The organism is Acinetobacter sp. YH12027, from assembly GCF_013420085.1.
Taxonomy (GTDB): Bacteria; Pseudomonadota; Gammaproteobacteria; order Pseudomonadales; family Moraxellaceae; genus Acinetobacter; species Acinetobacter amyesii.
This window is the reverse complement of sequence record NZ_VOYW01000011.1, coordinates 57,672-109,838: the sequence shown is the minus strand read 5'-3', so window position 1 is coordinate 109,838 and position 52,167 is coordinate 57,672. Positions and strand designations below refer to the sequence as shown.

The 52,167-nt window shown below is 40.7% G+C and carries 44 protein-coding genes and 1 pseudogene; 32 read left to right on the top strand and 13 right to left on the bottom strand.

All coding sequences use genetic code 11. The features are described from left to right. Positions 1 to 271: 271 nt before the first annotated feature. The 4 genes from secB to rsgA form a co-directional block, all read right to left on the bottom strand. A complete protein-coding gene (gene secB / locus FTT94_RS05495) occupies positions 272 to 727 on the bottom strand; it encodes a protein-export chaperone SecB (RefSeq protein ID WP_078189641.1) in 456 nt (151 codons plus the stop codon). Positions 728 to 767: 40 nt separating this feature from the next. Further along, the gene (gene grxC, locus FTT94_RS05490; RefSeq protein ID WP_078192689.1) at positions 768 to 1,022 is read right to left on the bottom strand and encodes a glutaredoxin 3; all 255 of its coding nucleotides are present in this window, start codon (positions 1,020 to 1,022) and stop codon (positions 768 to 770) included. Between the two features lie 20 nt (positions 1,023 to 1,042). Next, the gene (locus tag FTT94_RS05485) at positions 1,043 to 1,450 is read right to left on the bottom strand and encodes a rhodanese-like domain-containing protein (protein ID WP_078189639.1); all 408 of its coding nucleotides are present in this window, start codon (positions 1,448 to 1,450) and stop codon (positions 1,043 to 1,045) included. 93 nt (positions 1,451 to 1,543) lie between these two features. Next, positions 1,544 to 2,602, bottom strand: a complete 1,059-nt coding sequence (gene rsgA / locus FTT94_RS05480; protein ID WP_180004539.1) for a ribosome small subunit-dependent GTPase A — start codon at positions 2,600 to 2,602, stop codon at positions 1,544 to 1,546. Positions 2,603 to 2,727: 125 nt separating this feature from the next. On the opposite strand from rsgA, the gene orn reads away from it, so the two are divergent. Continuing rightward, positions 2,728 to 3,285 carry an oligoribonuclease gene (gene orn / locus FTT94_RS05475; protein WP_067763591.1) on the top strand — a complete coding sequence of 186 codons (558 nt, stop codon included), beginning with the start codon at positions 2,728 to 2,730 and terminating at the stop codon, positions 3,283 to 3,285. Between the two features lie 56 nt (positions 3,286 to 3,341). On the opposite strand, the gene FTT94_RS05470 is transcribed toward orn, so the two are convergent. After that, positions 3,342 to 3,782, bottom strand: a complete 441-nt coding sequence (locus FTT94_RS05470) for a GNAT family N-acetyltransferase (RefSeq protein ID WP_180124421.1) — start codon at positions 3,780 to 3,782, stop codon at positions 3,342 to 3,344. A gap of 198 nt (positions 3,783 to 3,980) precedes the next feature. Between FTT94_RS05470 and FTT94_RS05465 the strand changes: the two genes are divergently transcribed. From FTT94_RS05465 to FTT94_RS16900, 7 genes are all read left to right on the top strand, one after another. Next, positions 3,981 to 4,751 carry a ThiF family adenylyltransferase gene (locus tag FTT94_RS05465; protein ID WP_180004537.1) on the top strand — a complete coding sequence of 257 codons (771 nt, stop codon included), beginning with the start codon at positions 3,981 to 3,983 and terminating at the stop codon, positions 4,749 to 4,751. Positions 4,752 to 4,866: 115 nt separating this feature from the next. Then, positions 4,867 to 6,681 carry a tetratricopeptide repeat protein gene (locus FTT94_RS05460; RefSeq protein WP_180170359.1) on the top strand — a complete coding sequence of 605 codons (1,815 nt, stop codon included), beginning with the start codon at positions 4,867 to 4,869 and terminating at the stop codon, positions 6,679 to 6,681. A gap of 237 nt (positions 6,682 to 6,918) precedes the next feature. Then, positions 6,919 to 10,335: a type VI secretion system Vgr family protein gene (locus tag FTT94_RS05455; protein ID WP_180170358.1), complete on the top strand. Its 3,417-nt coding sequence runs from the start codon at positions 6,919 to 6,921 to the stop codon at positions 10,333 to 10,335. Between the two features lie 64 nt (positions 10,336 to 10,399). After that, positions 10,400 to 15,364 (top strand): RHS repeat-associated core domain-containing protein, encoded by a 4,965-nt coding sequence (locus FTT94_RS05450; RefSeq protein WP_180170357.1) that lies wholly within the window; start codon positions 10,400 to 10,402, stop codon positions 15,362 to 15,364. Continuing rightward, a complete protein-coding gene (locus FTT94_RS05445) occupies positions 15,361 to 15,846 on the top strand; it encodes a hypothetical protein (RefSeq protein WP_180170356.1) in 486 nt (161 codons plus the stop codon). The genes FTT94_RS05450 and FTT94_RS05445 overlap by 4 nt, the downstream gene beginning before the upstream one ends. Positions 15,847 to 15,946: 100 nt before the next feature. Beyond that, entirely contained in the window at positions 15,947 to 16,405 is a 459-nt protein-coding gene (locus tag FTT94_RS05440) for a transposase family protein (RefSeq protein ID WP_180170355.1), read from the top strand. Then, positions 16,375 to 16,506 (top strand): hypothetical protein, encoded by a 132-nt coding sequence (locus FTT94_RS16900; RefSeq protein WP_373686015.1) that lies wholly within the window; start codon positions 16,375 to 16,377, stop codon positions 16,504 to 16,506. The genes FTT94_RS05440 and FTT94_RS16900 overlap by 31 nt, the downstream gene beginning before the upstream one ends. Before the next feature lie 147 nt (positions 16,507 to 16,653). On the opposite strand, the pseudogene FTT94_RS05435 reads toward FTT94_RS16900, so the two are convergent. From FTT94_RS05435 to FTT94_RS05420, 4 genes and pseudogenes are all read right to left on the bottom strand, one after another. Further along, a pseudogene (locus tag FTT94_RS05435) lies at positions 16,654 to 17,586 on the bottom strand (IS5 family transposase). Between the two features lie 62 nt (positions 17,587 to 17,648). Then, positions 17,649 to 19,052: an efflux transporter outer membrane subunit gene (locus tag FTT94_RS05430; RefSeq protein ID WP_180170363.1), complete on the bottom strand. Its 1,404-nt coding sequence runs from the start codon at positions 19,050 to 19,052 to the stop codon at positions 17,649 to 17,651. A gap of 10 nt (positions 19,053 to 19,062) precedes the next feature. Beyond that, positions 19,063 to 21,042 carry a MacB family efflux pump subunit gene (locus tag FTT94_RS05425; RefSeq protein ID WP_180170364.1) on the bottom strand — a complete coding sequence of 660 codons (1,980 nt, stop codon included), beginning with the start codon at positions 21,040 to 21,042 and terminating at the stop codon, positions 19,063 to 19,065. A 2-nt stretch (positions 21,043 to 21,044) separates the two neighbouring features. Further along, on the bottom strand, positions 21,045 to 22,388 hold the full coding sequence (locus FTT94_RS05420) for a MacA family efflux pump subunit (RefSeq protein WP_180170354.1): 1,344 nt from the start codon (positions 22,386 to 22,388) through the stop codon (positions 21,045 to 21,047). Positions 22,389 to 22,902: 514 nt separating this feature from the next. Between FTT94_RS05420 and FTT94_RS05415 the strand changes: the two genes are divergently transcribed. After that, positions 22,903 to 23,352 carry a bacteriohemerythrin gene (locus tag FTT94_RS05415; RefSeq protein WP_180007206.1) on the top strand — a complete coding sequence of 150 codons (450 nt, stop codon included), beginning with the start codon at positions 22,903 to 22,905 and terminating at the stop codon, positions 23,350 to 23,352. On the opposite strand, the gene holA is transcribed toward FTT94_RS05415, so the two are convergent. From holA to FTT94_RS05395, 4 genes are all read right to left on the bottom strand, one after another. Continuing rightward, on the bottom strand, positions 23,349 to 24,347 hold the full coding sequence (gene holA, locus FTT94_RS05410) for a DNA polymerase III subunit delta (RefSeq protein WP_180007207.1): 999 nt from the start codon (positions 24,345 to 24,347) through the stop codon (positions 23,349 to 23,351). The two genes, FTT94_RS05415 and holA, sit on opposite strands and share 4 nt — an antisense overlap. Before the next feature lie 9 nt (positions 24,348 to 24,356). Continuing rightward, positions 24,357 to 24,890, bottom strand: coding sequence for an LPS assembly lipoprotein LptE (lptE, locus tag FTT94_RS05405; RefSeq protein ID WP_078192675.1), 534 nt, complete (start codon positions 24,888 to 24,890; stop codon positions 24,357 to 24,359). Between the two features lie 201 nt (positions 24,891 to 25,091). After that, positions 25,092 to 27,713 carry a leucine--tRNA ligase gene (gene leuS / locus FTT94_RS05400; RefSeq protein WP_180170353.1) on the bottom strand — a complete coding sequence of 874 codons (2,622 nt, stop codon included), beginning with the start codon at positions 27,711 to 27,713 and terminating at the stop codon, positions 25,092 to 25,094. Positions 27,714 to 27,839: 126 nt separating this feature from the next. Next, positions 27,840 to 28,181, bottom strand: a complete 342-nt coding sequence (locus tag FTT94_RS05395; RefSeq protein ID WP_249708160.1) for a DUF4124 domain-containing protein — start codon at positions 28,179 to 28,181, stop codon at positions 27,840 to 27,842. Between the two features lie 711 nt (positions 28,182 to 28,892). On the opposite strand from FTT94_RS05395, the gene FTT94_RS05390 reads away from it, so the two are divergent. The 23 genes from FTT94_RS05390 (at position 28,893) to bamB (ending at position 52,060) form a co-directional block, all read left to right on the top strand. Further along, positions 28,893 to 30,620 carry an acetolactate synthase 3 large subunit gene (locus FTT94_RS05390; protein ID WP_078192673.1) on the top strand — a complete coding sequence of 576 codons (1,728 nt, stop codon included), beginning with the start codon at positions 28,893 to 28,895 and terminating at the stop codon, positions 30,618 to 30,620. Further along, complete coding sequence (ilvN, locus tag FTT94_RS05385) at positions 30,617 to 31,108, top strand: acetolactate synthase small subunit (RefSeq protein WP_078189625.1); 492 nt, start codon at positions 30,617 to 30,619, stop codon at positions 31,106 to 31,108. Before FTT94_RS05390 ends, ilvN begins: the two co-directional genes overlap by 4 nt. Positions 31,109 to 31,217: 109 nt before the next feature. Further along, on the top strand, positions 31,218 to 32,234 hold the full coding sequence (ilvC, locus tag FTT94_RS05380; RefSeq protein ID WP_078192867.1) for a ketol-acid reductoisomerase: 1,017 nt from the start codon (positions 31,218 to 31,220) through the stop codon (positions 32,232 to 32,234). A gap of 604 nt (positions 32,235 to 32,838) precedes the next feature. Then, positions 32,839 to 33,027: a hypothetical protein gene (locus tag FTT94_RS05375; protein WP_257220830.1), complete on the top strand. Its 189-nt coding sequence runs from the start codon at positions 32,839 to 32,841 to the stop codon at positions 33,025 to 33,027. Between the two features lie 48 nt (positions 33,028 to 33,075). After that, positions 33,076 to 33,471 carry a DUF2971 domain-containing protein gene (locus tag FTT94_RS05370; protein ID WP_180170352.1) on the top strand — a complete coding sequence of 132 codons (396 nt, stop codon included), beginning with the start codon at positions 33,076 to 33,078 and terminating at the stop codon, positions 33,469 to 33,471. A 312-nt stretch (positions 33,472 to 33,783) separates the two neighbouring features. Next, entirely contained in the window at positions 33,784 to 34,608 is an 825-nt protein-coding gene (locus FTT94_RS05365) for a hypothetical protein (RefSeq protein ID WP_257231193.1), read from the top strand. A gap of 836 nt (positions 34,609 to 35,444) precedes the next feature. Next, a complete protein-coding gene (locus FTT94_RS05360) occupies positions 35,445 to 35,945 on the top strand; it encodes a hypothetical protein (RefSeq protein ID WP_180005392.1) in 501 nt (166 codons plus the stop codon). Between the two features lie 91 nt (positions 35,946 to 36,036). Continuing rightward, complete coding sequence (locus tag FTT94_RS05355) at positions 36,037 to 36,765, top strand: molecular chaperone (protein ID WP_180062955.1); 729 nt, start codon at positions 36,037 to 36,039, stop codon at positions 36,763 to 36,765. A 5-nt stretch (positions 36,766 to 36,770) separates the two neighbouring features. Then, positions 36,771 to 39,080, top strand: coding sequence for a fimbria/pilus outer membrane usher protein (locus FTT94_RS05350; RefSeq protein WP_180089878.1), 2,310 nt, complete (start codon positions 36,771 to 36,773; stop codon positions 39,078 to 39,080). 13 nt (positions 39,081 to 39,093) lie between these two features. Further along, positions 39,094 to 39,504 carry a hypothetical protein gene (locus FTT94_RS05345; RefSeq protein WP_078189619.1) on the top strand — a complete coding sequence of 137 codons (411 nt, stop codon included), beginning with the start codon at positions 39,094 to 39,096 and terminating at the stop codon, positions 39,502 to 39,504. A gap of 369 nt (positions 39,505 to 39,873) precedes the next feature. Continuing rightward, positions 39,874 to 40,758 (top strand): hypothetical protein, encoded by an 885-nt coding sequence (locus FTT94_RS05340; protein WP_180170350.1) that lies wholly within the window; start codon positions 39,874 to 39,876, stop codon positions 40,756 to 40,758. After that, the gene (locus tag FTT94_RS05335; RefSeq protein ID WP_180170349.1) at positions 40,749 to 41,777 is read left to right on the top strand and encodes a sensor histidine kinase; all 1,029 of its coding nucleotides are present in this window, start codon (positions 40,749 to 40,751) and stop codon (positions 41,775 to 41,777) included. Before FTT94_RS05340 ends, FTT94_RS05335 begins: the two co-directional genes overlap by 10 nt. Before the next feature lie 119 nt (positions 41,778 to 41,896). Continuing rightward, the gene (locus tag FTT94_RS05330; protein ID WP_373686014.1) at positions 41,897 to 43,174 is read left to right on the top strand and encodes a glycosyltransferase family 4 protein; all 1,278 of its coding nucleotides are present in this window, start codon (positions 41,897 to 41,899) and stop codon (positions 43,172 to 43,174) included. Positions 43,175 to 43,367: 193 nt separating this feature from the next. After that, positions 43,368 to 43,919, top strand: a complete 552-nt coding sequence (locus FTT94_RS05325) for a phosphatase PAP2 family protein (protein WP_180021007.1) — start codon at positions 43,368 to 43,370, stop codon at positions 43,917 to 43,919. Between the two features lie 121 nt (positions 43,920 to 44,040). Then, positions 44,041 to 44,241, top strand: a complete 201-nt coding sequence (iscX, locus tag FTT94_RS05320) for a Fe-S cluster assembly protein IscX (protein ID WP_078189615.1) — start codon at positions 44,041 to 44,043, stop codon at positions 44,239 to 44,241. A 109-nt stretch (positions 44,242 to 44,350) separates the two neighbouring features. Beyond that, positions 44,351 to 44,782, top strand: a complete 432-nt coding sequence (gene ndk, locus FTT94_RS05315) for a nucleoside-diphosphate kinase (RefSeq protein ID WP_078189614.1) — start codon at positions 44,351 to 44,353, stop codon at positions 44,780 to 44,782. A gap of 123 nt (positions 44,783 to 44,905) precedes the next feature. Then, positions 44,906 to 46,141 carry a 23S rRNA (adenine(2503)-C(2))-methyltransferase RlmN gene (gene rlmN / locus FTT94_RS05310; protein ID WP_078189613.1) on the top strand — a complete coding sequence of 412 codons (1,236 nt, stop codon included), beginning with the start codon at positions 44,906 to 44,908 and terminating at the stop codon, positions 46,139 to 46,141. Between the two features lie 15 nt (positions 46,142 to 46,156). Continuing rightward, entirely contained in the window at positions 46,157 to 46,960 is an 804-nt protein-coding gene (gene pilW / locus FTT94_RS05305) for a type IV pilus biogenesis/stability protein PilW (RefSeq protein WP_078189612.1), read from the top strand. Beyond that, positions 46,951 to 47,745 (top strand): RodZ domain-containing protein, encoded by a 795-nt coding sequence (locus FTT94_RS05300; RefSeq protein ID WP_078192662.1) that lies wholly within the window; start codon positions 46,951 to 46,953, stop codon positions 47,743 to 47,745. The genes pilW and FTT94_RS05300 overlap by 10 nt, the downstream gene beginning before the upstream one ends. Before the next feature lie 23 nt (positions 47,746 to 47,768). Then, a complete protein-coding gene (ispG, locus tag FTT94_RS05295) occupies positions 47,769 to 48,890 on the top strand; it encodes a flavodoxin-dependent (E)-4-hydroxy-3-methylbut-2-enyl-diphosphate synthase (protein WP_180170347.1) in 1,122 nt (373 codons plus the stop codon). Between the two features lie 3 nt (positions 48,891 to 48,893). Next, entirely contained in the window at positions 48,894 to 50,189 is a 1,296-nt protein-coding gene (gene hisS, locus FTT94_RS05290; RefSeq protein WP_180170346.1) for a histidine--tRNA ligase, read from the top strand. Between the two features lie 30 nt (positions 50,190 to 50,219). Continuing rightward, positions 50,220 to 50,918 (top strand): tetratricopeptide repeat protein, encoded by a 699-nt coding sequence (locus tag FTT94_RS05285; RefSeq protein ID WP_078189608.1) that lies wholly within the window; start codon positions 50,220 to 50,222, stop codon positions 50,916 to 50,918. Beyond that, positions 50,915 to 52,060 (top strand): outer membrane protein assembly factor BamB, encoded by a 1,146-nt coding sequence (bamB, locus tag FTT94_RS05280; RefSeq protein WP_078192659.1) that lies wholly within the window; start codon positions 50,915 to 50,917, stop codon positions 52,058 to 52,060. Before FTT94_RS05285 ends, bamB begins: the two co-directional genes overlap by 4 nt. The last annotated feature ends 107 nt before the right edge of the window (positions 52,061 to 52,167 follow it).

The following is a 52,167-nucleotide window of genomic DNA, read 5'->3' as shown; positions in this document are numbered from 1 at the left end:
GATTCATATTAAGCTTTACGAGGGCGTTGTATCGTCTGACGAGACGTGTATCAAGATGGGAGATATTAAATTGAAGAGCATGCTCTTCAATTTAACCCAAAACTTGGGATTTGTGTAGATACCTATGCTCTTTGGGAGAGGGCTAGGGTGAGGGAATAAAATCCTCTACCCTTGCGAAACAGTGTTTCTCATCTCCTAGAAGGAGAGGGGATAAATAAAGCAATAAAAAAGACCGCTAAAAGCGGTCTTTTTTAGATTTGAAGATAAGCGATTAAGCTTGGCCTTCAGCAGCCGTTTGCGCACGTTGCAAATTCGCTTCGAATTCAGCATCGAAGTTAATTGGTGTAAGCAATAATTGTGGGAAGCTGCCTTTAGTCACCATATCGTTCACAGCTTCACGTAGGAATGGGAACAAGATATTTGGGCAGTAAGCACCAAGAATGTAAGGAAGACGTTCTTCTTCAACGCTATCGATCAGGAAGATACCTGCTTGAGTAACGTCAACGATAAATGCAGTGTCACCAGCATTGTTCGCTTGAACGACAACTTTGAGTGAAACTTCGAAGTGTGTTGGATCAACTTTTTCTGCAGAAGAAGAAAGGTTGATATTTAGTTCAGGCTGCCATTCTTTAGTAAATACTTGAGCCCCAGGTACTTCGAAAGAAATATCTTTAGTATAAATACGCTCTAATGCCAATTGTGGTTGAGCTTGTTGTTCTTCACTCATTGTTTATTCCTTAATATGAGGTGACGATTTATGTTTAAAATTAAGATAGCATGCTGTCGAGTTTGCCTTCACGCTCTAAAGCATAAAGTTGGTCAAAACCGCCAATAAACTGATCATTAATAAAAATTTGAGGAACGGTACGGTGGTTGGTGCGTTGCATCAATTCAACACGTACTTCAGGCGCTTCATTTGATAAATTAATTTCTTTATAAGCCACGCCTTTACGCTCTAGGAGCTGTTTTGCACGAATGCAGTAAGGACATACAGTTGTTGAATAAATCGTAACTTCAGCCATGTTAATCTCCTAAGAAGCGCTTATTTGCTTTTAACTAGAGGTAAGCCTTGAGCTTTCCAGTTGCTAATGCCGCCGTCTAAACGGTATGCATCTGCATGACCGACTTGTTGCAATGCAGAACCTGCCACTTGACCAAGGTTACATACAAAAACCAACGGGCGATCAGAAGTTTTTAACTCTTCAATGTGTTTTGTAATTTGGCTATATGGAATATTACGGCTACCGCTAATATGACCTTCGCGGAAGTCTTTCGCATCACGTAAGTCAATCAATTGAGCATTTTTAGCTTTTACTAAAATCCCTAAAGATTGAGGTGAAATTTTGCGACCATTACGCTGGCCTTCAAGAATAAAGAACAGCACGACCAATACAGCCAGCGTTCCAAATAAGAAGGGGTGATTCCCCATAAATTCGAACCAACGTTCCACAATTCACCTAACTACAATTTTAAATTGCCAAGAGTATAGCCCATAAATATGGTGATCAAAATCACCCCTTCAAGGGCATGAACAGAATAAAAATTAATTTTTTTGCTGCGCTTCCGTGATTTCGTCGATCAGACGTAAATAACTGTCTAATCGGCGCGGCAAAATTTCGCCATTTTGAGCCGCCATTCTAAGCGCACATTGCTTTTCATGTTTATGCGTACAGTTACGGAACTGACAATAACCCAAATGTGACTCGATCTCAGGGAAACCTTGCTGAACTTTTTCCAATTCTAGGTGCCATAAACCAAATTCACGGATTCCAGGTGAATCAATCAATGCAGAACCTTCACCAAACGCAATTAAGCGCGTAGAGGTGGTGGTGTGCTGACCGAGCGCGGAGTTTTCCGAAATAATATTGGTTTTTTGCGCAGCATCCGGAACAATGGCATTAATTAAAGTACTTTTACCAACCCCAGACTGACCTACAAATGCGACAGTTTCACCAGAAAGTCGAGCAGAAAGTGCGCTTAAGTCACCATCGGATTGGGTTTGCATGACCTCATAGCCCAAGTCACGATATTCTTGTAATAGCGTTAAGATCGGATCGTTGTCTTTAAGTAAGTCTGATTTATTTAAGACCAATAAGGCTGGAATATCAGCATCTGCACAGGCCACCAAATAGCGGTCAATCAGGCCAGGTGCTGGCTCAGGAAGCGGTGCAAATACAATCACAATCAGGCTGACATTGGCTGCGACAGGTTTCACTTTGTGATAACGGTCAGGGCGTGTCAGTAAAGATTGGCGTGGATGAATCGCGGTAATAATCCCTAAACCTGTGATCGGGTCAGCTTGCCATTTGACACGGTCACCCGTCACCAATAATTCGAGATTGGTACGGGTATGGCAGCGCCAAACACTGCCTAATTCGATGGGTTTCCAATGGGGTTCAGGTTCACCTGCTTGCACAATGGGTTTTTCAGGATGTTGGTCGGGTGTAGACAGCGCTTGAACTTCAAGTTGACGACCATAATGTTGGACGACCAAGCCTTCCAAATCTGCAGAAGTATCGATTTCTTCCTGACGAGATTTATGTTGCTTCTGAATGCGACGTTGCTGCTGTTCAGTCAGTCGGCGCTTACGAATTAAAGCCATTCATATCCTAAAAAACCATGAAAACTAGATGGCAAAAATAGCATGAAAGCAGGGGCTATTTACAGCGCAAGCCCAATAAATTTGCTACTATGTTCATTTTTACAGCCTAATAAGATTGCACATTTATGAGCAGCACACCTGATACACGCCTGATTTGGATTGACCTTGAAATGACAGGTCTAGATACAGATAACGACCAGATTATTGAAGTTGCAACAATTGTGACGGATGATAATTTAAATATTCTGGCGGAAGGGCCTGTGCTTGCGGTACATCAGTCTGACCGTGTGCTCAATGCAATGGATGAATGGAATACTCGCCAACATGGTCAATCAGGCCTAATCGAACGTGTACGTCGTAGTAAATTGACAGCACAAGATGCTGAACAGCAAACTTTAGAATTTTTGAAAAAATGGGTGAATCCAAAATCATCACCGATGTGTGGTAACTCAATTTGCCAAGATCGTCGCTTCTTGCATCGCTTAATGCCTGAAATGGAACAATACTTCCACTACCGTAATCTCGATGTTTCATCAGTGAAAGAATTGGCGAAACGCTGGCGCCCAGAGATCATGGGTGGCTTAAAGAAAAATGCGTCGCATTTGGCGATGGATGATATCCGTGACTCCATTGCAGAGCTCAAATACTACCGTGAATATTTCTTTATTATGAATAAAGACTAAGGTTGTAAGATCGAAAAAGAGGCGAAAGCCTCTTTTTTTTATCCGAGAAATTTTCTCTATCGTTGATAGACGTTGGCTTGATGAATCTCGAGAAAACTTGCAGGTTGAGCCAAATCGGTAAAGCCAAATTGACGATATAAACCATGTGCATCTGCCGTTGCAAGCAACATGCGTCTTAGATCTGAGGAGCCACATTTTTCAAATAAAGTACTCACAATCAATTTTGAATAGCCTTTGCCTCGATGCGCATCGGCGACATAAATATCGGCTAAATAAGCAAAAGTTGCATAATCCGTAATAGCACGACCAAAACCGATGAGTTCATCATCGAGAAGTAAGGCCACGGCCAAAGAGTTTTCAATCGCTTTTTTCACCACATGTTTTGGAATATCTTTTGACCAATAGGTATGGCTTAAAAAGCGATGCACGGTGTCTAAATCCATTTCATTTTTGTCATCGGTAATTTTTAAATTATTTGGCAGAGGATGGATGTCCATGGCAATACACACTTGAGCTTTTGATCTATGGTTATATTTTTAAAGCAGATCTCCGTTCGCTGTAAATGTTTATTTTGATGGATTTAGACCTGATGCGAATGCCGCTCTATTGCGATGTATGCTGAATTGCGTTTTATCAAAGAAAAAAAGCAGTGAATTTGCTAAAATGGCGGCTCATTTAACACTGCCTCCAGACCTATGACTGAACTGCTCCAAGATGATGAATATGACCGCCGTTTTGCTGGCGTAGCCAAAATATATAGTGATGAAAGTTTTCATCATTATGAAAAAAGTCATGTCATGGTGATTGGGATTGGTGGTGTAGGCTCATGGGCGGTCGAAGCTTTAGCGCGTACAGGTATTGGTGAGCTAACCTTGGTCGATATGGATGTAGTTGCTGCATCGAATATTAATCGACAATTGCCTGCCATGAGCACGACACTGGGACATGAAAAAATTGAAGTGATGGCAGAGCGCTGCCGTGCGATTAATCCCCGAATCAAAATAAATTTGATTGATGATTATCTTACGCCTGAAAATGTCAAAGAAATTTTGGCAGGTGCTCCTGACTTGATTTTAGATTGTATTGATGATGTGAAGGCAAAATTTGCCTTAATGCTACATTGCCGTTTTAATAAAATTCCGTTGATCGTTTCCGGTGGAGCAGGGGGTAAACTTGATCCGCTGAAAATCCGAGTCGCAGATTTATCAAGAACAGAGCAAGACCCGATGTTAGCTAAATTGCGGACACAATTACGTGGCAAAGGCATTTGTAAAAAGCCGAAAGAAAAGTTTGGCATCACCTGTGTTTATTCAATTGATAATCCATTTTCCAGTGCTGATGTTTGTCCAAGTGCAGGCTTACGTTGTGGTGGATATGGTTCAGCAGTAGTCGTGACGTCCAGCTTTGCGATGGTGGCTGTGTCAGAGGTGCTCAAAAAACTTGATGCAAAACGAGCAAAAGCATGACAGCTATCTCATTTTGAAAAAAATAAAGCACCGAATTCGGTGCTTTTTTTGTATATAGAATTAAAATCAGACACAATGTTGGAATAATTAAAATATTGATTTTTTTGGGGCGAGTATGTGGTTTTTACTGATACTAATTTTGGGGATGGGAGCACTTGCGTTTTGGATGTGGAAAAGACCCGATCCAGTAAAACGCGATCAGGCTAAAGCAGTTGGGCATGACTTGTGGATAGACCAATTAGATGCACAACTGAAATTCGCAGAACGTTTAATGCTTGATGCACCAACCGACTATGCGCGTGCCTATGAATTGTATCAAAATTTGGCCAAACAGCATGAAATTCCGCAGGCCTATGTCGCTATGGGGCAGATGCATTTACAAGGCTTAGGCCGAGAAGTCAGTGTGGAAAATGCGCTGGCTTTATTGGAAAAAGCCAATAGTTTAGGCAGTGATGATGCTGCATATGTGTTGGGGCAAGTTGAAGAAGGTATCTATGGCGGAGTGCCCAATATTGAGAAAGCACAATATTGGTATCGACATGCGATTTCACGCGGTCATTTGGATGCGCAATATCGACTCGCTGAATTAAACCCAGAAGATCAAACGCATGCCGAGCAGCAACATTTAGATTTGTTGCAAAAAAATGCGGACGATGGACATGCCAATTCACAGTATCAATTGGCACAGTTCTATTTAAACCAAGCCACGCCAAATATTGCTCTGGGATTGGAATATTTACTGAAAGCTGGCCAACAAGATCATATGGCGGCTATTCAGCAGTTGCAGCAATTCTATGCACAAGGAAAGTATCTTGCGCAAAATGATGAAAAGTCATTGCAATATTTAAAGCGAGGATTGCTACTCGGGCACCAGCAGCAGTTGTATGAATATTATCAAGCAGTATTGATGGGTAAAATCGACGTCGATCAGCGTCAGCGGGTTTATCATGATCTTTTGCAGCAGGCCAAAGAGCACAAAGTTGCAGCAGCCAGCCGATTATTAGGTATTGCACATTTTCATGGTTGGTACCTGGAGAAGCAGGAAACTTTAGGTTTTCGCTTTCTGACCGAAGCTGCTCAACTTAAAGATGCTGAAGCGATTAGTCTTATTGCCGCACTGTATTTTGAAAAGTATTTGGTTCGTGATGATCCGCAAAAAGCATTTGAGTTATATCAAACAGCGTATCAATTCAAACCATTATTCATTAACCAAGTCGGTTTAGCACTATGCTACCTACATGGGGTCGGTGTTGAGCGAAATATCAAGCAAGCACAGCAACTTTTAATTGAAGCTGCTAGGCATTTAAATGATATGTCCATTACTTGTGTCGCGGATCAAAACTATGTGATTGGACGGTTTTATGCATTGCCAGAGTATCCATTAGCACATCGTGATCAGTGTCTGAGTTATCTGGAAAAAGCCGCAGAACAAGGTTCGCAGGATGCTGCTTGGTATCTCTACCGTTTAGCCGTGGACAATATCTTGCCTGATCTCTCATTTGATGATGCTCAAACACAGCGAGCATTGTTGAGAGCGGCGAAATTAGGTCATCCTGATGCACTTACGCAACTGGGTCTGGTTAACTTAAAAGGACAATGGGGAGCACAAGATTTCCAACAAGCATCGCAGTATTTTTCGCAAGCGGCGGCATTGGGAAATGTGACTGCCTTGTACCAGCTTGGTGAAATGTCAGAACATGGTTTAGGTGTACAGCAAGATTTATCCCAAGCGCATAGTTATTATGCACAAGCGGCTCAGGGGATGAATGCTGCGGCATTAACGCGATTGGGTTATTTCTATATTCATGGCATGGGCGTAGAGCGTGATCTTAAAATTGCACAGCAATATTTGGAAAAAGCGGCTTTGCAAGGCTATGTTGAAGCACAAGAACAATTGGAGAATATTCACGCATTTTTAAATGCCAATTAATCGTGATGCAAAGCAGTAAGGTGGTATGAAGAGACCTGAAGTTTAGTTTGATGGTCTCTACATTTATTTTAATACAGAAATAAATAGAGTAAAAATAACATAAAGAATTGATGTGGAAATTTGAATTTTTACTTACATAAAACCCAAAAAAGCAGGCAAATTATGCCTAGAAAAATATGAGTTTTTTTGATTAAATACCCCGCATATTTTATAAAAATCTGATTTTAGATAATAACGATGCTGAACAATATATATTCTGCAATTGAAAAATTGGGCATTAGTCCACAAAAACGTGCTTTGCATATTCAATTTTCCAATACCACGCTGAATGAACAAGTATTCTTGCAACGTATTGATGGGGAACATGCCTTAAGTGAAGGTTTGAATGTTCAGCTCATCTGTCTCTCAACTTCTGCCACCTTAGAACTCAAACAATTTATTGGTACACAAGTCGCAATCGATCAGGTAACCGATGCGGGTCAACTTTTTCGTATTACCGGGATCATTACAGAAGCATTTCAAGGCCAAAGTGATGGTGCATTAACGCTATATAAGTTGACCTTAGAAGATGCAACGGCATTATGGCATAAGCGTCGTAATAGCCGCGTGTTTATGAATAAATCGGTCAAAGATGTGGTCGAGATTATTTTTAAGGAATGGCAAAAAAAGAGCCCACTTTTTGCAGCGAGCTTAAGTTTGGACTTAAGTGGCTTAAAAAAAGAGTATGACGTTCGACCATTCATGATGCAAAGTAATGAAACCGACTATGATTTTATTACCCGCTTATTACGCAGTGAAGGCATTCATTGGTTGGTTGATGAAGCTCAATCTTTTGTAACATCGTCTGCGACACCCATAGCAGCGCAAAAGCTACGTTTGATTGATGATAATAGTCAATATCAAGCTTTGGAGCGACGTAATATTCGTTTTCATCGTAGTAGTGCGACTGAAAAAAATGACAGTATGACCAGTTTTATCGGTCAGCGTAGTCTGCAACCGACGTCGGTGCATGTGCAGCGTTGGCAGGCAGATGTGCTTGAACAGGACGAGGGTGGTGGTGCAGTACAAAGCAAGCACCTACATAGTCAAAATCAAGATAATGCGAACTTAAGTTTAGAGCAGGCATGGCATGTGAGCCCTGCATGGATGCAAGATCTGAATGGTGAAGATGCTGCAACAGCTTCTAATAGTGCTCAAGTTGAACGTCTCAATCAAAATTTTAGTGATTATTATGCGGCTCAAGCCAAACAATTTATTGCTAAAAGTACCGTGCGTGATACACAAGTTGGTTATTGGTTCAAATTGGATGAGCATCCAGAGATTGACCAGCATCGTGGTGCCGATCAAGAATTTTTGATTTTATCTAAGTCTTTTTATAACCAAAATAATTTACCCAAAGACTTAACCGATCAAGTTACACAACTGATCCATCAAAGTCAGTGGCAAGTCAAACAAAGCGATGCTGATGAACGCCAAGCCAATACCTTGGCTTTGCAACGTCGAAATATTACGACCGTTCCTGAATTTAATCCACTTACACATCGACCAGTAACACATCCACAGCGTGCCAAAGTTGTGGGTCCTGCCGGTGAAGAAATCCATGTTGATGAATGGGGACGGATAAAAGTCCGTTTCCTATTTACCCGTTCCGATGATCATGTTCATGATGGCGGTGCAGGTGCGAATAATAATGACACAGACTCGGCTTGGGTTGATGTACTGACGCCTTGGGCCGGCGAAGGTTATGGCGCACGCTTCTTACCTCGAATTGGTGAAATAGTTGTCGTCGATTTCTTTGATGGCAACATTGACCGACCTTTTGTCGTGGGTCGTATTCATGAAGCGCAGCGTAGTCCCACTAAATTTGACAATAAAGGACAATTACCAGATACCAAAAAACTTGCGGGAATTCGTTCCAAAGAAGTGGCGGGAGAGGGTTTTGGTCAATTACGCTTTGATGACACCACGGGGCAAATTAGTACCCAGCTGCAAAGTAGTCATGGTGCGAGCCAACTGAACCTCGGTAAGCTCAGTCATCCAAAAGATAAAGCAGAAAGTGAAGATCGGGGTGAAGGTTTTGAGCTGCGGACCGATCAATGGGGGGCGCTACGAGCTGGACAAGGTTTATTGGTGTCGACTTATAAACAGGAAAAGGCCAATGGTGAACATTTAGATGCAGAGATTGCAAGAACACAGCTGGAGACGAGTCATAGTAATAGTAAGTCTTTAAGTGATATTGCAAAACAACAAAAAACAGATGAAATTGAATCTGTTGAACAGCTCAAAGCTTTTGCCAGTGAAATAGAAAAAGATATCGCTAAATTTAAAAAAGCCATTCTTTTACTTAACTCAGTGGATGGTATTGCACTGAGTACACCAGAGGATATTCATTTATCTGCAACAGGCATGATCAACCAAATTGCCGGTGATAGCATTAACCTGAGTACGCAAAAAAATATTGTGGGACAAGCTTTAGGTAAGGTTAGCTTATTTGCAGCTCAAGGTGGTATTAAAGCAATAGCAGCGCAAAGTAAAGTCGAAATTCAGGCACAGTCTGATGCTTTGGATATTTTGGCAAAAAAAGGAATTACGATTTCTTCTACTGAAGACAAAATAGAGATTAGCAGTCCTAAAGAGATTGTGATCACAGGAGCTTCTTCCCAAATTACTTTAAATGGCTCGGGAATTCTTGCTAAGACAGGCGGTAAATTTGAAGTAAATGCAGGGCAGCATCTATTTAAACCTGCATCGAGTGCAAGCAAGTCTACACAACTTCCTGCTTCAAACCCTTTGAAAGGTGCCTTAGAACTTCTTAAAAGTTATGGGGGGCAAGATTTCTTTAGTGGCACCGGTTTTAAAGTGATTGATGCTTTAGGTAAACAAGTTTCAGGGAAACTCGATGGCAATGGCTTTGCACAAGTTACAGGGATTGCACCGGGACCCGCGAAAGTGGAGTTTGATAAAGATCCACGCAGTGCGTGGGATCAGTCTAGTCACTTTAATCGCAACTATGATTGGGCGGAAAAAGTGGTACCAGGCGCTTCGGACTTTTTACAAAATACATTGGGTTCGTTGGGGCAAAATTTAACATCACAGTTAAAAGATAATCTCTTTAATTTAAATGCCGATTCTTTAAAAAATATCGGAAAAAATGCATTAAAAGATCTAGGTGGACAGGCATTAAATCAATTTAAAGACCAAGTCACCAACTCTGCACTATCTGCAATTTCATCGAAACTCAACTTGGGACTTTCTGCTTCACAAATGGCAAGTTTGGGTCAGGGTGCACAAGGCTTATCCAGCGTATTAGGTGGAACTGGAATGAGTAACGGCATCGTTTCTGGGTCAACTGCTGCCGCAGTTCAGAACTCACAAGCAACCATTGATAAGGATATTGTGGGTCGTAAAATTTCTTATTCCACACGCGCATTGACTTATACGGAAACCATTCGAGAAGGCTCTGCAACGCCTACGAATGTGACAGCTGCACCAGTCGCAGTGCCTAAAGTGCCTGAAATAAAAGTAGTGGAAGCTGCACCAGAAAAAGCGATACCTGTCCTTGCTAGTGATGATGATTGGGTGGACCGGAAACAATATTCAAGTCCTTACCTCACTTACAGTGAAACCACACGACCGAAAAAGAACAATGGTTAGCGTTTGCTAAAACTAGCGTCAAACACAGTTTTAAATATTTAGAATTTGAGTAATAGGTTTTTACATGACAATTGATCAAAATGTTCAAAAAGAACAACAGACAATAAATAAGCCAGCCGTAGAACTGGCAATTTTTAATTTAGAAAGTGTGACGCATACTGAAGATCATAAATTTATAGCACATCAAATTCAGGATTATTTAAAAGCGTGTGGAAATACCAGCCTTGAGCAGTTAAAAGCCAATGCAAATGTGCCTACGGTGGCCAATATTTTTGCACTTTCAGGTGCAGTGTTGGACTTACTATTATTTGCAACCGAGCAAGAACAAGGCGATGCCGCTGTGCAAAAATCTGCTTTGCTGAGCATGAACCTGATTGGCTTATATTTAGAGCCAAAAGCTGAAGCGCATGTGCGTATGGCATTGCGTCCATTATTGGGATTGATGGCTGAAAAGCTCTATCCAGAAAATGGCAAAATTCAAGAAGCTGATATTCGCCGTATGACCTTGCATTTAAATGCACAAATGGCAGGAGATTTAGAAAAGTTTCTGACTGAAACACAGGCCAAACTACCTAGCCTGCTTTCAGGTGCGACAAATTTAGGAACATCAATATTAAACACTTTTGCAGCACCTATTCAGTCGGGGCTGGTTTCACCGACTATTAGCTTTGGTGCAAGTGCTGAAAAACGAGATCCGGCAGAACAATTTAGCAATTGGGCAAAACCGCTGATTGATTTAAGTAAAACCAGCGCACTTGCTAATATGCTACCTAAAATAAGGAAAGAACAAACAGGCACGCTGCTACAAACTCAAGCAACTCAGGCATTGAGTTCATTTCCAAATGAAATTCAACGTCAAGCTAACGCAGGTCTAAAATACAGTTTGGCATGGCTAATTCAAGAAACCTTAAAAGCCATTAAAACTCAAGGTAACAAAGCCAATGCCAGTGTGCCGATTAATCAAACTGGCGAGCATGAGCAGCATACGACGGGCGATACTTTAGAGTTTTTGACTTTACAGGCCGATGCGCTGAATGATCCCATTTGTGCAACTCTTTCTAGTGAATCAACATTGAGTGATTCTGCAACTGGGCAAAGTATTAGTTTTTCGATTGGGGCCGAGCGAGTCAATCATACAGATTTTGATCTACCTAAAGTGGGTTTCAGCTTTAGCCGACAATATAACTCGCAAATGCATGAGTTTGATGGCAGCATGATAGGCGCTCGTTGGATGATGCCTTTTTCGAATGTCATCATCCAAAATAGAAACGGCTATTTGTTTATTGATAGTAATGGGCGCAAGCATCAGCTACCAGATTCAATTACCTATGAAGCATACACGGTGCCTTATGAAGGCTTTACGGTAGAACCTTTAGAAAATGAAGATTTGCTACTAAACTTTGGTTCAGCGTGGAGTTTCCATTTTCACAGCTTTAATGGCGGAAAACACTATCAGTTGATTCAGCAATTCAATGAAGAAACAGATGAAAAAGTTGCTTTAAGTTATTTACTATTTGAACAGCAGGCTTATCTGCAAAGTATTGATTTTCAATTGAAGAAAGCTAAACACCAGCTCAAGTTTGCCTTTAATGATCAAGTAAAAGTTATCGCTGCTTTTGTGGATGAACAGGCAGAGCCAGTGTCACGTTATGAATATGATACGCAAGGCAATTTAATTAAGGCTGTAGATCAAAATGGTCACGTGCGCAGCTATGAATATAATGATGCGCATCAGCTGACCCGTTATACCGACCGTACAGGGCGTGGGCAAAATATTCGTTATGAATCCAAAGAAGCGAATGCCAAAGCCATAGCAGAATGGGCAGATGACGGCAGCTTTAAGACCCGTTTGGAGTGGCATCCACGACTGCGCCAAGTTGCTGTATATGATGCTTATGATGTGCCGACCTATTACTATTTTGACTTAGATGGTTTTACCTATCGCACACGCTTAGCCGATGGCCGTGAAAAATGGCTATCGCGTGACAGTCAAAAACGCATTACCCGTCAAATTGATTTTGCAGGCCTAGAAACCGAACAAGTTTATAACGAGCAAGATCAGCTGATTAAAATTGTACAGCCGAATGGAGGCATCATCCGTTTTGCCTATGATGAAGCAGGAAATTTGACGGAAACTAAAGATCCAGAAGGTCATATTTGGAAAAAAGAATACGATGCAGACGGTAATGTAACGAAGGAAATTAATCCTTTAGGTCATAGCACGCAATATAAATACAACAACGATAATCAAATTGTCGAAATCATTGATGCCAAAGGCGGCGCTAAAAAAATTCAATACAATGATTTGGGGCAAATGACCGCATATAGCGATTGTTCAGGTAAAGAGAGCGCATGGGAATACGATGAAGAAGGCGCACTGACGGCCCAGCAGTCTGCTGCTGCGCAGCAAATCAAATATATCTACAGCTCAGAAGGTAAAGACAAAGGTCAGCTTAGAGCAATTGTTTATCCTGATGGTTTAAAGGAACAATTTGAGCATGATGAAGAAGGGCGCTTGCTGAAGCATACGGATACCAAAGGTTTAAGCACGCAGTATCGTTATAACTCAGTTGGGTTGCTCGAACAGCGTATAGATGCGAACCGTCATCAAATAGGCTACCAATGGGATCAGCAAGGCCGTATTCAAAAGCTGATCAATCAAAACTATGCAGAATATTTATTTGAATATAACCGTTATGGTCAATTGGCACGTGAACAGGCTTTCGATGGCGAAGAAAAATATTATAGCTACAATGAAAACGGTCAGCTGTTCCAAATCCGTCAGCCAAATGTGTTTACTCAATTTGCATATTTTGCTGATGGCGCAATCGCTTCAAAAACTTATACCCATGTACAAACTCGTGTAAGTCAAACAGAAGAATTTGAATACAACCTGAATCATCAGTTGAGTAAGGCGACGAATAAAGACAGTCAAATCGATTTTTATCGCAACGCGCTTGGCCAATTGGTTCGTGAGCATCAGCATTATAAAGTGCCGCATTTAACTCCGCTGACGGCTGTGCTGCGTTATGAATATGATGTGCTGGGAAATTTAACTCAAACGATTCGCCCTGATGGACAGGTTCAAAGCAATTTGAGTTATGGTTCAGGGCATATTTATGGTATTGCGTTAAATAAAAAAGACATGGTGGCATTTCAACGTGATGACTTGCACCGCGAAACCACTCGTATGCTGGCGAATGGCTTAATTCAGACTAAAAATTATAATGATGTAGGTTTACTCAGTTCGCAGCTGATTCAGCCAGAGCAAGAGACTTTAGGGCGAGTACAGCATCAAGCAGAACGACATTATCAATATGATCAAAATTATTTGCTCACCCAAGTAAATGACAGCCGATTAGGTAAGCTGACGTATCAGTATGATGCCATTGGCCGTTTAACACAGAGTAAAAGCCTACATCAAACAGAAAACTTTGCTTTTGACCCAGCAGGGAATTTAATTAACCCTATTGCCACGCCAGCCTCTCAAGTGAAAAGTAATTTGATATCGCAATATAAAGGCAAAAGTTATAAATACGATGCGCAAGGTAATGTGATTGAAACTAGCCATGCAGGCAAAACATTAAAACTGACGTGGGATAATCTGAACCGATTGGTTCGCAGTGATCACCAGGGTCAGGTGACTGAATATGGTTATGATGTATTTGGCAGACGTTTGTTTAAGAAAAACCAAAATGCACAAACCTTGACGTTATTCGGCTGGGATGGTGACTTGATGATTTGGGAGTCACAGCAATCTAATAACGTTGGAGAAGACTACACTAAGCATTATGTCTATGAACCACAGAGTTTTGTGCCATTACTGCAAACGGGCTATACAGGTTTTATCAAGCTTTTAGAAACGCCTGACTATGCCCAATTTCAGCATGAGGATTATTCGGTTTATAAAGATCCGATTTGGAGAACTGAAACCCGAAAGAACAAAGCTGAGTTGGAAAGAGTTGCTTTTTACCACTGTGACCAAGTGGGTACGCCTCAAACATTGAGTAATGAGTTAGGTGAGTGTATTTGGGAAATTAAACAGGATACATGGGGTACAACTTTAAAGGTAAAGACCAGTGAAAATTTATTAGAGCAAACCAATATTCGGTTTCAAGGGCAGTATTATGATGGGGAAACAGGCCTTCATTACAACCGTTACCGCTATTATGAGCCGCATAGTGCAAGGTATGTCAGTAAAGATCCAGTTGGACTAGAAGGTGGACTTAATAACTTAGCGTATGTAAGTGATCCTAATATGTGGGTTGATCCGCTAGGGTTGATGGCGGAGAAAAATAAGGACGACCATTGGCGTATACCTGATAATGCATCAAAATGGCTTATAGACGAGAATAAATATCACAAAGATATATATGATGCTACACAACAAAAAAAGAATGCTAATAAAGCTTCACAGATAAAATATGCCATGGATAAACAAAAAAAACTTGATGAAAAAAAAGCTCAAGATAAAGCCTTAAGAGATGCTGTAGCAAATTCACGTTTAACAGGTTCTCGTGGTGAGAAAGTTAATATTCCTTCAGGTGGGTATAAACCACATGATCCTAGATGGGGTGGGTGTCGAGGAACTTGTTCTGTATGGGATTATGTAGTCTGTACAGGTAGTGTAGGAGGGGTGTCAGTTGGTTTTGTAGATAATCTAAGGTTACCAGTTGGTGAAGGAAACTATGTGTCCGTTTCAGGAAATGTTTTAAGCATAGCCGATGAATTACCCAAAAGCTATAAAGATGCCATGGGCTGGAGTTGTGCGGGCGGTATTATTAAAAATTTGGATCCTAATCGTGTTAAAGATATGCCAAGATCAGATATTGTCCATGAATTTGTAAGTGGAGCATCTATTTCTAAAGGTGCTATTTTGGGCTTTCCATTATTAGGCATTGGAATGAATAAAGTCACACCAATAGTGGATAAAAATAGTCCAGTTTATGGGGCTTATTCTAAAGAGTATGTAATAGGAAGTAGTGGTGTTAATGTGGATGTGGGATATACGGAGATGATTTCAAAATGAAAAAAAAATTGATTATAATTTTCTGTAATTTGTTTTGTTTAATATTAGTTGGTTGTCAGAAAAAAGAACCAACGAATTTGATTTTGAGTAATGAACCTGAAAACTTGAGATTAATGGCTGAGGGGAGAATCATTTTTGGTGGCAACTTAGAAAATGCGAGAAGTTTTTCTTCATATGCGTCTTATAAAGTTCTGTATGAAATTAAAGCTCAAAACTTAACGTTAGATGAATGGTTATCGAAAGACATATTATTAAAACAAAGAGGTTGGAAGTATTTAGGAAAAAAAGATAATGGCTATATTTACTGTCAGAATATGACACAGTTTGAAGTTGTCCCTCCACAATCGATCATTAAAAATGCAGTGTTACAAGGAGGAGATATGTATAAACAGGCTAAAGACTATTGGGTAATTGGTTTCAGTACTGCAAAAACAAGTTCGTATAATATGTGTGAAAAAGAAAGAAAACATAAAGTTAGTTAATCAACCTTGATATTAGATCTCTTTCATAAATCAAAAAACGAGCACCTTTTTGATTGATATTTGTACTCTAACTTTCTTAGCATTCATGCATAATCTGCGGATGAAATACATTGATTCAAAGAAGAAGCTTTCTGATCCTCAGTTCAAGCGATATACGGGCATCTCATGGTCAACCTTTGATTTAATGGTTGAACAACTGAAAATGTATGTTCCTGCTAAAGGTAGACCAACTAAATTGAGCATAGAAGATCAAATCCTTCTGTGCTTAAGTTATTGGCGCGAATATCGAACCTTGTTCCATGTTGCAACAAGTTATGGCGTGTCAGAGCCCACTGCTTCAAGAATTGTCCGTCATGTAGTGGATTGCTTGATCAAGTCCAACCTATTTAACTTGCCGAAAAATTTACCTGAAGGTGTTGACTGGAATGTAGTGATTGTAGATGCTACAGAAATTCCAATACAAAGGCCTAAAAACAGAAGAATAGCTATAGTGGTAAGAAAAAAGTTCATACATTCAAAGTTCAGGCGATCATTCACTATAAAACTCAGCAGATTCTGAGTTTATGTACCAGTCGTGGAGCCATACATGATTTTGAACTGTTTAAATGCAACTTAAATCAGACTCTAGTAGGGTCATTTGTTCTTGCAGATACAGGCTAGCAAGGAATTTATATAGTTTATCCAAATAGCCTATTACCGTTAAAAGCAAAAAACGTTGTGAACTAGATGCTGAGCAAAAACTTATAATTAAGAAGGGCTTTGTTGCACAAAGATTTGAAATGCAAAGCGCCCCTAATTGAGCCAAATTTAAGGCGTAACTTGGGTAAGTGGCCGACCTAATTCCGTAAATCTGTTGAGGGCTGCTACACGTGTATGAATCTCATTCACTTGGCTATCAAAACTCCTTGCACTGAGTTTATCTCCTAATAATTTGATGCAATGCATCTTAGTTTCAACCAAACTTCGCCGATGATAGCCTGACCATTTTTTCCATAGTGTCCGGCCTAAACGTTTAATTGTTCGAAGTAATTCATTTCGCTCAAGGGAGCTACTCTTTGTATCTTTCCATGGTTTCGCATTTTTTCTAGGTGGAATCACCGCATGCCCTTGCCGATCTGCAATAACCTGACGGCATTGCTTGGTGTCATAAGCTCCATCAGTATAAACAGAGTCAATCCGCCCATCTTGTGGAATCTGATTAAGTAAATCACCAAGCACCTGTGAATCACTGACATTATTGGTTGTAAGCTGAACTGCTCGTATTTGTAGGGTTTTAGCATCTATACCAATATGAAGTTTACGCCATTGGCGACGATATTCAGGTCCATGTTTCTTGCGCTTCCATTCGCCCTCACCTAGAAACTTCATGCCTGTAGAGTCCATGAGTAGATGCAGCCCATCGCTACTTTTTTGTTAGCTGATTACAATATCAATATGCTTTTGTCTTCTACAAAGCGTGGTGTAATCTGGAGCTATCCAATTTAATCCGCAAAGTTTAATCAGACTTTGCACAAAGCCAGTAACCATACGTAAAGACAGACGAAATAAGGATTTAATTATTAAGCAGCATTGGATGGCTGCGTCGGAGTAGGTTTGATTTCGCCCTTGTTTGCCTTTTGGCTGCGCATACCATTGTCTAGCAGGATCAAACCAAAGGGCAATATTTCCGCGACTCATGAGTGCTCGGTTATATGCGGGCCAATTGGTTGTGCGGTAGATTTTGTGTGTAGGTTTCTTCATTTGAAAATTATATCGCTGAAAAAGCCTTTACAGATAGGTTTGTTCAACAAAGCCTATCGAACTTAAGGTAATTGCTGAATCGGACTGCCACCCAATGCCTGCATTAAAGTTACATAAGCATTATATTGACTCTGTTTGGTTTGAACCAAAGACAGTCGCGCATTACGTGTAGTTTCCTGTGCATCAAGCAAGTTTTTCAACGCAATTGCACCATTACGATAACGAACTTCAGTCAAACGCTCAGTCTTTTCTGCAAGCTGTACATTACGCTCTTGCAAAGCAACTTGTTGACTTAACTCAGTACGATTGGATAGCGCATTTTCCACATCGGCAAAAGCCTGATACAAGGTCTGACGATATTGAATAATAGATTTTTCATAATCTAAATCACTAATCGCAAGGTCTTTCTTCATATCGTTATATTGCAAGAAAGGTAAACTTAAACTTGCACCCAAAGCCAAAGCAGGGTTTTGTAATAAATTACTCAAAGAGGTACTACTCGAGCCTAAACTGCCAGTCAAACTAATTGAAGGGTAGTAACTCGCTTTCGTTGCATCTTTATTTGCCAAAGCTTTACGTAATCTTAACTCGCTTGCTTGTAAATCTGGACGGCGAGACAACAACTCGGCAGGTAAACCTGCTGCAATTGTCGGTAATGCAATTCGAGGTAAACGCTGCGGCTCTGAAATATTCAGTTGTTGCACAGGTTCATGCAATAACACAGCCAATGCAGTACGTGTTTCCACTTTTTGTTGGGCAATTTGGCTTGAGGTCGCTTTTTGACTTTGGACCGACTGTTCCGCTTGGGTTAGATCTAAACCTGACACAGCACCGGCTTTATATTGCACCTTGACCAAGTCATAGGTTTTTTGCGTACTGGCCAAATTTTGCTGCGCAATACTGTAGCGCTCATTTAAATAGCCAAGTTGCCAATATAGGTTTGCTGTTGTTGCAATCAAACTTTGGGCAGTGGCTTGCAGGTCTTGTTCAGTTGCTAAAGCTTCCCATTTTGCGGCCTCAGTCTGGCTAGCCAAACGACCAAATAAATCTACTTCATAACTGACGCCACCACTGAGTGATACACCTTTTGATGAGTCATCACCTGAGTTAAGGTCAAAGTTATGTCCAGTAGAGACACTTGAACTCACGCGTGGCCCTTGTTTATTTTCAGCCAAACCTGCTTGTAGTCGAGCTTGCTGTAAATTAATACCTGCTACAGCAAGGTCTGTATTGGCCGCTAAAACTTGATTCACCAACTGGTTTAATTGAGCATCATTAAACAATGTCCACCATTGGTCAGCATAAGTATCTGCATGAACTTGCTGACTCATGGCTTTTGCATTTTGAAATTGCGTCGGGATTTGTGTTGCAGGAGCTTCGTACGGCGTTTTAACCACAGCGGCACAGCCGACTAAGCTACTTCCGAGAATGAAGGCACTTGCAAGTTTAGTTAAGGTCATTTGCATCATTAATTCCTTATTCGCGAGAAAGCGCATCGACAGGGTTAAGCTGTGCGGCATTACGTGCAGGAATAAAGCCAAACACAATACCAATCATACTTGAGCAGACAAATGCAGCAACGATAGACGTCGTTGAATAGGCCATTTGAAATGTTCCACCGGCAAAATGACTAATCAATTGTCCAATACCTAAAGATAATAAAACCCCAAGCACACCGCCTAAGATACACACCAACACCGCCTCAATCAGGAACTGTTGCAGAATGTCACTTTGACGTGCACCCACGGCCATACGCACACCAATTTCTTGGGTACGTTCAGTCACAGAAACCAACATAATGTTCATGACCCCAATACCACCGACGACCAATGAAATCACGGCAATCGCAGACACTAATAGGGTCATTGTTGCCGTGGTTTGTTGAATGGTTTCGCGGATACTATCGGAGTTCTGTGTAAAGACATCTTGCGCGCCATGACGTTGTACCAATAAGCTTAAGATGGCGTTCTCAGCAGCAGCACTTGGATATTCATCTTTCACTCGGACAATGATGCTACGTACATTCGACTGACCTAACATACGACTCATGACCGTTGAATAGGGTAAATACACATTCAGGCTATCTGAGTTGCCCATCATGCTTTTTTGTTCTTCGATCACGCCAATGATACGGCTCGGCACACTGCCTAACAAAATGACTTGACCCACAGGGTTGGTGCCATCGGCAAAGAAAGTATTTTTAGTATTACTATCAATCACCACATCTTGCGCTTGCTCAGTCACACTTTCTTTATCAAAAGGTTGACCAGAAGCGAAGTTCATTCCTTTGACATAGAAGAAATCTTCACTCACGCCATTCACTGTGGTCGACGCTTCAGTGTCTTTAAAACGTGCTGTAACAGATGAATTGACTGAAGGACTAACGCCATCGACATAAGGCTGTTCAGCAAGGGCCGTCGCATCGGCAGGAATCAATGTTTTTACTTGGGAGGATCTGGAATTATCACCAAAGCCTCGACCTTGATACACCGTGATGGTATTGGTACCTAAACTGCTGATATTTTCTAAAATTTGCTTTTGTGAACCATTCCCAAGAGCCACAACAGAAACCACAGAAGCGATACCAATAATGATCCCGAGCATGGTTAAAAATGTACGCATACGGTGAGCATTCATGGCAAGGATCGCCATACGGAAGGCTTCACCTAAACGGTCAACGGCAGAGCGCCAGCTTGAGGTTTTTTTCTGTGTGTTTGGAACGAGTTGCTGTTTTTCTAAAGGTTCATCATCTGTTTCAGGTACATTGGGCTGATCTGAGATGATATTACCGTCAGAAATTTCAATAATTCGAGTCGCATTTTTTGCAACATTATGGTCGTGCGTGACCAAAATAATGGTATGACCTTTGGCATTGAGTTCGCGCAAAATCCGCATCACTTCAATACCACTATTCTTATCTAGTGCACCGGTCGGTTCATCGGCAAGAATAACATCGCCACCATTCATGAGGGCACGCGCAATCGATACACGTTGTTGCTGACCACCCGATAGTTGGCTCGGACGGTTTTGGGTTTTTTCACCCAGTCCAAGATCGGTTAGTAGTTGCTTGGCACGTGCATTGCGTTCAGTTGCATCTGCACCGGCATAGATTGCAGGAACTTCGACGTTACCAGCAGCATTCAAATCACCGAGTAAGTGATAGCGCTGGAAAATAAAGCCAAAATATTCACGGCGTAACTGTGCCAGTTCATCAGGTTCAAGTTCACGGGTTTCACGCCCCTTGACCTTGTAACTGCCTTTGGTTGGCTTATCAAGGCACCCCAAAATGTTCATGAGGGTAGATTTACCAGAACCGGACTGACCTACAATCGCCACCAGTTCACCTGGGTAAATCTCAAGATTAACCCCTTTTAGAATCTGGACTGAGCTTTCACCAGCAGGGAATTCACGAGTCAGATTCTTGACCTCGAGTAGAGGCGTCTGATTTTGACTCATCATTACATTCTCATTGGGCCGCCGCGATTACTGCGTTTTGCAGAATCATTACTAGTGTCTGAACCGTCGGCAATCACGACTTGATCACCTTGTTTTAAGCCACGAATCACTTGTGCGGTCACACGGTTATTTAAGCCAAGTAATACGGGTTGAGGTTGCGCAGCGCCATCCGCTTGTAATACACGCACCATGGCAACGCTCGCTTTACCTTGTTTGACCAGTGCCTTTTCAGCTTCAGTCAGTTCTAAACCTTTAGGACGATTTGGATGGTCTTTGTTCGATTTAGCTTCTGCGTTGGCATTTTTATCCGCAGATTGACCATCGGTAGACGTATTATTTCGGCTACGTTGTGGATGGTTTGAGGTTTGTACGGCAGCGGCAGGTACCGTTAAGACATTCTTGGCTTCATCTAAAATGATATACACCTGAGCGGTCATATCGATACGCAATTTGCCATCTTCATTTGGGACATCAAATAACGCATTGTAGTAAACCGCAGTACTTGAAGACGAAGAGGTATTGCTGTTGCTTTCGGTGTTAATTGAATTTGGTGCAGGTTCAACTTGGCGCAGGGTAGCATAGTGTTTTGTTTCACTGTCGCCCAACGTCGTAAAGTAAACACTTTGACCTTCTTGGACTTTCATGACATCGGCTTCAGAAATTTCAGCTTTAATGGTCATGGTGTTGAGTTTTGCCAATTTCACAATGGTTGGCGCACTTTGGTTGGCGTTTACGGTTTGACCTTCTTCCGTCACAATCGCCACGATGGTGCCATCCATGGGTGCAACAATTTGTGTATAGCCTAAGTCTTCTTTTGCAGTCGCTAAAGTTAAGCGCGATTGTTCGATTTGTGCATCAATGGCTGCAATATCAGCTTGTGCGGTTTTATAGCTTGCTAGCGCAGATTCTAGTTCTGCACGACTGGTCGCATCTTGAGCATACATCGCTTGTTGACGCTTATATTCAGCATCGACTTTGGCTAAATTTGCATTTTTTACTGCCAATTGCGCTTGTTGATTTTTAATACTGGCTTCGGCTGTTTTGAGGTCATTTTCCTGACGCACTGAATCAATTTGGGCAATCAATTGACCTTGTTTTACTTCATCGCCAAGTTGCACATACATTTTTTTTACTTGACCTGAAACCTGCGCTCCTACGCTGACCATTTTAGTTGCTTCAAGCACACCAGTGGCAAGCACTGAGTTTTCAATATCCCCACGGCTGACTTCGGCCGTAATGTACTGAGGTTGCTCTTGTTTTGGTTTGAAAAAATGCCATGCTGTGACAGCGATCGCCAGAGCAGCGATGATGGCTACGATCAATTTTGCTGGTTTTATTTTTGGCATGATTGGCAGTAAAGCGTTAAGAAAGTTATTTGAATTATAAGAGTTAAATACGGATAAATTGTGAATATTTTAGCAAAGAAGTAATGATTATTATTTCCCTTTAGGCTTTCCGATTGATATGAAGGGACTTAGCAGAATCTGTAAACAGACTCATTCTACTGCGTAAAATAATTTTTTAACTGTAACTAAATGCCAATTAAAGTACAAAAAGCATATTTCATGCCTATTTATTTGAATCTAATTTCAAATTAGAAAAAAGTTGAATGAAAATTAAAAAAAGTGGTGCTATAAAGCTTTTTTGTAGCCTATGTTAATGATATTAAAATAAAAATATGCATTGTGTTTGTGCTTTAGTGTGCACAGTTTTTGTTGAGCGTGTGTGATTTTTTGCAATAGTCTTGTTCTAAAAATGCAGCTAAGATCAAAACCCATAAAAAAATTATGGGTTTAATGATAAGTGGTTTTTTTTCATTAAATATACAAAATAAAATAGGAATATAAGTCGGGGTTAGATATGGAATGGAATGAAAAATATAATATCGGCATTGATGTTATTGATAATCAACATCGCCAGATTTTAGATTATATCAATACGTTGGAAGCAATCCTCGTGAATGGCAGTCGAGAGAAAATCAAAGAGGTTTTGGATGATTTGATTGACTATACACAATCGCATTTCAGCTTTGAAGAAAATTTATTGGAACAGGTACATTATCAGTATTTGCCGTCTCATCGTGGGATTCATGAGCATTTTGTGAGGCGACTGAATGAGTATCGAACCAAATTTGAAAATGGTGTTTCGGTTGAACAAGATTTATATCGTTTATTGTCTAAATGGCTGATTAATCACATTCAGCATGATGATCAAGATTATGTAGATTCAGTGCGAGACAATATGCTGCACTATCTGCGCTCGCAGGAACAGAAAAAAGGCAAAAGTTGGTTTGCTCGCTTTTTTAGTTAAGTCAACAGGGACGGAAATAACCTTTTACCGCACATCTGAGCAATGGCTTGCATAATCAGATGTTCGGCATTTTCATGTCCCAAACCTTTAATCGAGGCATCTAAACGTAACAACAGGGCAGGCCACGTCAAAAACTCATTGGCATTTAAACGGCGTAAAGCTTGTTGATACAGCCCGACCTTGGTCTTCCAAATGCCAATTTGTAAGGCATTTTGTGGTTGCTCAAACAGTTGCATCAGCAAGCGCATTTCCTTGCTGATACTCCATAAAATGAGTGACATCGGCTCACCAGATGCAATCAAATATTGAAAAATTTTAATTGATTGCGCCAAATTGCCTTGCAGCATTGCATCATTTAAATCGTAAGTGGTGTAGCGTGACTGATCTTGTAAGCAAGAGTACAGATGATCAATCTGAATCATCTCTGCTTCAGGAAAAGTATCTACGACACGCATTAAACTATTTTTTGCCGCCAGTAAATTGTGCTCATGATGCTGTTCTAGCCATTGCCAAGCATCATTGGCGAGTTGAATGCCAAGCTTTTGCGCCTCGGTGGCTAAGATTTGCTGACGATCTTTAGGGTAGTTTGCAGTCAGTGCAACATTGACTCCATTGGCATCAATGGTTTGGAAAAAACTGGTCTTTAAACTCGCACTGTCTTGCTTCGGCATGACCACGAGCAGCAAGTTACTTTCATTTTGCTGCAAATAGCTTTTTAACAGTTTTAGTCCATTGGCATCGGGTTTAATGCTGCCATGTGCCTCAATTGCCAGTTGACTGGAAAATAATGACAAGCTATTTAAAGCATTAAAGACATTTTTCCAATCAGCAGCAGAGCTAATGTCATACCGTTGACGCTCGACTTCTCGAGTGTTCCAACTCTTACGAAATGCATCCAGGAGATTTTGTTCAAGTAATGGCTCTTGACCATGTAGCACCCAGGCACCTTGCGCTTCATCTACACGTTTTAATGCCTGAAGATAGTCAAGTTTCATAAATCAAAATTACTCAGCTTTGGTTGGTGCAGTTAGTGGGTTCGCTTTTGGTAAGCGGTTTGATGAAATTTGGCGCACGATCTGTTGTGCAATGTCATCAATAATCACTTGTTTTAAATATTTTTCTTCTTGGTCATCAGTGTTCACGGTTGCTACGTCGTATTGGTAGCTACGTGTTGCCATCAATGTACGTGGTTCTGTCACAGGGTTACCTTGAGCATCTTCAATTTGGAACGTCACATTCAAGCGCAGTAAAGTTTCAACCAATTTACCATTGAGTTCTAAACGTCGTGGAGTGTAATCCAACACATGTAAGACATAGGCATTTTGATTATTGCTCAATTGCACGCCTGCAGAACCTAAATAAATCGCTAACTTTTCATGTAAGTCATCCGTATCTTCAGGAAGTGCCAATCGCATATTGGAATAGGCCACAGGTACAGCAGCAGGGTTGGTGCCTTTTAAATGAAAACCACAACCGACCATGCCTGCGCTCAGGCCCATAGTTAATACAATTGCAGCAACACGTTGAACCAAGTGCATAAAGTGTCCTCTGTTTCCCGAAGGGATAATGTTGAAATCCTGTGTGGATTGTAAAGTCAAAGCCCGTTGACTGGCAACGGGCTTTGTTTGGGAATTGTTTTTTAATCCCTCCCGACCTCCCTTTAAAAAAGGGAGGAGACCCGATTTTTTATTGGGAGCGGGAAGTCCCCCTTTTGTAAAGGGGGATTTAGGGGGATTAAATTAAACCACCAAATTCACTAATTTATTCGGCACCACAATTTCTTTCTTGGTTGGACCAGTCAAGAATTGTTGAACTTCAGGTAATGCTTTTGCTTGTGCCAGAATGTCATCTTTAGAGGCCTCGACAGATACTTCTAATTTGCCACGAAGCTTACCGTTCACTTGCACTACAATCGTTTGTGTATTGCGAGTCAGCGCAGATTCATCTACAGCAGGGAAGCGTGCTGATGTTAATTCGATACCAAACTCAGCCAATAAGGTTTGGCTTAAATGTGGCGCAAAAGGAGCAAGTAAAGTTAGAAGGGTAATGATTGATTCACGTGCAACGGCAACGTCATTGTCATCTTTGGCTTCAAACTTATTGTTTGCATTCAAAAGTTCCATCATCGCAGCAATGGCGGTGTTGAAGGCATGACGACGTGCAATGTCATCACCCACTTTTTGAATGGTTTCGTGTGTTTTACGACGCAAGTCTTGTGCAGCGGTAGATAGTGTCGCTTTGTCGATGTTTGCAGCAGAGTTGCCTTGTTCAAGGAAACCAGATGCTAGGCGCCATACACGTTTTAAGAAACGGTTTGCACCTTCAACACCAGCGTCAGACCATTCTAGTGATTGATCTGGTGGAGCCGCGAACATCATGAATACACGTGCAGTATCTGCGCCGTATTGGTCAATAATCGCTTGCGGGTCGATACCATTGTTTTTCGATTTCGACATTTTTTCTTGACCGCCAACCACGACGTCTTGACCATCACCTTGATATTTCGCAGAGATGATACGACCTTTTTCATCACGTTCTAAGTCGATGTCAGCAGGGTTAAACCATGTTTTCTTACCTGACTCAGATTCACGGTAGTAAGTATCCGCAAGAACCATACCTTGAGTTAAAAGGTTAGTGAATGGTTCGTTGCCTTGTACCACACCTTCATCACGCATTAATTTATGGAAGAAACGTGCATAAAGTAAATGCAGAATCGCGTGTTCAACACCACCGATGTATTGGTTCACAGGTAACCAAGTTTGACCCGCTTCAGGTTTCACCATACCGTCTGTGAAATCTGGAGATGCATAACGTGCATAGTACCAAGACGATTCTACGAAAGTATCTAACGTATCTGTTTCACGACGAGCATCGCCACCACAGCAAGGGCAAGTGGTTTCATAGAACTCAGGCATTTTGTTGAGTGGGTTGCCTGAACCATCTGGAACCACGTCCGTTGGCAATACAACTGGAAGTTGTTCTTCAGGTACTGGAACCTGACCACATTTTTCACAGTTGATCATTGGAATTGGACAACCCCAATAACGCTGACGAGAAACACCCCAGTCACGTAAACGGAATTGAACTTTCGAGTTGGCAAGTTCAGTCGGCTCTAACTTTGCAAGGAATGCATCGTACGCCCCTTGTAAGTCTAAGCCGTCAAATTCGCCTGAATTCACCAGTTTGCCGTCTTTAGAGCCATACCATTCTTGCCAAATTGTTGCGTCAAAGTCTGCATCGTCTGCACCTTTGGCATCAATCACTTGCTTGATGGTTAAGCCATATTTGTTGGCAAATTCGAAGTCACGTTCATCGTGTGATGGAACCGCCATCACCGCACCTGAACCGTAAGACATCAAGACGTAGTTTGCGATCCAAACAGGAACTTCTTCACCTGTAACTGGGTGCTTAACTGACAAACCTGTTGCCATGCCTTTCTTTTCAGCAGTCGCAAGGTCTGCTTCTGCAACAGAACCCATACGGCATTCTTCGATAAATGCAGCAAGCTCAGGATTGCTTTCCGCAGCTTTAAGTGCCATTGGATGCTCTGCTGCAACTGCAACATAAGTCACACCCATGAGAGTGTCAGCACGAGTGGTAAATACAGTTAAACCATCTGCATAAACGTCTGGATTCGCTGAAGGGAAGGTAATTTCCATACCCTGTGAGCGACCAATCCAGTTACGTTGCATGGTTAAAACTTGCTGTGGCCAGCCGTCTTTTAATGTTTCTAAATCGTCAAGTAATTCTTGCGCATAGTCAGTGATGCGGAAGTAGTACATTGGAATATCACGTTTTTCGACCAATGCACCAGAACGCCAGCCACGACCATTTTCAACTTGTTCGTTTGCTAAAACAGTTTGGTCTACTGGGTCCCAGTTCACTGTTGAAAGCTTACGGTAAATTAAACCTTTTTTATAAAGCTGTACGAATAACCATTGTTCCCAGCGGTAGTATTCAGGTGTGCAAGTTGCAAATTCACGATCCCAATCTACAGAAAGACCTAACTTTTTAAGCTGATTACGCATGTAATCAATGTTTTCAAAAGTCCATTTTGCAGGAGCGACTTGATGTGCAATTGCCGCGTTTTCAGCAGGCAAACCGAAAGCATCCCAACCCATGGGTTGTAGCACAGTTTCACCTTGTAAACGGTGGAAACGGCTGATCACATCACCAATGGTGTAGTTACGCACATGACCCATATGCAGTTTGCCACTTGGATAAGGGAACATAGAGAGGATATAACGACGTGGTCCTTCTACTTGGTCGGCAACTTTAAAGGCTTTGCGATTTTCCCAGTCTTGTTGGACTGTAGGTTCAATCGCACTGGCTTGATATTCAGGGTCAATGTGAGTAGTCATAAACGTAAATAGAAATAACGGTTAAAAAGTTTGTGCTACAGCATAGCGCAAAATACGCCTAGAGTGAATTTTGCGATGCTGTGTAGATGTAAATAATTTAAGTCAAAATGAAGGCTTTGGCGTAAATTATTGTGGTGCGGAGGCTACGGCTTGACCTTGGCGGAGCGCTGCATTGGCTTCGCGTTGTTGTTCCGCTAGCTGCTCATTTTGTTCATTCGACTGTTCGGCTTCACGTGAAACCTCTTCTTGGTTTTTTGCTGGAGTTGATTGCGTAGTCGTTGTTGCACCATAGGTATTCACTTTACCTTTACGCTGCGCATTTTTTGGCGGTGGCGTGGTGGTGTAATGCGTTGAACCTTTTGCATCCACCCACTTGTAATATTCTTTCGCTGAAAGGTCCAAACTGGTCAGGCAAAATGCCATGCTAGATAAAATACAGGCAGTGCGAGCAATCGTCGTCTTCATCATAAATTCAGTCCCAAAGTTAGAGTGATCATGCAAAATTATGCTGAAAATTTTGCGCTTTTTTGACAGCAGAATCTATGCATTTTTTAGCACAAAGGATAAAAGGGACATCGCGTGGGATGAATAACTTTGTGAATGATGAATTGTGGAATTAATAAGCAATCAAAATATTGTGTTCTTATCATTCAATCCATGTATTAAGTTGAAAGTGGGGCAAGTGAATTAAAAACTCACATTCATTCATTCATTCATTCATTTAATTTATTTATTAGATTTATAAAAGTATTTTATTAAACACATGCTAACTGGTTATAAATAAACAAACTACAAAGAATGCAAAGAACGGGAGTGTGCTTAAAAAACAAACGGTCTGTAAGTAATCAGAAAAAAGCCCATTTTTAAACTTGACTTTAATGGTTGAAACTACAAAAATGCTGTCTTTAGTTTTATATGCCTTAGATCGATCACCCTTCGAATGAGTGCATTTTAGCAATGGACTTCTTCTCTAGCCGAGACGTTGAACAAAGCCAACAAAATATGTTTATCCCAACATGTTTTAGACCCCATATTGCTCAAACAGCAAGCAGGTCAGATTTTTTTCTTATTGCTATGAAAACTATGAAATTTGTGTGCTATAACAGAGCACACAGTTAATGAATTAATCACGACAAATGCCCTCCATTTGTGCGTGAAAAAAGATTAGGGTGAATCACGTTGGAACTTTTATCTGGTGGTGAAATGCTCGTACGCGCTTTAGCGGACGAAGGCGTTGAACATGTTTTTGGATACCCAGGCGGCGCAGTACTGCATATTTATGATGCGCTATTTCAACAAGAAAAAATCAATCATTACCTAGTGCGCCACGAGCAAGCTGCTGGTCATATGGCTGATGCTTACTCACGTGTCACAGGTAAAACAGGTGTCGTACTGGTGACATCTGGTCCGGGTGCAACAAATACCGTAACTCCAATTGCAACTGCCTATATGGACTCAATCCCAATGGTGATTTTGTCAGGTCAGGTTGCAAGCCATCTGATCGGTGAGGATGCGTTCCAAGAAACGGATATGGTCGGTATTTCGCGCCCAATCGTAAAACACAGCTTCCAAGTACGTCATGCAAGCGAAATCCCTTCGATTATTAAGAAGGCATTTTATATCGCTTCAAGTGGCCGTCCGGGTCCTGTTGTTGTTGATATTCCAAAGGATGCGACGAATCCAGCAGAGAAATTTGCTTACGAATATCCTGAAAAAGTGAAAATGCGTTCGTATCAACCGCCGCATCGTGGTCACTCTGGTCAAATTCGTAAAGCAATTGATGAATTGATTCATGCTAAACGCCCAATTATTTATTCAGGCGGTGGTGTGGTTCAAGGCAACGCTTCTGCACAGTTGACAGAACTTGCACATTTATTGGGTTATCCAGTAACCAGTACTTTAATGGGTCTTGGTGCGTATCCGGGCAATGATGAACAATTCATTGGTATGTTGGGTATGCATGGTACTTATGAAGCCAATATGACCATGCACAATGCAGATGTGATTCTGTGTGTAGGCGCGCGCTTCGATGACCGTGTAACCAATAATCCAGCGAAATTCTGTCCAAATGCAAAAGTCATTCATATTGATATTGACCCAGCAACGATTTCAAAAACAATTATGGCGCACATCCCAATTGTGGGTGCAGTAGAGCCTGTATTGACTGAAATGTTGGCTCAATTAAAACAATTGAATGTGTCTAAACCAAATCCTGAAGATATCGGGGCTTGGTGGAAACAAATCAATGAATGGCGTCAAGTTCATGGTTTGAACTATGACAAACCAACTGATGGTTCAATGAAACCACAGCAAGTTGTTGAAGCGTTGGATAAAATTACCAATAGCCAAGCCATTATTACTTCAGACGTTGGTCAACACCAAATGTTTGGTGCGCTTTACTACAAATACACACGTCCACGTCAATGGATCAACTCAGGTGGTCTAGGAACCATGGGTGTAGGTTTGCCATATGCTATGGCAGCTAAACTTGCCTTCCCAGATCAACAAGTAGTGTGTATTACTGGCGAAGCATCGATTCAGATGTGTATCCAAGAACTATCTACATGTAAGCAATATGGCTTGAATGTAAAAATTCTATGCTTGAATAACCGTGCATTAGGTATGGTTAAGCAATGGCAAGACATGAACTACGAAGGTCGTCACTCAAGCTCGTATGTTGAGTCACTTCCAGACTTCCCTAAATTAATGGAGGCGTATGGTCATGTAGGTATTCAAATTGACCATGCAGATGAACTCGAGTCGAAGCTTGCTGAAGCGATGGCGATCAATGACAAGTGCGTGTTTATTAACGTGATGGTTGACCGTTCAGAGCATGTATATCCAATGTTGGTTGCTGGCCAGTCAATGAAAGATATGTGGTTAGGCAAAGGAGAGCGCACACAATGAGACATATTATCTCTGTACTTGTAGAAAACGAAGCAGGTGCGCTTTCACGTTTGGTAGGTTTATTCTCTCAGCGTGGTTATAACATTGAGACATTAAACGTAGCGCCAACAGAAGATCCGACGCTTTCGCGTTTGACTTTAACCACGTATGGCGATGAGCATAAAATTGAACAAATCACCAAACAACTCAACAAGCTTGTCGAAGTTGTTAAAGTTGTTGATTTGTCTGAAGGTGCTCATATTGAACGTGAATTGATGTTAATTAAAGTCAAAGCACTTGGTTCAGCGCGCGCAGAAATTAAACGTACTGCGGATATTTTCCGTGGACAAATCGTAGACGTAACACCAACGACATATACCATTCAAATCGCAGGTACAACTGAAAAGATAGATGGTTTTATTGATGCCTTAGCTGAAAATACAATTCTAGAAGTTGTACGTTCAGGTGTTTCAGGTATCGCACGTGGCGAAAAAGTTTTAACTATCTAATTTTATATATTCACCTCACTCCTATGGGTGAGGTACTTGAAACGTGAATAATCAAACAGAATCACGGTATCAAGTTAAAGGAAACAAAAGCATTTTAGCGGAGACAGCAATGCAAATTTTTTACGATAAAGACACAGACTTATCTATCATCCAAGGCAAAAAAGTAGCAATCATTGGTTATGGTTCACAAGGCCATGCTCATGCGCTTAACCTTAAAGATTCAGGCGTTGACGTAACTGTAGGTCTACGCGCTGGTTCTACTTCTTGGAAAAAAGCTGAAAATGCTGGTCTTAAAGTTTCAGAAGTTCCTGCTGCTGTAGCTCAAGCTGACTTAGTTATGATTTTGACTCCAGATGAGTTCCAATCACAACTTTACCGTGACGTAATTGAGCCAAACATCAAGCAAGGTGCAACGCTAGCATTTGCTCATGGTTTCTCTGTTCTTTATAACCAAGTTGTTCCACGTGCTGACCTTGACGTAATCATGGTTGCTCCAAAAGCGCCAGGTCATACTGTACGTTCAGAATTCCAACGTGGTTCAGGTGTACCTGATCTTATCGCTGTTCACCAAGATGCTTCTGGTAATGCACGTAACGTTGCGCTTTCTTACGCTTCAGGTGTTGGTGGTGGCCGTACTGGTATTATCGAAACTTCATTCCGTGAAGAAACTGAAACTGACCTTTTCGGTGAGCAAGCAGTTCTTTGTGGTGGTGCTGTTGAATTGGTTAAAATGGGCTTCGAAACTCTTGTTGAAGCTGGTTATGCACCAGAAATGGCTTACTTCGAATGTCTACACGAACTTAAATTGATCGTTGACTTAATGTTCGAAGGCGGTATCGCGGACATGAACTACTCAGTATCAAACAATGCTGAATATGGCGAATACGTAACTGGTGTTGAAGTAATCAACGAACAGTCTCGTGAAGCTATGCGTAATGCGCTTAAACGTATTCAATCTGGTGAATACGCGAAGATGTTCATCCAAGAAGGTGCGTTGAACTATCCTTCTATGACTGCTCGTCGTCGTCAAAACGCGGCGCATGGTATCGAAGTAACTGGTAACAAGTTACGTGCGATGATGCCTTGGATCCAAGCGAACAAAATCGTTGATAAAGAGAAAAACTAATTTCTTGAATCAATTGATTTGAATACGAAGACCCACTCATTTTGAGTGGGTTTTTTAATATCTAAAGTTACGTGCCTTAAAAATAGAAAAGCATGCTTTTCTATTTTTACGTACCTTGGATCCAAGCGAACAAAATCGTAGACAAAGAAAAGAACGAAGTTCTGATATCTAAGTCAAAAAGCCCTTGTTTTTAACAGGGGCTTTTTTATCCCTTATAAAAGACGGCATCAAGGCTACGAGCCTCAAATGATGTAAGCGATACTTTCATCATTTTCGCGCCTTGGATCCAAGCAAACAAAATCGTTGATAAAGAGAAAAACTAATTTCTTGAATCAATTGATTTGAATACGAAGACCCACTCATTTTGAGTGGGTTTTTTAATATTTAAAGTTACGTGCCTTAAAAATAAAAAAGTAGTGCTTTCATTCCTTACGCGTCACTCAGAACAGTGTGCTGCCTCGTTGTACTTCGTACAAAACAATGTTTTGTACTCGTTCATACTTTGGATCCAATCGAACAAAATCGTAAGCAAAGAAAAGAATTTATTTAATTATCTTTTGAGTTTTATGATACAAGGAACCCAATATTAGCGTGGGTTAGAATAATGATTTTATATAAATATGTGAGTTTTGAAGCTGCTTTAACGATTTTGAAAACAAAATCTCTAGGTTTTTCACATTTAGAAGATTTTAATGACCCATTTGAATGCACTGGTTTTGGTTTTTATGATTTGGATGTACCGACATCGGTAGCAGTAGGGCATTCCGAAATCAGTTTTCTAGAAAATATGTGATTTTAAGTTTGACTAGAACTGCTTTAAATCTACTCATCTGGCCACATTATGGGGATAGTTAAAAAAGGTGTTGTGATCGGAATAGACACATGCAAAGCAGGCCTTGAAGATGGTGATCAATTTATTATTCCTTCAACAAAAGGGGAGTTGAGATATTTAAAAACAGCGCCGAAGCAGGCCAATGTGGCAAGTGTTGAAAAATTAATGTCTGTAGGAAATTCAAATATTTTAAATTGGGATAATGAAGAAGTTTTAATAAAGCATGGTTTGCTTTATAAAATGCAGGAATGGGCATACGAAGAGGAAGTACGTATTGTAAAGAATATTAGCGATGCTCAATTCGGGTATCACTTTTCTACAAAAACACATGCATATATCAATGACCAACTTTGGCAAAGAGTCCCAATTGCAAACGTGTCCAATTTATACGTTAAAATTGCCTGAAGAAGCCTTTTTTGAAGTATATGTTGGGAAAAATGCATATATTGATCTTAGAAGAAAGCAAGAGCTTGTGAAGCCAGTAATTGATCATAAGAGATCAGTGTGAATTGCTGAAAGATCTATGTGTTGAATCTAATATTAGTTTGAAATGCATTTCATTAGATTTGGAAACATGGTCTTTAAAAGTGAATCAAATTTAATTTGATGGTTTTGAGTCATGGATGGTTTCAAAACTCCTATATTTGTGTCAGCTGAGTTGAATTTAGGTTGTGATAGAGTAGGCATTATTCATGCTGCATGGAGTGTGTAATTGCAATGAAAATATCAAAACTCTCTCTTTTACTCGCTCTTTGTCTACCTGTGGTGAGTTTTGCACAAGATTCAGATATAGCACAGTCTGAGTTAAAGCCTTTACCTGATGTTCGGATATCCATGCAGCGGATGCTTCGCTCGACTGAAGGACGCTATTTCTTAGATTTGTATGCTGGCATATGGAATCCGCACGGGACGTTGACTGATCTGCAAGAGCCCAAACAAATTAACTTTAAAGGGACTCAAAAAGCAGATTTTATTGACTTGAATTCAGTCAATGGTGGGACGGAACAAAGTGCTGCAGCAGCTTATCGATTGGCAGGTACATTGAATGCAAATACAGGCTACTTTAAAGCTGAACTGACGGAACAAACGGCACCACCATCTACAAGTTATCTACAGTTTGAACCTGCGTTTAAAGCTGCAGATAAACCTATCCTGCTGTTTAAGTTTTATGGGGTGCAATCCGCAGACCAACCTTATGGGAAGTCTCTAAAACGCGTAGATGTGATTAATAAATCAAATGGCAAAGTCTTGCAGTCATTACAAGGCTTTAATGCCTTTGGGAATAGTATGGGATTCTTAGATGTGAATTTTGATGGATACTATGATGTTGTACTTTCAGATACCTCTGATGGTCGAAAAATAGAAGATAAGCGATTTATTTATTGGATGTACAATCCTAAAACGAAGAATTTTCAACGCTCACCACAATTGGAAAAAATTGCTGGCTTCCCAAAATTAAAAGGAGAGTTGCAGCAGATTGACTTTGGATCAGGTCAAATCTTTCGAGTCGATCAAGGATTGCTTTATCCAGTCAGTGAGTAAGTTAAATTTTTTAAAAAGCCCCATAACTTGGGGCTTTTTTTATTTATAGAATTTTCTAAAGATGAATGTAGATACTTTTAAATGAGGTAGTCAGTATTTTGAATAAAAAATCAAAGTAAAAAGAGGGTTGAAAGAGAGGGACTGAATTTTAACATACATGATATTTCATATAATAAATGAGATTCTAAAAATTTGAAAAACAAAAAACTGAAATTTAAAGAAAGAAAATATGATTTACAAAAGCTTAACATTGGAAACTAAGACGTGTTTCAAAACCTGTAATTTAATACAAAGGCTCAGTATTTGGTGACGTAATTCTTGTATTGCGTTTCAAAAGACATACCTGAAAGTAGTGATTATACATTCGAGATTCTATTTAAAAATAAAATTTAATCGGCCTTTACTATTAATATAGTTGAATATTCAAATATTATTGGTTTGTTTGAAAATTATTTTGAACTATTTCACAAATATTTGGTGAAATATGTAACAGCCTATATTATTTTTAATGTTACTAAATTTAATAAAAACAATAAGATATGTTATACCAAAAAATAGGGATATGAAAAAAATCCCCAAAATTTGGGATAAAGAGAAAAATTAAATAAAAATATAAAAATTAAAAATATTTAATATATTACAACCACATAATTTAAATATTCGTAAAAAATAATATTACATGAATATTCGTGTGAATATTCCGCATTAGGTTCTTTTTTTCTCCACATGATTAAGAATGAATCAGCACCTAGGGAAAGTAAGATTAATTAGTTTTTCTTAATAAATATCCTTTGATGCACATACTAATAAATCTCATATGAGAATGGAGAAGTGAAATGTCTACATCTAAAATTTTAACCGCAGTACTATCTGCAACATTGTTCGTAGCACTTCCAGCAACATCTGCAATCGCTGGTGGTAAAAAAGAATCTAAACAATGTGGCGGTGCGCCGTGTGAAGGCGAAATCGACATAAAGTTACAGATTCTTAAAGCATGTGAGCTTTTGGTAGGTAAAGACATCAAACTCGTTGAAGACAGTTATACGGGTGCTAGTGGCTTTACAGTTACAACGAACACTCCATATACATTAAATCTATCTACGCTAAACGCGGGTTCAAGTGCAGATACTTTTGTAAAACATGAAACCACTAGTGATAAAGTATTTACAAAAATCACGACTTCAAAAGGTGGTGTGAATTATCCAATCGGTTCTACACCTGTAGCTGGTATGAGCGTTGATAACTTTGCTGTATCTGTAGCTCCAAAAAATACAATTTCAGGTACTCAACGTGCTGGTACATACAAAGATACTTTATATATCAAAGTAGCTTACTAATCCAAATTTAGGGAGTTGATTCTACACAGTTAGGGTCAACTTCTTTTTATTTTGAATTGATAATAATATTTAAATGTACTGGGGTGGGTATATGAAAAGTTTATTCAAAGTCGTTTCATTTAGTTTAATAACTTGCTTATTGAGTCCTCAAATATTTGCAGGTATTTCAATTAGCCCTGTGCAGTTATATTTAACCGATAAATCTAAACAACGCAGTGCGACATTTACTTTGGAATCGAAAGGGGATGATGAGACACCACGTATTTTTGAAGCTCAAGCATTTAAATGGACTCAAAATGCCGCAGGGGAAGATGTTCTTTCACCTGAATCCAATATTATTATCAATCCGAAAAACTTTATTTTAAAACCAAATTCAAAACAAATGGTTCGTGTGGGTTTTACTCAATCTGTAGAAAGTATGAATCTACAACAAGAAGAAGCATGGCGTATTATTTATACTGAGCTACCACAAGTGACGAACTCTGAATCGAAAATTGCACTGTTATTAAGTATTAATGTGCCATTTTTTGTCGGCAAACAAGAACCCGCTTATTTGAAATTTATTGCCAAAAAAACGAATGGTCGCACCATTATTCAGGTTGAAAATTTAGCAAAATCACACATTCAAATCCAAAAACTTTATGTCATCGATAAAAGCAAAAAAACAGTCGCTGAATCTTCCGATATGAAATATTTATTGGCATTAGGTAAAAACCAATACGACATCGGGAATGTTTCTTTACAAGGCGCTAGTAATTATAAAGTCGTTGTGGAAACAGATAAAGGTGACACTCCTTTGGAGTTTAATTTAGTTGAGTAGTGGCTATGAACAGAATTACATTGCTTCTATATTGTATTTTATGTGCTAATTCTGCTCATGCAGAAGCCGTTGATATGCCTGATGATTTATTTCCAACCAGTATTTGGGTAAACGAAGTAGACCGCAAGAGCGAAGTATTATTACTGACTGAAAATAACAAGTTTTATATAGAATGCGCAGATCTTGATAAGCTGCAAATCAAAGTAGAAATTCTGAAACGACATGCAACTAAAAATTCATTTTGTTTGGTAACGGATCAAGATATTCAGTCTGGATTTGATCCTCAATTGCAAGCCATCAAAATTAATCTTCCATCAAAATATTTCTTTGGGCTAGAAACGGATGCCTTAATCAGTCAGCCGATGCCTGCAAATTTTGGTGCATTTCTCAATTATGAAATGCACTTTGAAAATAACACTCAACATAATAATTTTGGTGTACTGCCTGAACTTGGGGTGTTTAAAGACAATTGGATTTTAAGAAATAATGCCTTTTATCGAAATAATAAAGGGGATGATTATCGTGAAGAAAAATTTGTAAGGTTAAATAGTAGTCTTGAGTTTGATTTCTCCAAAAGTGCGACCAAGCTGATTATTGGTGATACGACCTCTGCCTATAGCGCATTAATTCATGGTGTGCGATTTGGTGGTTTGAGTTTTGGTACAGACTATACGTCACGTCCAGATTTTGTGTATTGGAATATTCCAAGTCTAAAAGGTAGTGCAGTTTTACCTTCGACTGTTGATTTATATATTGATGGCGTAAATATTTATCAGAAAAAGATTTCACCTGGAGATTATAACTTACAAACAGGTGCCAATATTGAAAGTGCAGGTACAGCGCAAATGGTTGTACAAGATGTCTTGGGGAATACCACTGTTCGAAGCTTCCCGGTGTTAATTAGTAGTAAATTGCTCAAAGAAGACTTAAATGATTACAACATTTCATTAGGGAAACTACGCTTCAGTTATGACGAAGAAAATAGTGATTATCGCGATTTTTTCAGTTCAGCCTATTGGCGTAGAGGTGTCACCAGTCGTACCACGTTGGGTGCAAGTGCTACCTATAGTGACAAAGTAAAAAATGCAGGACTGCTATGGACGCAAGCGGTCAATCGATGGTTTGTTTTAGACAGTATTTTTTTAGGCAGTAAAACCGATAATGACGATGGCTATTCTGCAGGTTTGGCTATTAGTCGTAATTTCGGGAAACTCAATTTTGGTGTGAGTTCACGCTACGCTACAAATGATTATCGGGCGTTAGGTTATGAAGATAATCATATTTTTCCAAAATTTGAAAATATGGCGTATTTGAGTTTTGCTAATTTCCCATTCTTTCAAAATTTAAACCTGAACTATATCGAACAAACCCAGTATGAATCTAATGATCCTTTATTTGAATTAGAGGATCGCAAAATGCTCACAGTGGGTGTGAGTCGCGAAATCACACAGAATTTAATGTATACCGCCAATTATTTTAAAGAATTTGGTGATAGCGATGACTCAGGTGCCTTTATTACATTTTCTTATAATTTTGGTGGTGGTAAACGTATTCAGGCTGATGCAGGTACCAATAAATCCGGCGGTGTACGTTTCATCCAAAATGCATTTGGTGAATATGGTGCAAATTATGCGCTCGGTGTGGATTATCGTAATGATGAAACGGTATTAAATGCCTATGGTGGTTTGTCCACTAATGTTGGTGATTTAACCTTGAGTCATCTCTATAGTGAAAATGATTCAACAACACAGGTTGGCTACCGTGGCGCTATGGTGTGGGTGGGTGGTCAATACGCATTGACCAGTTTTGTCGATAATGCTTTTGCTTTAGTGAATGTTGGTGGTCGTGAAGATATTGATGTCATGCGATCAATGTCTCCAGTCGCGAAAACCAATAAAAAAGGCTATGCCTTTGTACACGATATCGTTCCTTATATTAATTACGATATTTCATTCGATGAAAACCAATTGCCGATCGAAAGCAAAGTTCCGAATGCTGCACATCGTTTAGTTGCGTTAAGACAGCGTGGTTATAACATTAATTTTTCAGTATTTGATACACAACAAATATTGGTCAAAATATTGGATGAACAAGGTCATCAATTTGTAGCAGGAAGTGAAGTTGCAATTGATACCCCAGAAGCTGATGTTTATCCAGTGGGTTCAGATGGCACGGTAATGTTATATGGTTTGGTTGAAGGCTACTACAAGTTGACGGTGAGGACCAGTGGTGGTCGATCTTGCCAAACAGCATTAACAGTGCCGAAAAAGGTAGAAAACCAAACTCCTGAATTAATTACATTGCAGTGTAAATAAAGGAGTATTTCCAATGAAAAGTATTTTACTCATCTCAGCAGCGTTATTTAGTTCAATAACATTTGCTGCACCGAGTCGTTGTGAAATGGGACGAATCAGTGAAACCAATATGCGCTTGGCGAATTACTATAATAGTCAAGCGGCGAGTTCATTTAGTGTCGATTGTTCCGGTAAATACCGCATACGCTTTAATAGCCGTAATTTGCAGGATACTTCGGGCAGTAGTTTTGTGACGAATGGCCCGATTAAGCTCAAAACACGAATGACTGTTTCAGGTGCGATGGAAAATCTGTGGAATGTTTCTACAGAGCAAGGCGCTGGCAAAAATAACTATGTGATTGCTGTGCGTTTGGTGGAGCGAGTGAATGCAACGACACCTGCAGGAATCTACCGCGATACAGTCTTTGTAAATATGGTGTTTTGAGAGGCTTAGTGAGTGATTTTATTTCATGGTTAAGGTGATTATATGCAGAGTGCTAAGTTCATGTCGCTAGATTGAAGCTTGAGTATAGATATTAATGTGAGTCTCTAGCTTCAATCTAAGTAGCTCCATTCTCTGTTGCAAATATAAAGTTGGATGTGAATGTCTTGAGTATTCGAGATGTTAAAATATCGATATAGCGTTAAGAATAAATAATTCAGAAAAAGTTTTTCTTATTAGAGTTCATAGGTTTAATATGTGATCTTGTTTTTATTTTAGCCATTTTATTTCGGCTAACGGTGAAGGTCAGTATTGAATCGCTATCATTCAAATGCTCCAAGTTGCGCATGTCGGAAAAAAGGTTCGATGTGCTTGGCGTATTGCGTTCAAACACGTCTGACATTTTTAAATGTCCTCATTTCTCTAATTAAACCTTTAAAGCTGAAATTTACCGTTCTTTGTCTTGTATTTGGTGCAATTGGGCTAAGTCCACAAGCTATTGCCCAATCATGTCAGTCAAAATTAGTCAGTCAAGAAGTCGCTCAGGCGCAGATGCCAAGCGGAGAATTGACCGGGCATGAGCATTGGCAAACGATAGAAAAGTTACCAGATCGTTGGGATAATTATTCTGGCACAGCTTGGTATCGCTTGAAATGGCAATACACGTGTCAAGATGCAGGCTCAGATCCGCTTTATTTGATGGTGAGTTACATCAATATGGCAGGGCAAGTGTATTTGAATGGTCAGCTGTTTTGGCAGGATGATTCATTACAAGAGCCTTTGTCACGAAGTTGGAATATGCCTCGGCAATGGGTAATTCCACCCAACAGCCTAAAGCAAGGTCAGAATGAAGTGCTGATACGAGTGGTGGGCGTCAATGCACTGAATCCAGGGCTTGGTGAGGTTAGTTTAAACCGCTATCACGATAATACCAAAGTGTATGAAAAACATTGGTTGGCTATGCGAGGCTTGCATAGCTACACCACTATTTTTGAGTTTATCTTGGGGATCATTGCGGGGCTGGTTTGGCTGTTTCGACGCGAAGAGAACGCTTTTGGTTGGTATGCCATAACCAGTTTTCTTTGGGTGCTATACGTTGGGCAACTTTTAGCTACCGAGACGCTTTGGGGGCTATCAACGCTAGATTTCTATCGTTTGCATATCTTTATCTTTCTTTGTTTACGACAGCGACTTGTCTCTATCCTTGGCGTTTTGCAGGACGAAAATTTCCACGTCTTGAAAAAGTCATGGGGATGACTGTTTTTGTATTGGGTTGCTTGATTTTTTTTACACCACAGTCTTTGGTACAACCTGTCTTAGATTTGAGTTTTATGGTGGGCTATGCTTGCTATATGCTGAATTGCCTGACATTTTCGTGGATTGCTTATAAATCAGGACAAGTTGAAGCCAAGTTGCTGGCAGGGATTATGTTGTTGATTTATGTCCCAATTGGTGCCCATGACGGTTGGCGCTTAATGATGAATGAAGGGGATTTGATTTCGGCATATGCTTCCCCGATAACAACCTTGGGTGTGGCGATTATTTTTGCACTACGCTTGACTAAAAGTGTGAGACGAATTGAAAAGTTTAATCAAACGTTGGCAACAACGGTCACTCAAGTAAAGGAAGAGTTGACGCATACCCTACAAAATCATTATCAGTTAGAAATGGAAAATACCCGCTTGCAAGAGCGTATTCAAATTGCACATGAGCTACATGATGGCTTAGGTGGCTCCTTGGTTCGTTCAATGGCATCGGTTGAGCAGAGTTCCAAAGATCTGACCAATTCGCAATTTTTATCGATGTTGAAAATTTTAAGAGATGATTTACGACATATCATTGATAGCGGTTCAAGTTTAGGCACCAAACTGCCTGAAACCCCATTGTTATGGATGGCACCCTTTAGGCACCGTTTTAATCAGTTATTTGATGAGCTCGATATACACGCTAAATGGTCAGTTCCTGCAAAATGGGAAGTGGATGTTACTCCAATGGAATGTTTAACCCTACAGCGTGTAGCCGAAGAAGCATTAACCAATATTGTGAAGCATAGTCATGCGACCGTGGTGCAGATTCGGATTTATTATGAAAACTCGGCATTGATAATGGAAGTAGAAGACAATGGCGTGGGGGGTGATGTGGATTTGGTCAATCAAGCCGGTTTGAGTGTGGGGCTTCGTAGTATGAGTGGGCGTTTAGAGCGGATGAACGCAGATATGCAAATCACTTCTCGTGCGGGTCAGACGATTTTAAAAGTGATTAAAAATTACGGATAAATCATGATTTTGTAGAAGAAATTAGTCAATTTTTTTCAATAAACTGTCATCAAATAATCATCAAAATGCAAAAAACTGCTGCTTAAACTGTGACTATACATTTATAAGAAGCATGTAAGATCATGACAGAATCGGCTATTAATTTAGGGCGTATGCAGGATGAACCTGCGCGATTTCAGTTCCAATTTAAGCATATGCAATCACGAATGGATGTGCAAACGGTCTCAACATTAATCCGTCCAGGTCTAAAAATCGCCATTGTTACAGATACGTGGGCGCCAGAAATTAATGGTGTTGCACATTCTTTATTGCAGTTGTGTAAAGGCTTGCAGCAACAAGGCAACTCAATATTTTTAATACGCCCTGAACAGTCCGAAAGTTGTCAGGATTTCAGACCTGATCAAGAGTGTTTGGTTCGAGCGCAGTCGATTCCTAAGTATTCAGGTTTACAATTTGGCTGGCCGCAACTGATCAAACTCAGTAAAGCTTTAAAAAAAGCCCAAGTCGACATTGTGCATATAGTCACTGAAGGGCCTTTGGGTTTTGCTATGCTTCAACTGGCGCGTTCTTTACAGATTCCTGTGTCCAGTGGTTTTCATTCGGCCTTTCATGATTTTAGTCGCTTCTTTGATTTAGCGTTTTTAATGAAGCCCGTACAACATTATTTACGATGGTTTCATAACAATACTCAACTCACCTGTGTACCGAGCCAAGATACTGCAGATGCCTTGCATCGATTAGGTTTTAGTTGCCCATTGGTGGTGGTCGGGCGAGGTGTGGACCATAGTCGATTTTCTCCCTCACACTATCAAGCAGAACTGAGACAACAGTGGCAAGCAGATGAACATACCCGCGTGATGCTCTATGTCGGAAGGCTATCTCCTGAAAAAGAAGTGGATGTTTTGATTTCTGCCTACCGTTCGATGTTGGCTATGGATGCACGAACGAAATTGGTCATTGTGGGTGATGGGCCTGATCGTGAACGACTAATGCAACTGGCAAAATCCCTAGATGTTATTTTTATGGGAAGTTTAAGTGGTCAGGCTTTATCGGAAGCCTATGCCAGTGCGGATGTTTTTGTTTTCGCAAGTCAGGTTGAGACCTTTGGTAATGTGGTTTTGGAGGCGATGGCTAGCGGATTGCCGGTGATTGCATATAATGCTGCATGTGCCCAACTGCACGTGAGAAATCAGCAAACGGGATGGTTATGTCATTTATCTCGAACCGATGAATTTATTCGTCTCATGCAGCAATTGCCGCAACGCGCTAAATTAAAAACCATGGGCATCGAGGCGGCAAAAGACGCTGCTAAAATTGGTTGGCAATATCCTGTACAGCAATTTGAGCACGCGCTATATCGCGTGGTGGATCAAGCTATGATGAGCCAATGGAGCTAGCGCTATTGGTTGTATAGAAAAGTTGAGCATCTTCAAAAATTAATATTCATCGAACTGTCATCAAAGCATCATTGCACTGTCAAAAAGATAACTTAAGCTGAGTCAAACACAGATCTCAACTTGTAAAAATAACAACACAAATCTAGCTCAACCCCAACATAGTCAGGCTTTGACTGTAGATAGGAGATTAGCGATGAATTTTAAAAATGCAAAAACAAGAATGCTGCATCTCGATTTAAAAGGCTGTATTTATCTCAATCATTTTTCGCATCAACAAGTTGTCGCTGACATATTTAAAATGGTGAGTCGACTTGGTGATGGTGTGTTTTGGTATGTCATGTTGGCGACGGTCTGGATCGTGCAGGGCATGTATTACAGTGTACAAATCGTCTATGTATTACTGGGTGGTTTCGTCGGCACCTCGATCTATAAACTCCTCAAAAAGAAAACTGTGCGCCCAAGACCGTACCAAGTGCATCAAGTGATTCGCTTAGGTGAACGCCCTCTAGATCATTTTAGTTTTCCATCAGGGCATACTCTACATGCAGTCATGGCAACAACTGTGCTGGGCTATATTCAACCCATGCTGTTGGTCCTGATGTTGCCCTTTAGCTTATTAGTGGCATTATCTCGCATGATCTTAGGTTTGCATTACCCAAGTGATGTCGCTGTCGGTGCTGCTATAGGCGCTGCAGTGGGTGCCGCAATTATTCTCTGTGCACCTCTTTTTGGTTTGATTTTATAGTTTGAAGTGGACATCTCAATTGCAAAATCTGGTAATAAAAAAATTAAAAGGGTTTATCACGTCCAATTGCCGAAATTTGTTAAAGTAAGCCATCATTCTATAGACGATGTTAGGAAGACCCATGGGTTTACGCTGGACAGATACCATTGATATCGCAATTGAGCTGTATGAAGCTCACCCTGATGTTGATCCGCAATGGATTCGCTTTACTGACCTACATGCATGGGTATGTGCATTGCCAAATTTCACTGATGACCCTGAAAAGTCGACTGAAGGTCTGCTTGAGGGAATTCAGATGGCCTGGATTGATGAGGCAAGTTAATCCCTACATCGAAAAAAGCAATTTTTTTGTATAGCAAAAGCAGAAAATAGCGCATTATTCGGTATAATGCGGCAAATTTTTCACGTCAAATTGACTTAAGGAGCCTCTCATGGCTATTGAACGTACTTTATCTATCGTTAAACCAGACGCAGTTGCTAAAAACCACATCGGCGACATCTTTGCTCGTTTCGAAAAAGCTGGTCTTCAAATCGTTGCAACTAAAATGAAACACTTGACTCAAGCTGAAGCTGAAGGCTTCTACGCTGAGCACAAAGAACGTGGTTTCTTTGGTGACCTAGTTGCATTCATGACTTCTGGTCCAGTTGTAGTTTCAGTTCTTGAAGGCGAAAACGCAGTTCTTGCTCACCGTGAAATCCTTGGCGCAACTAACCCTAAAGAAGCTGCTCCTGGTACTATCCGTGCAGACTTCGCTGTAAGCATCGACGAAAACGCTGCTCACGGTTCTGACTCTGTAGCATCTGCTGATCGTGAAGTTAACTACTTCTTCGCTCAAACTGAGATCGCTCCACGTACTCGTTAATTCGAAGTATTCGAACCAGATAAGTGGTATACTGCTTGTCTGGTTTTTTTATTCTCTGAATAATTCTTCGCTCAAATACTGAGCATCTCCTTTGATCTTTAGACATGGTTTAGGTAATTACACATGAGTACTGAAGTAGTCGCTACATCAGCTGTTTCTGATGCACAGCAACAATCTCCATCCGCTCCGACGCAGCAAAATACTGTGGAGAAAGTGAATTTACTGGGCATGTCACGTCCGCAAATGGAAAAATTCTTCGAAGAAATGGGGGAGAAAAAGTTCCGTGCTGGGCAGGTGATGAAATGGATTCATCAGTTCTTCGTGACTGATTTTGCTGAAATGACCAATATTTCTGGTAAATTGCGTGAAAAACTAGAAAAGATTTGTGAAATTAAAGCGCCTGAAGTGGTGCATAAAAATTATTCAAAAGACGGTACTCGTAAATGGGTGTTCCGTGTAGGTGATGGTGCAGGTTCATTGGTTGAAACTGTACTGATTCCTGCAGAAGATAAAACCGGCGCACGTAAGACTTTGTGTATTTCGTCACAAGTGGGCTGTGCTCTGGACTGTTCATTCTGTTCAACCGGGAAACAAGGCTTCCAACGTGACTTGAGCCAAGCTGAAATTATTGGACAGCTGTGGATGGCAAACTTCTCTTATATGGAAGATGTGCCAGTTGCTGATCGTGAGCGTTCAGTGACCAATGTGGTGATGATGGGCATGGGTGAGCCACTGTTGAACTATGATGCTGTATTGAATTCAATGCGTATCATGTTGGATGACTTTGCGTATGGTATGTCGAAGCGTCGTGTGACTTTATCAACCTCAGGTGTAGTGCCTAAAATTGACCAATTGGCACAAGACATTGATGTAGCCTTGGCAATTTCACTCCATGCGCCAAATGATGAACTACGTAACGAACTTGTTCCGATCAATAAAAAATATCCGTTGGAACAGTTGATTGCAGCGTGTCAGCGTTATATCGCCAAAGATGGCAATGAAAGTTCGCGTAAACACGTGACCATCGAATACGTGATGTTAGATGGTGTAAATGACCATCCTGAACATGCACAGCAAATGTTAAAGCTGTTGAAAAACCTACCAAGCAAAATTAATTTAATTCCGTTTAACCCGTTCCCGCATGCGCCATACGGTCGTTCAAGCCGTAACCGTATTATTTCTTTCCAAAAAACTTTGTCTGATGCCGGTTTTGTGTGTACGATTCGTCAGACACGTGGTGATGATATCGACGCTGCGTGTGGACAACTCGTGGGGCAAGTTGCTGACCGTACTCGTCGTGCGGAGCAATGGAAAAAGAAAGTTGCGCAGCAAAATGAGATACTGCGCTCACAAGGATAATAAAGAGGCAGCCAATTGAAAAAGTTAACGTATAAGTTCACTTTCGTTTCAGCTTTATGTGCATCGGTTTTGGCATTAACAGCATGTCAAACGCCTGAGATTGGGAAAAAAGACCCAGAGAAAGCCGTAAAAATCAGAACGCAATTGGCTGTTGAACACTTGAAAGCAGGGGATTTGGACTCTGCTAAACGTGCATTAGATCAGGCTTTAGAGGTGGATTCTCGCGATTCCCAAGCCAATATGATGATGGGTGTCTTACTACAACGAGAAGGCAGTCCAGCCAACTTAGAAAAAGCAGATAGTTATTTTAAGCGTGCAATTTCAGCAGACTCAAAAAATTCTCAAGCACGTAACAACTACGGTACGTATTTATACCAAGTTGAGCGTTATAATGATGCGATTGAACAGTTCAGCATCGCAGGTTCAACTTTAGGTTATGATCAACGTTTCAAAGCATTGGAAAATTTAGGTCGAATTTACCTGAAAGTGGGTGATGTGGCGAATGCTGAAAAATCATTCAAACAAGCTTTGCAGGCTAATCGTGATTCCTATGTTTCAATGTTAGAGTTGTCTGAAATCTTTTATTTGAATCAGCAGTTCCCTGCTGCCACACAAATGTATGAACAATTTGTACGTGCAGTAGGACAAAAAAATCAGGGTGCGCGTGCACTCTGGATTGGCATTCGAACAGCGCGTGCCAATGGCGACAATTTGGGTATGCAAGTACTGGTTAACCAGTTACGTGCTTTGTTCCCAGAAAGTCCTGAATACCAACGCTATTTGCAATTACAGTACAGTACTGAGGCCGTATGGAAGTAAATCCTAATTCACCGCAATCGAATGGTTCGAGCGTAGCTCCAAATGCATTAGGAAATGTACAACGCCCAGGTGAGTATTTACGTCAAGTACGTATTACGCAAAAACTGGAACTTGAAGCTGTCGCATCAGAACTCAATATTCCATTAAAAACACTGACTGCACTTGAGCAAGATGATTATAAGTCATTGCCTGAAGCGACCTTTATTAAAGGTTACTACCGCACTTATGCCAAATATTTAAAAGTTGATGCAACCAATATCATTCAACGTTTTGATGATATTTATGCCAACGATACGGGATTGTTGCCAAATCACGCGTTAAACAATTCACCGATTAAAATAATGGGTAAATTACCCGGTTCTAATCGTGACCGTAATCGTAAATGGATCAAACGGGGTCTGATTGCATTGGCGGTGTTGTTGGTCATTGGTGCGATCGTGGCAGCGATTCAGGGCATGACCTCAGGCAGCGATAATGAAGACGCTGTGACCAATGATGTCGCTTCAGAAGTTCAAGTCCTCGACATGAATGGCGGAAATGCAGCGGTCAGTGGCGATCAATTGACATTGACCTTTAGTAGCCCGACTTCAGTACATATTGTTGATTCGACGGGTAAGGTGTTGGCGACAGGTCGTCAAGCATCGACGCTCAACTTAAACGGTGAAACACCATTCCAAATTCGTTTGGATGATGCAACAGCAGTGTCATTAAGCTTAAATAATGAAAATATTTCATTGTCACCATATACCGTAAACGGCAAAGCAGATTTCCGTTTATCACGTTAAGGGACAACAGAGCAGACTGAACAATGATTGAAAATCCAATTAAGCGCCGTCCAACGCGTAAAATTAAAGTAGGTTCGGTGTATGTCGGTGGTGATGCGCCGATTAGCATCCAAAGTATGACCAATACTGAAACCTGTGATGTCGAAGCGACCGTGGTACAGATTCAGCGCTGTGTAGACGTCGGTGCGGACATCATGCGTGTTTCTGTACCGAGTATGGAAGCTGCTGAAGCTTTTGGTGAAATTCGTAAACGTGTGCAAGTGCCACTGGTTGCCGATATTCACTTTGATTATAAAATTGCTTTACGTGTTGCAGACCTTGGTGCAGATTGTTTGCGTATTAACCCGGGTAATATTGGTTCTGAAGCCAAAATTCGTGAAGTGGTTGCGGCAGCGAAGCACAATGACATTTCAATGCGTATTGGTGTCAATGCAGGCTCACTGGAAAAAGATATTCAAAAGAAATATGGTGAGCCTACAGGTCAGGCTTTGCTTGAATCTGCAATGCGCCATATTGATATTTTAGACCGTTTAAATTTCCATGAATTTAAAGTGTCAGTCAAAGCATCCAATGTCTTTCTGACGATGGATGCTTACCGATTACTTTCTGCACAAATTGATAACCCATTACACTTAGGTGTGACTGAAGCAGGTGTCTACCGCACGGGTTCAGTCAAATCTGCTATCGCTTTAGGCGGTTTGTTGATGGAAGGCATTGGTGACACCATGCGTATTTCATTGGCCGCAGAGCCTGAAGAAGAAATCAAAATTGGCTTTGATATTTTAAAATCATTGGGCTTACGTTCAAACGGCATTAACTTTATTGCATGCCCAAGTTGTTCGCGCCAAGAGTTTAATGTCATCAAAGTCATGCAAACATTGGAAGAGCGTTTAGAAGATATTCGTACCCCAATGGATGTATCGGTGATTGGTTGTAAAGTGAATGGTCCGGGTGAAGCCAAAGAAGCCGATATTGGTGTAGTAGGTGCAAGTCCGCGTTCACTGGTGTATCGTAATGGCGAAAAGAGCCATTTAATTGACACAAATCAGTTGGTTGACGAAATCGAAGCGATGGTTCGTCAACGTGTTAGCGATCTTGAAGACGCTAAAGCTAAAGAGATTATTCGCACAAGTTTTTCTGAGTAGATCATGAGTTCAATCGTCGCAATCAAAGGTTTTAATGACATTCTCCCTACGCAAAGTCCTGCATGGAGACGTCTAGAACAGCATCTATCTAGCCTGATGGATGCTTATGGTTATCAGCAAATTCGCTTGCCGATTGTGGAGCAGACTCATCTGTTCAAACGTTCTATTGGTGATGCAACGGATATCGTTGAAAAAGAAATGTACACATTCTTAGACAAAGGTAATCCGCCTGAGTCTTTGACTTTGCGTCCAGAAGGAACAGCAGGGTGTGTACGTGCAATGCTTGAACATAACTTACTTCGTGGTGCTACACCGCGTGTATGGTATGTCGGCCCAATGTTCCGCTATGAAAAACCACAAAAAGGTCGCTACCGTCAGTTTCATCAATTTGGCGTAGAAACCTTTGGTGTTGCAACACCAGATCAAGATGCAGAATTGATTTTAATGACTGCGCGTTTGTGGAAACGCATGGGCGTTGCAGATAAAGTTCAATTAGAACTTAATACTTTAGGTGAGTCTGATGAACGTGCTGCCTATCGTGCGGCATTGGTTGAATTTTTAGAGTCGCATAAAAATGACTTAGATGAAGATTCACAGCGTCGTCTAACTACGAATCCACTGCGTATTTTGGATTCTAAAGATGCAAAAACACAAAGCATTTTGGAAAATGCGCCAAAACTTCACGACTTTATGGGTGAAGAAACGTTGGCTCACTTTGCTCAATTGCAGCAGTATTTGACTGATGCTGGTGTTGGTTTTGTGATCAATCAAAAATTGGTTCGTGGTCTCGACTATTACAACAAAACGGTCTTTGAATGGACAACTACACACTTAGGTTCTCAAGGAACGGTATGTGCTGGTGGTCGTTATGACGGTTTAGTCGGTCAGCTTAAAGGTAAAGCAGACCAGTCTGTGCCTGCTGTTGGTTTTGCAATGGGTATGGAGCGTTTGCTTCTTCTACTTGAACAAGTGGAAGACAATACCCCAGTGCGTGACTGTGAGCTATTCTTGGTTTCAGATCCTGCAACTCAAGGTAAGGCATTGGTCCTTGCTGAACAAATTCGTGATCAACTTGAAGCGGCGGGTAGCAACATTCGCTTAAAAGTTGGTTCACAAGGTTCAATGAAATCGCAAATGAAAAAAGCTGACCAATCGGGTGCTTTATTTGCTGTGATTTACGGTGAACGTGAGCAATCAGCAGGGCAAGTGCTGGTAAAAGAGCTAGCGATTGCAGAACAACACGAAGTGAATGTGGCAGACTTTGTTGCCTTCATTATCGAAAAAATTTCTTCAAAATAATCCCTATAACATAAGGAAAAAGGTAATTTCATGAGCGCATTGAGTGAAGAAGAACAACTTGATAATTTAAAATCGTTTGCTAAAAAATATGGCTCTGCCATTGTTAGCGGCATTTTAATTGCGTTGATTGCCTTTTTCGGATGGGAATACTGGCAGAAGAAAACTTTGGCTGAATCGCAAATGCAAACAGCCAAAGTCCAGCAGTTAATGGATGATGCTCAGTCGGCGACGGGTGACGCTTTTACACAACTTTCTGCGACTGCAGATAAAATTGTAAAAGAAGCGCCAGATTCGCCACAAGCCATCCAAACTCAGTTGCTTATGGCAAAATTGGCGTATGATAAAGCGGATTATGCCAACGCTGAAAAAGCTTTGAAAAAAGTTGAAAATTCAAAAGTTGACGATGCGGGCTTAGTTCAATTGGTGAAATTACGTTTAGCGTATGCACAATTGGCACAAAAGAAATTTGATGAAGCATTAAAAACTTTAGAAGCGGTTAAAGAACCTGCTTTTCAAGCAACTGCAGATGAAGCCCGTGGCGATGTCTATGTTGCGAAAAATGATATCGAAAATGCAAAGAAAGTTTATCAAAGTGCATGGGATGCTTTGGTTGAGCGACAAGAAGAACGTCAAATTTTACAAATTAAACTCGAAAGTGTAGGCGTTTTAGTTGATGATCCTGAAATTGAACGTCCGATTATAGATACACAAGTGGAAGCAACTGAATGAATAGAAAATACAAAATTACCTGTGCGCTGACAGTTTTAACACTTGCTTTGGCTGGTTGTGCAAATAAAGGAAAAGTAGAAAAAGTAAAACCAAATCCTTTACCAAAATTGGAACAGGCAAAAACTTTAGCACCTGTATTTTCAAACAGTGTGGCTTCAACTGAAGAAGCAGATCCACTGCGTTTACGTATGGATGCAGATAACGGCGTTGTTTTTAGCGTAAATCCTAACGGTGAAGTTCAAGCCTACAAAGGCAAAGAGCGTTTATGGCAGAAGAAAATCTCTAAACAAGGTTTGACTGCAGGTGTAGAAGCTGCTGACGGTATTGTGGTTGTCGGTAATGCAAAAGGTCAATTATTTGCATTGGATCAGGCAACAGGTGAGCAAAAGTGGACGGCGCAATTAACCGGCGCGTTACTTTCACCGTCGTTGATTCAAGCAGGTCGCGTTATTTCAGTCACCAACGATGGTACGGTATACGCAAACGATGTGGCAACGGGTCAACAAACTTGGACCTATAACTTGCCAAATGTGCAATTTAGTTTACGTGGTATGGCAGCACCGGTATCACTTGATGCACGTCATGTTCTCATCGCTTCTTCAAATGCCTATATCTATGTGATTGATGCATTGAGCGGTATTCCGAAAATGCAGCGTCGTGTTGCAGTGTCAGACGGTCGTTCAGATGTACAACGTCTCATTGATATTGACGGTGAACCGACTGTAGCAGGTCAATTTTTAATTACCACCAGTTATCAAGGCCAAGTGACAGCGCTTGATCTTGCCTCACAACAAGTGATCTGGAGCAATGATGCGAGCAGCATTCAGCGTCCTGAAGTTGCGGGCAATGGTGTCTTTGTGGCACAAACTGATGGTAAAATTGTGGCTTATGAAATTACCACTGGTCAAACATTGTGGGAAAATGACCAATTGCTTAATCGTAATTTGAGTAACCCAGTGATGTTAGGTCAAGACCTTGTGGTTGGTGATCTGGATGGTGTACTTCACTTAATCAACCCAGCGACAGGCGAGTTGGTTGGTCGTTCTAAAACCAGTGGTGAAGTACGTTCACTACGTGTAATTGACAACCAATTATATGTGTCGACACGTAAGGGTGCATTAAGCATTTGGCAGAACCGTTAATTTTTCTGCGGCTTATGTTAAAATAAGCCAAACCGTATTTTTAACGCGGGGGATTGAATCATCAATGCCCCGTGTTTTTATTTATTTTAGGCATTTATCCTATTTCC

Coding starts and splice junctions, on each gene's coding strand:
- secB (WP_078189641.1), bottom strand. CDS start 727: ATGAGTGAAGAACAACAAGCTCAACCACAATTGGCATTAGAGCGTATT.
- grxC (WP_078192689.1), bottom strand. CDS start 1,022: ATGGCTGAAGTTACGATTTATTCAACAACTGTATGTCCTTACTGCATT.
- rsgA (WP_180004539.1), bottom strand. CDS start 2,602: ATGGCTTTAATTCGTAAGCGCCGACTGACTGAACAGCAGCAACGTCGC.
- orn (WP_067763591.1), top strand. CDS start 2,728: ATGAGCAGCACACCTGATACACGCCTGATTTGGATTGACCTTGAAATG.
- FTT94_RS05470 (WP_180124421.1), bottom strand. CDS start 3,782: ATGGACATCCATCCTCTGCCAAATAATTTAAAAATTACCGATGACAAA.
- FTT94_RS05465 (WP_180004537.1), top strand. CDS start 3,981: ATGACTGAACTGCTCCAAGATGATGAATATGACCGCCGTTTTGCTGGC.
- FTT94_RS05460 (WP_180170359.1), top strand. CDS start 4,867: ATGTGGTTTTTACTGATACTAATTTTGGGGATGGGAGCACTTGCGTTT.
- FTT94_RS05455 (WP_180170358.1), top strand. CDS start 6,919: ATGCTGAACAATATATATTCTGCAATTGAAAAATTGGGCATTAGTCCA.
- FTT94_RS05450 (WP_180170357.1), top strand. CDS start 10,400: ATGACAATTGATCAAAATGTTCAAAAAGAACAACAGACAATAAATAAG.
- FTT94_RS05445 (WP_180170356.1), top strand. CDS start 15,361: ATGAAAAAAAAATTGATTATAATTTTCTGTAATTTGTTTTGTTTAATA.
- FTT94_RS05440 (WP_180170355.1), top strand. CDS start 15,947: ATGAAATACATTGATTCAAAGAAGAAGCTTTCTGATCCTCAGTTCAAG.
- FTT94_RS05430 (WP_180170363.1), bottom strand. CDS start 19,052: ATGCAAATGACCTTAACTAAACTTGCAAGTGCCTTCATTCTCGGAAGT.
- FTT94_RS05425 (WP_180170364.1), bottom strand. CDS start 21,042: ATGAGTCAAAATCAGACGCCTCTACTCGAGGTCAAGAATCTGACTCGT.
- FTT94_RS05420 (WP_180170354.1), bottom strand. CDS start 22,388: ATGCCAAAAATAAAACCAGCAAAATTGATCGTAGCCATCATCGCTGCT.
- FTT94_RS05415 (WP_180007206.1), top strand. CDS start 22,903: ATGGAATGGAATGAAAAATATAATATCGGCATTGATGTTATTGATAAT.
- holA (WP_180007207.1), bottom strand. CDS start 24,347: ATGAAACTTGACTATCTTCAGGCATTAAAACGTGTAGATGAAGCGCAA.
- lptE (WP_078192675.1), bottom strand. CDS start 24,890: ATGCACTTGGTTCAACGTGTTGCTGCAATTGTATTAACTATGGGCCTG.
- leuS (WP_180170353.1), bottom strand. CDS start 27,713: ATGACTACTCACATTGACCCTGAATATCAAGCCAGTGCGATTGAACCT.
- FTT94_RS05395 (WP_249708160.1), bottom strand. CDS start 28,181: ATGATGAAGACGACGATTGCTCGCACTGCCTGTATTTTATCTAGCATG.
- ilvN (WP_078189625.1), top strand. CDS start 30,617: ATGAGACATATTATCTCTGTACTTGTAGAAAACGAAGCAGGTGCGCTT.
- ilvC (WP_078192867.1), top strand. CDS start 31,218: ATGCAAATTTTTTACGATAAAGACACAGACTTATCTATCATCCAAGGC.
- FTT94_RS05375 (WP_257220830.1), top strand. CDS start 32,839: ATGATTTTATATAAATATGTGAGTTTTGAAGCTGCTTTAACGATTTTG.
- FTT94_RS05370 (WP_180170352.1), top strand. CDS start 33,076: ATGGGGATAGTTAAAAAAGGTGTTGTGATCGGAATAGACACATGCAAA.
- FTT94_RS05365 (WP_257231193.1), top strand. CDS start 33,784: ATGAAAATATCAAAACTCTCTCTTTTACTCGCTCTTTGTCTACCTGTG.
- FTT94_RS05360 (WP_180005392.1), top strand. CDS start 35,445: ATGTCTACATCTAAAATTTTAACCGCAGTACTATCTGCAACATTGTTC.
- FTT94_RS05355 (WP_180062955.1), top strand. CDS start 36,037: ATGAAAAGTTTATTCAAAGTCGTTTCATTTAGTTTAATAACTTGCTTA.
- FTT94_RS05350 (WP_180089878.1), top strand. CDS start 36,771: ATGAACAGAATTACATTGCTTCTATATTGTATTTTATGTGCTAATTCT.
- FTT94_RS05345 (WP_078189619.1), top strand. CDS start 39,094: ATGAAAAGTATTTTACTCATCTCAGCAGCGTTATTTAGTTCAATAACA.
- FTT94_RS05335 (WP_180170349.1), top strand. CDS start 40,749: ATGGGGATGACTGTTTTTGTATTGGGTTGCTTGATTTTTTTTACACCA.
- FTT94_RS05325 (WP_180021007.1), top strand. CDS start 43,368: ATGAATTTTAAAAATGCAAAAACAAGAATGCTGCATCTCGATTTAAAA.
- iscX (WP_078189615.1), top strand. CDS start 44,041: ATGGGTTTACGCTGGACAGATACCATTGATATCGCAATTGAGCTGTAT.
- ndk (WP_078189614.1), top strand. CDS start 44,351: ATGGCTATTGAACGTACTTTATCTATCGTTAAACCAGACGCAGTTGCT.
- rlmN (WP_078189613.1), top strand. CDS start 44,906: ATGAGTACTGAAGTAGTCGCTACATCAGCTGTTTCTGATGCACAGCAA.
- FTT94_RS05300 (WP_078192662.1), top strand. CDS start 46,951: ATGGAAGTAAATCCTAATTCACCGCAATCGAATGGTTCGAGCGTAGCT.
- ispG (WP_180170347.1), top strand. CDS start 47,769: ATGATTGAAAATCCAATTAAGCGCCGTCCAACGCGTAAAATTAAAGTA.
- hisS (WP_180170346.1), top strand. CDS start 48,894: ATGAGTTCAATCGTCGCAATCAAAGGTTTTAATGACATTCTCCCTACG.
- FTT94_RS05285 (WP_078189608.1), top strand. CDS start 50,220: ATGAGCGCATTGAGTGAAGAAGAACAACTTGATAATTTAAAATCGTTT.
- bamB (WP_078192659.1), top strand. CDS start 50,915: ATGAATAGAAAATACAAAATTACCTGTGCGCTGACAGTTTTAACACTT.